Consider the following 55,671-nt stretch of genomic DNA (forward strand, 5'->3'; position numbering starts at 1 on the left):
GAACCCGGAAGCTAAGCCTTACAGCGCCGATGGTACTGCAGGGGGGACCCTGTGGGAGAGTAGGACGCCGCCGAACTCATTGTGATGGGAAAGCCCCCGTGCCATTCGGCACGGGGGCTTTCTTGCGTTGTACCGCCGTCCCCGGCGGGGCCGATATCCGTTCCGGGTCAGGCCGGGCGTACCAGCTTGGTGTCGTACGCGAGGATCACCGCCTGCACGCGGTCGCGGGCGCCCGTCTTCGCCAGGATGCGGCCCACGTGCGTCTTCACCGTCGACTCGGCCAGATGCAGACGCGCGGCTATCTCCGAGTTCGTCCAGCCCTGGCCGATGACCGTGAGGATCTGGCGCTCCCGCTCCGTCAGGGAGGACAGCCGGGGATGCGCGGCCGGGTCCCCGGGGGCGTCGCCGTACTCACCGGCCGGCAGGTGGTCGGCGAAGGCCTCCAGGAGGCGGCGGGTGAGCCGCGGGGCGACCACCGCGTCCCCCGACGCCACCGCGCGGATCCCCGAGAGCAGTTCCTCCGGCAGCGCGTCCTTGATGAGGAAGCCCGAGGCCCCGGCGCGCAGGCCCGCGTACGCGTACTCGTCCAGGTCGAACGTCGTGAGGATGAGGACGCGGGACGGGCTGCCCGACGCGACGATGCGGCGGGTGGCCTCGATGCCGTCCATGTCGGGCATGCGGATGTCCATCAGGACGACGTCCGGGCGCAGGCGGTCCGTCAGGCGCACCGCTTCCGTGCCGCTGCCGGCCTCGCCCACCACCGTCATGTCGTCCTGGCTCTCCAGGAGCATGCGGAAGCCGAAGCGCTGCAAGGGCTGGTCGTCGACGATGAGGACGGTGGTCATCGAGCGGTTTCCTCCGGGGCGGTCGGGGCGGGCGAGGCGGAGATCTTCGGGAGGTGCAGGCGGACCTGCCAGCCGGTCGCGGGGAGCGGCCGCGGGCCGGCCTCAAGTGTGCCCGCGTACAGGGAGGTTCGTTCCTGCATGCCGGTCAGGCCACGGCCCGAGCGGAACGCGTCAGGATCGGGCGTGGAGCCGTCCCGGGCCGGGGGGCCGCCGCGGCCCGTGTCGGTCACCGTGACCGTCACGCCGTCGTCGGCGTACGCGATGTCGACGGCGGCCGTGGCGCCCGGGCCGCCGTGCTTGAGGGTGTTCGTCAGGGCCTCCTGCACCACCCGGTACACCGTGAGCTGCTGGCCCTGGGGCAGCGGCACGGCACGGCCCCGGAACGCGGTGCGGACCGGCAGGCCCGCGGACCGTACGCCGTCCAGGAGGCGGTCCAGGTCCGTGAGGGACGGCTGCGGTGTGAGCGCGGCTGCCTCGGGGACGTCGTCGCGCAGCACGTCGAGGAGGCGGCGCAGCTCCGCCAGGGCCTGACGGCTGGTGGAGCCGATGGCGTCGAGGGCCTTGGCCGCGTGCTCGGGCGACTTGGCCGCCGCGTACCTGCCGCCGTCGGCGAGGCCCGTGATCACCGACAGGTTGTGGCCGATGATGTCGTGCATCTCGCGGGCGATGCGGGTGCGTTCGGCGGCCGCGGCGAGCTGGGCCTGCTGGTCGCGTTCGACCTCCAGGCGGTGGGCCCGCTCCACCAGGGCCTGGGTGTAGTCCTGCCGCGAGCGGACGGCGATGCCGAGGAGCGCGATGAGCGCGTACGCCCACACCTGCGGCACGATCTGCTGGTCCCAACTGCCCCGCGGATAGCGCACCGTACCGACCACGAGCGGTACCAGCATCAGCGCGCCCGCCCGGCCCAGCGTGCGGAGCGGCAGCCGCAGCGCGATGTTGAAGAGGACGATGAGCTGCACCAGCGCGACTTGGAGCATCGCGCCCGTGCCGCCGTTGACCGTGCCGAACAGCACCATCACGGCGAGGGCGGCCATCGGCCGGCGGCGCCGCCACAGCAGCGGCACCGTCAGGCCGAGCGTCAGCACCAGGACGAGCCGGCCGGGCACGCCCGTGTTGTGCGCGACGTTGCGCCAGCCGCCGCCCGCGAAGTCGACGAGGCCCGCCGTGACGAAGAAGCCGGTCACCAGCAGGTCCCAGACCAGCGGGCGGCGCCGGTCGACGGCGCGCACCCGCTGGACGAGGCGCTGGACGTGCTGGGTGAGGGGGTGCGGATCGTGGGCCACGGGCTCATCCTCGTGCACCCGTACGGGCTCATCCTCGTCCACCCGTACGGGTTGCTGCACTCCCGCTGTTCCGGTCACGCGCACGGCCTCGGTCACACGTCGCGGCGTCGTAGCAGGAATGACGCCGCCGCCAGGACCGTGAGCGCCCACAGCGCCAGGGTGAGGAGGGCCGGGCCCGGGGCGATCGTGTCCTGGACGCGGGTGATCGACCCGAGCGACGTGGCCGCCTGGGCGGGGAAGTGGCGTACGACGGCGTCCACACCGGTGAACGGCAGCGTCGACACGATCTCCGGTACGACCAGGACTGCGCCGACGAACGCTCCGATGCCGCCGGGCACCGACCGCAGCAGCGCGCCCAGGCCGAGGGCGACCAGGCTGAGCAGGGTGACGCCCGCCGCGTTGCCCGCGAGGGCGCCGAGGACGCCGGGGTCGGTCAGGGCCAGCTCCTTGTCGGTGTCCGCCAGCCAGATCTGGGCCGTGAGGAAGGTGACGACGTTCGTGACCAGGCACAGCGCGAACGCCACCGCCGTGAACACCGCGGCCTTCGACCACAGCACGGGCAGCCGGCGCGGGACGGCGGTCAGCGAGGCGCGGATCATGCCCGTCGCGTACTCGCCCGCCGTGACCAGGATGCCGAGGACGGCGAGGCAGATCTGGGAGAGCTGGGTGCCGAAGAGGACGAACACGACCGTGTCGACATCGGAGTCGTCGCCGTCGTACGTGCTGCCCATGGTGATGCCGACCGCGAGGACCAGGGCGGCCGCCGCGAGCAGGGTGATCCAAGTGGTGCGCAGCGTCCACAGCTTGTGCCACTCGGAGCGCAGCACGCGGGCCGGGGTGACCCGGTAGGGCGTGGTGGTGGGGGCGGTGGTCGTCATGCCGCTGCTCCTTCCCGGGCGGTGGCGGCCTCCCGGGGCGTCGCGCCCGGCGTCCCGTACTCGACCGCGTGGTGCGTGAGGTCCATGAAGGCCTGTTCGAGAGAGGCCGTGTGCGGGGTGAGTTCGTAGAGGGGCACGGCGTGGGCGGCGGCGGTGCGGCCGATGTGCTCGGCGTCGGCGCCGCGGACGTCGAGGGTGCCGGGGGCGGCGCTCTCGACGGTGACGCCGGGCCCCGCGAGCAGCTCGGCGAGGCGGGTGGCCTCCGGGGACACGACCTTGACGGAGCCGGTGCCGGACTCGCGTACGAACTGCTCGACGGTGGTGTCGGCGAGCAGCCTCCCGCGGCCGATGATGATCAAGTGGTGGGCGGTGACGGCCATCTCGCTCATCAGGTGCGAGGAGATGAGGACCGTGCGGCCCTCGGCTGCCTGGGCCTTGAGGAGGGTGCGGATCCACAGCACGCCCTCCGGGTCGAGGCCGTTGACGGGCTCGTCGAGGACGAGCGTCGCCGGGTCGCCGAGCAGTGCCGCCGCGATGCCGAGGCGCTGGCCCATGCCGAGCGAGAAGCCCTTGACGCGGCGGCCCGCGACGTCGGTGAGGCCGGTCACGCCGAGGACGTGCTCGACGCGGGAGCGCGGGATGCCGTGGGTGTGGGCGAGCGCCATCAGATTTTGGTACGCGGAGCGGCCCGGGTGCAGGGAGCGGGCCTCCAGGAGGGCGCCGACCTCGGTCAGGGGCGCGCTGTGGGTGGCGTAGGCGCGGCCGCCGACGGTGCAGCGGCCGCTCGTGGGGGTGTCCAGGCCGAGGAGCATGCGCATGGTCGTGGACTTGCCCGCGCCGTTGGGGCCGAGGAAGCCGGTGACGGTGCCGGGGTGGACCTCGAAGCTGAGGTGGTCGACGGCCGTCCTGGGGCGTCTGCGGCCGCCCCCGTAGCGTTTCGTGAGTGCGTGAGCCCTGATCATGGGTCGATGGTGGCCCGGGGGCGCGGGCCGGCGCGTCGGACCGGGGGATCGGGCCGGGGCCGGGCGTAGTACCGAGGTACGACGGCGACGGCGGGGTTCCTGGAGGGGCACGGGCTGCGGGGCACGGGCTGCGGGGTACGGCGGCGGGGTCCTGGAGGGCACGGGCTCCCGGGGGGGGTGTCCGCCGGGGTGGGAAACGCGTTGCGGGCGGCGGGTGCGGCCCGCAAGATCAGTGCATGGAGCACCTCATACGACCCGTGCGGAGCGACGAGTGGCGGCAGGTCCGTGCGCTGCGGTTGCTGGCGCTGCGGGACCCCGCCGCCCCGATCGCGTTCCTGGAGACCTACGAGAACGCCGTCGCGAAGCCCGACGCGTACTGGAAGGACCGGACGGCGGGTGCCGCCGGGCCGGGCGGGACGGTGCGGCAGTTCATCGCGGAGGGCGCGGACGGCGGGTGGGCCGGGTCGGTCACCGTGCTGGTCGAGGAGCCCGGCGCGGGCAGCGTCCTCGGGCCCGGCGGCACGGTGCCGCAGGCGCACCTGGTGGGGGTGTACGTACGCTCCGAGCACCGGGGCACCGGGCTGACCGAGGCGCTGTTCGAGGCGGCGGTGGAGTGGGCGCGGGCGCGGGCGCCGGAGGGGGCCGGGGTCGAGCGGGTGCGGCTCTTCGTGCACGAGGCGAACGGGCGGGCCGAGGCCTTCTACCGCCGGTTCGGCTTCGTCCGCAGCGGGGAGGCCGTGCCGGTGCCGGGGGATCCGTCGGCGCTGGAGTACGAGATGGTGCTGGCGTAGTCTCCCGGCCCGCCGGGGCCCTGGACCCGGCGGGCGGGTCAGCCGGGCGGGTCAGCCGGGCAGGTCGTCGTGCGGCCAGCGGGCGCGGCCCTGTTCGCGGGAGCGGATCAGGGCGAGCGTGGGCAGGCCCTGGTCGGCGCCGGTGGCGAGCAGCTCCGGCAGCTCGGGCAGCGGGGCCACGGCGGCGACGTCGTCGAGGACGAGGGTCATTGGTGGGTCGAGGCGACCGGAGGATGACCGTTCGGCCATGCGCCGGCCGCGCTCGACCACGCTGGAGGCGAGCGCCGTGAGCAGCGGCATCGCGCCGGGGTTCGTCTTGGGGTCCTCGATGGCCTCGCCCACCACGAAGAGCGTGCCCCCTTCGTCGACGAAGGAATCCAGGACGGCGGAGTCCGCGCGGTTCGGCGTGCAGGACTCCCGTACGTTCACCGTGAACAGGGCGGACAGGGCGCGGGCCGTCAGCTCCTGGGCGATGTCGCGGCGCTCGGGGTGCGCGGTGAGCGCCGACTCCAGCTCGCCCGCGGCCCCGGAGGCGGCCTTGGGGTGGGCGCGCAGGACGCGGACCGCCTCCTGGACCTGGGTGCCCTGGGCCCAGCGGTGCACGTGCTTCACCGAGCGGCCGTCCACGGCGGCGGCGTGCAGGAAGCTCTTGAGCAGGGTCTCGGCGGTGTCCGCCACGGCGGTGTCCAGCTTGGCTGCGGGTCTGATGGGGGCCAGCAGGGCGCGGGCGCGGTGGGTGGCCGTGGCCCTGTCCTCGCAGCCGGCGGTGGGGGACCAGTGGAGGCGGGCGGGGGTGTCGCAGAGGTGGGAGGGGTCGTAGACGAGGACGGGGCCCAGTTTGGCGCGGGCGTCCTTGGTCTCCTCCCAGAGGGTGGGGTCGGAGGTGATGACGAGGGCTGCGGCTTCCGCTGCCGCGAGGGTTTCGGCGGCGAGGGGGCGGCGGGTTTGTGGGGGGCCCAGGAAGAGAGGGCTGCGGGGGGTGAGGGCGGGTGTGGCTGGGGGTGCGATTGCCTGCGTGGCGGCGGTGCTGGGTGCCTGGGCTGCGCCCTGGGGAGCCCCGGTTGCAGCGGTGCTGGGCACCTCGGGCTGTGCCCACCCGTCCCGCCCAGCGGGACGATTGCCCACAGCGGGGATCGGTGCAGGCCGCCCGTTCACAACAGGGTTGCCGGCAGCGGGGATCGGTGCAGGGTGCTCGTCCACGGGTGGGGTCGCTGCGGGGTATTCGTGCGCAGGGGAAGCAGCGGGTACAGGGTGGGGCGTAGGTGTGGGCGTGGGGGACGGGGGCTGTTTCTGGAGGGGGATGCCGGTGCGTTGGGCTCTTCTTACTGCGCGGAAGCGGGTCACCGTGCCCAGGATGAAGATCGCGAGGACGATGAGGATCATCACCTGGCCTATGACGAGGCCCCAGAACAGGCCGTAGCCGGAGAGCTGGTCGCGGGGGGTGGCGGGCCAGGCGCCCGCGATGTCGTGGGGCTCCTGGATGAGGTGGCGTACGGCGGGCGGGGTGTTGGTGAACGTGACGTCGTCCGGCCAGGCTCCGTGGGCCCACAGGCCGGCGATGCCGGTCGCCGACCACATGAGGACGACCATGCCGAGCACGAAGACGAGGACGCCCACCAGCAGGGCGTCGGGGACGCCGCGCTCGCGCCCGTCGCGGTACTCGCGCCCGTGCTGGTCCGGGTAGCGGTCCCGCTCCATCAGGCCACCGTCGACCGGGAGCCCGCCGGGCCGTCGCCCATCTGCCGTTCCATGTACGCCGCCCTTTCCTCCGCCTCCCGTTCGGCCGCGGCCAGGGCGTCGTCGGCGAGCCGGTCGCTCGCGGACTCGGTCATGGCGCGGTCGGTGAAGACCAGGGGGCGTTCCGTTTCCGTGACGAGGTGCTTGACCACCTGGACGTTGCCGTTGACGTCCCAGACGGCGATGCCGGGGGTCAGGGTGGGGATGATCTCGACGGCCCAGCGGGGCAGGCCGAGGACGCGGCCCGTGGCGCGGGCCTCGTCCGCCTTCTGGGCGTAGATGGTGCGGGTGGAGGCCATCTTGAGGATGGCTGCCGCTTCCTTCGCCGCCGCGCCGTCGACGACGTCCGAGAGGTGGTGGACCACCGCCACGAAGGACAGGCCGAGGCGGCGGCCGAACTTCAGCAGGCGCTGGAAGAGCTGCGCCACGAACGGGCTGTTGATGATGTGCCAGGCCTCCTCGACCAGGAAGATGCGCTTCTTCCGGTCGGGGCGGATCCAGGTGTGCTCCAGCCAGACGCCGACGATCGCCATGAGGATGGGCATGGCGATGGAGTTGCGGTCGATGTGGGAGAGGTCGAAGACGGTGAGCGGGGCGTCCAGGTCGATGCCGACCGTGGTGGGCCCGTCGAACATGCCGCGCAGGTCGCCGTCCACCAGGCGGTCCAGGACCAGGGCCACGTCCAGGCCCCAGGCCCGTACGTCGTCTATGGCCACGTTCATGGACTCGGCCGACCGGGCTTCGGGGTGGCGCAACTGCTCGACGATGTCGGTGAGGACGGGCTGGCGGTCGACGATGGTCTCGTTGACGTAGGCGTGCGCGACCTTCAGCGCGAAGCCGGAGCGCTCGTCCAGGCCGTGGCCCATCGCGACCTCGATGATGGTGCGCAGCAGGGCGAGCTGGCCGGTGGTGGTGATCGCCGGGTCCAGGGGGTTGAGGCGGATGCCCATGTCCAGAGCGGCCGTCGGGTCGAGCCGGACGGGCGTGATGCCCAGCTCCTGGGCGATGAGGTTCCACTCGCCGACGCCGTCCTCGCCCTGCGCGTCCAGGACGACGACCTGGCGGTCCTTGAAGCGGAGCTGCCTGAGGACGTACGTCTTCTCCAGCGCGGACTTGCCGTTGCCGGACTCGCCGAGGACCAGCCAGTGCGGGGCCGGGAGCTGCTGGCCGTACAACTGGAACGGGTCGTAGATGTAGCCCTTGCCGGAGTACACCTCACGGCCGATGATCACGCCGGAGTCGCCGAGGCCGGGCGCGGCCGTCGGCAGGTAGACCGCCTGGGCCTGCCCGGTCGACGTGCGGACCGGCAGCCGTGTGGTCTCGACCTTCCCGAACAGGAACGAGGTGAACGCGTCCGTGAGGACGGTCAGCGGATCCCGCATCGCACCTTCACACCCTTAACCGTTGGCCTGGTCGTCGACCCGTCGTGCGGTGGCCGCGCGCCGTGGCGCCGCTGTCGCGGCCGTGCGCCGTCGCGGGTCATCGGCGGATGCCGGTCGCGAACGGCAGCGTGTTCACAAACGCCCGGTGGTGCTCGCGGTCGCACCACTCGAGTTTCAGATACGACTTCCCGGCGGACGCCCTTATCGTGCGCTTGTCGCGGGCGAGGGCCTCGGGGGAGCGGGAGGACACCGTGATGTAGCCGACGAGGTTGACGCCGGCGGCACCGCTGGCGAGGTCCTCGCCGCGCTGGTCGAGGCGGGAGTGCGAGGCGACGTCCCGGGGGTCGACGGTGCGGTTCATCTTGGCCTGGCGGCTGGCCTCGGCCTCGTCGTTGGTCTTCTCCGTGAGCATCCGCTCGATGGCGATCTCGGTGGGCTCCAGGTCCATGGTGACGGCGACCGTGCGGATCACGTCCGGGGTGTGGACGAGGAGCGGGGCGAGGAAGTTGACGCCGACGGGCGTCATCGGCCACTCCTTGATCCAGGCCGTGGCGTGGCACCAGGGGGCGCGGGTCGCGGACTCGCGGGTCTTCGCCTGGAGGTACGTCGGCTCCATCGCGTCCAGCTCGGCGGGCCAGGCATTGCGTTTCGTCATCGCCTGGATGTGGTCGATGGGGTGGTCCGGGTCGTACATGGAGTGGATCAGTGAGGCGAGGCGGCCCTGGCCGAGCGGCTGGCGCACCCGGATGTCGGCCTCCTGGAGGCGCGAGCAGATGTCGGTGAGCTCGCGGGCCATGACCACGGCGAGCCCGGCGTCGCGGTCGACCTTGCGGGCGCCGCCGGAGCGGGCGGCGCGGGCCATCGCCTGGGCCTCGGCGGCCAGTTCGCGCGAGTAGTGCATGCACGCGACGAGGTAGGCGCGGTGCTGCTCGCTGCTGGTGGACACCATCGACTGCAGCTCGTCGTAGCTGTGCTGGAGCCAGGGCTGGGCACGGTCGTCGCCGCGGGCGGCCACGTCCTTGGCGTGCGCGTCCGGGTCGGCGGGCAGCGTACGGGCGAGCATCTGGAGCCGCGTCACGAAGCCGTCGCCGTTGGCGACGTGCTTGAGCAGGGTGCCGAAGCGGTCGACGAGGGCTTCCTGGTCCTCGCTGTCGCGCAGGCCGACGCCGGGGCCCTCGATCTCTATGGCCGCGGTGACGGTGCGCCGGTCGGCGTGCAGGAGTACGGCGATCTCGTCGGGGCCGAAGGGCGCGGCCAGCCAACTGATGCGGCCGATGCCGGGCGGCGGGCCGATCTCCACCTCGCGCCCGTCGAGCCGCACGCCCGCCTCCGGGGCGGCGGAGCGGTAGGCGGTGCCGCGCCGCAGGGACCGCTTGTAGGAGCGGTTGATCTCGTACCACTTGTAGAACGTACGGCCCTTGTACGGGACGTACACCGCCGCGATCGCGAGCATCGGGAAGCCGACGAGCAGCACGATGCGCGGGGCGAGGAACGGGATGAGGATGCCGCACATCATGCCGAGGAACGCGCCCACGATGATCAGGGCGATCTCGCCCGTCTCGCGGTTGCGGCCGATGATGGCGTTCGGCCGGGCGCGGCCGATGAGATAGGTGCGGCGGGGCGTGACCGGTGGGGACACATGGGACTGGGTCGTCAACGCCCTTCACCTCCTGTGCTGTTCGTACCGCGGTCGCCCGCGTGCGGGGTGCTGGACGGGCTCGTGCGGGGCGGGGGGACGGCGGAGGGGGCGCTTCCGCCGCCGTTCTGTGCGGGCCCCGGCTGCCGGTGGGCGTGCGAGGACAGGCCGCTGCCCACGGCGTTGGCGGTGGCGGGCTGGGGCGGGGCGTCGCCGCCGCCGGCCTTGCCGCCGCCCGCCTTGCCGCCGGGGCGGGAGCTGTGGGTGCGGATGCCCTGGGCGACCCAGGCGGCGGGCGAGTTGAGGGCCGTGGCGGCGCGGTTCTCGGCGCCGCGCATCAGGCGGTTGTTGCGGGTGGCCATGATGTCGTCGCCGAAGCCGGGGATGAACCGGTAGATGGAGGCGCTCGCGAAGATGGCGAGCAGGATCACCGAGAGCCCGGAGACGACGGCGGACAGCGAGTCGGGGCCGTCCTCGCCCTGGAGGGCGCCCGCGACGCCGAGGACGATCACGATGATGGGCTTCACCAGGATGATCGCGACCATCAGGCCGGCCCAGCGGCGGATGCGGCCCCAGGTGTTCTTGTCCACCAGGCCCGAGTACACGACCGTGCCGAGCAGCGCGCCGACGTAGAGCATCGCGGCGCGGATCACCAGCTCCAGGCAGAGGATGCCGGCGGCGGCGATCGACACGGCGGACACGACGATCAGCATGATCGGGCCGCCGCCGATGTCCGTGCCCTTGTCGAGGGCCTGCGAGAACGTGCCGAAGAACTGGTCGGTGTCGCCGCCCACGGACTTGGCGAGGACCTCGGACACGCCGTCCGTCGCGGACACGACGGTGGACAGGATGAGCGGCGTGAACGCGGAGGCGAGCACCGTCAGCCACAGGAAGCCGATGGCCTCCGACAGCGCGGTGAGCAGCGGCACGCCGCGCACGGCCCGCTTGGTGACGGCGAGCAGCCACACGATCAGCGTCAGGATCGTCGACGCGGCGAAGACGACGGCGTACTGCTGGAGGAACTTCTCGTTCGTGAAGTCGACCGCGGCGGTGTCGTTGACGTACTCGGTGAGCTTGTTGACGATCCAGGAGGCGGCGTCCCCGAAGCCGCGGGCGAGGGAGGCGAGGGGGTCCAGCTCGGACATCGGGCCGTTGTCGGGCGGCGACTTGGGGGTGCCCCCGCTTCTGCCCTCGCCCTGTTGGCAGTACTTCTTGGCGGGGCCGTGGATCAGCCTGCACGGGTCGTCGTCCGGCGCCGCCGCGGCGCGCGTGGCGAACAGGAGCACCGCGGCCTGGGCGGCCGCGATCGTGCCGATGAGCGAGAGTACGGGGCGACTACCGCGCATAGGTGAACCCTCCGTACCCCTCGACGGCGTCCGCGATCTCCTCGGATCCGGACGCGCGGTCGTCGCCCGGGACCGGGGCGGGACCGTCCTTCTGGGTGTGCGTGGTGATCTTCCAGTCGCCGTCGGTCCACGCCAGTTCCATCGTGATCGTGAACCAACTGCTGGTGACCGGCTTGGTGGACCGCTCGCCCGCGAGGCCGAGCAGGCCGCCGCACCAGGTGGCCACCGTGGCCTTGTCGCCGGAGAAGTGGGTGACCTTGGTGCCGATCGGACTCGTGCGCGAGACGAACTGGTAGCCGCTCGGGGCGGACCCGTCCGCCTTGAGGCCCACGTTCTTGAAGAAGTCCGCGGTGTACGCCTTGTCGAGTTGCGCCGTGAACTCGGCGACGCTGGAGGGGGCCATGATGGCCTTGAGGATGTCGTCGCGCTTCGCCTTGTCGAACATCTCGGCGGAGCCGAGCGCGACCGCGTAGTTCGCGGCAGCGCTCTGCACCCCCTGCTCACTCTTCGCGAACCCCGAAGGGATGCCCCCGTTCTTGCCGCTCACCGGCTTCTCGCCGGTCGGGGCCGTGGGCGCGGCCTCCGTGCCCTTGCCGTCGGCGCCGCCCCCGCGGCCACCCTCGGACGAGGATTCGTCCCGGTTCGCGAAGGCGATGGCCGCGATGAGGAGGACCACCACGCCGACGACGGTGACGAGGCTCCGGGAGGGGGTGCGGCCCCCGGGGCGGCCCGGTCTGCGGCCAGGGCCGTACCCGTCCGCCCCGCCGCGCTCGGGCAGCCGCGTCCGGGTCTCGCCGGTGCCGCCGAAGAGGTCATCGTCATCGCTCATGCCGCGTACGCCCCCTCAACCTCTTCCTTGACCGCCAGGTCCATCAGGTGCGTCGGATACGACGGTAGCCGTGCTGCTCGCCGCGCGGGCGCGGTGTGGTGACTCGACATCAGGGAGTTGCAACCTCAGCCGGTGGGCACGACGGACGGGGGAGAGGAGGGGGGCGGGGGGAGAAGGGGAGCGGGGCGGGGGGTCAGACCGCCATGCCGTACACGATGGTGAACAGCGTGCCGAGCGAGCCGATGATGAAGACACCGGTCAGGCCCGCGATGATCAGGCCCTTGCCCTGCTCCGCGCTGAAGGTGTCGCGCAGTGCCGTCGCTCCGATGCGCTGCTTCGCCGCGCCCCAGATCGCGATGCCGAGGCACAGCAGGATCGCGACCGCCATCACGACCTCGATCATCACGCGCGCCTCGTTGCCCAGGCTCCCGAAGGGACCCCAGTCGGGGGCGATCCCACCGATGATGGTGGTGATGTCGCCCTTCTCGGCTGCCATAAGCATGTGTAACTCACCGCCCCAAGTGGGTTGTTCGTGTACCTCTGCCCGCCCCTGCCCGTCCGGTCACCGTGGCGGCCGGCTCTGCGCAGAGGGCGAAGCTCATTGTCGCCGACAATCAGCCCGGCTGGTGCCGCCTTGTCGCCATTCGTTGGCCGACTTCGTACGTTTCGCCGGACGCCCTCCGCGCCGCCGTTCCCCGCGGTGGCGCAGAACGGTATACGAAGGAACGTATGGTCACTCTGTGTACCACGCGGGGTGACCTCCGGCAATGAAGAACAGGCGTGGCCCCTGACGCCACCTCAGCACCCTGTGCAACGCCGCAGTTCGACAGCGGGTCAGCTTCGATGTGACGGCCCGCACGGTGGCTCCGCAGGCCGCCGCGGGCCGCCGCAGGGCGGTCCCGGGGGGCCCGGGGCGGTCGTGGGGGCGGTGCGGCGCCGGTTACGTGAGGCCGTCGAAGTCGCCGACGCCGCCGCGGACGACGTACGTGCAGTCCGTGTAGCGGTAGCCGGGCTGGACCCGGGCGCCGTCGCTGTGGTTGCGGACCAGGTCGGTGCCGCCCGCGCCGCGCTTGTAGAGGAAGTGGTACTCGCCGGGCGGCAGCCGCAGGGTCCGCTGCGGGTAGCCGCGGTCGGCCTTGCAGGCCTTGCCGCGGCCCTCGGCCTTGCTGGAGTACGAGGTGCAGCCCGCGCAGGCGCCGAGCTTGACGCTGCCGGTGGCCGGTCCTGTGAACAGGACCTCGACGGGGCTCGGCCCGTCGTTCTTGACGACGAACTCCTGGCCGGAGCCGGGCCCGCGCTGGGCGGGCAGGGCGCGCCCGGCCTGGGGGCGTTCGGCGGCGACCTCGGCGGCGATGGCGATGGTGCGGGCGCGCTCGCGCCTGCCGCTGTCCTTGTATGTGGTGGCGAAGTCGCGCAGCCGCTGGGCGGCCTCGGTGAACCGGCCGTCCTCGAACTGGTCGACGCCGCAGGCGTACGCGCCCGTCTCCACGGCGCGCCGGGCGTCGGAGGCCACGGTGGCACCGGCCCCGCCGGGCAGCCCGGCGGCGACGGACCGGACCTGCTCCAGCTTCTCCGTGGCCGCGCAGGGGTCGGCCCCCCGGAGGTCGGCGGTGCGGTCGTCGACGGCGTCGCTCAGCGCGGGCACCACCTTCGCGGCGGCGTCCGAGTCCGGGAAGGTGGTCATCAGCTCGCGCAGATGGGTCCCGTCGCCCCGTTCGAGGGCGGTCGTGCCGCACTCGTACAGGGAGGTCGCGAGCCGGTCGTCGGGCCAGGTGGCGAGGCGGCCCAGGCGGTCCTCGCCGACGGTGGCGGGGAGCGTGCGCAGGTACTTCAGCGGCTCGACGGCCTGGCAGAAGCGGCGGTCGGCGTAGGGGCGGGCGACGGACTCGTAGTACGTGCCGAGGCGGTCGGGCACGCGGTCGGCGGCGCGGGAGCCCCCGTGGTCGCGGACGAGGTCGCGGTAGGTGCCCAGGGCCGAGCGGTAGTCGTCCTCGGCGGCGGCGAAGTCCCGCCCGTCCTGGGCCGCGACGAGCCGGTCGGCCTTGGTGAGCCGCTCCAGGAGCATGTCCTCCACGGCTTCGTCCTGGGCGGCCGCGTACGCGAGGGCGCCGCCGGCCGGGACGGCGAGCAGGACCACGCCGAGCCCCGCCGCGAGCGGGGCGCGCAGCCGCGACCAGCCGATGGCGGTGCGACGGGCGCGGCGGACCGCGTCGGCGGCGGCGAGCACGAGCACGGTGAGGTAGCCGACGAGGACACCGCCCGGGACCCCGTCCACGTCCGCGGGCAGCGCGGTCGCGAGCAGCGCGGCGGTCGCCGCCCAGCACAGGGCGGCGGGCAGCCAGGCCCGGAGCAGGACGTACCCGAGGCCGAGCCCGGTGAGGTTGAGCAGCCCGGCGGCGACGGCCCGCAGCGGCTCGGGCGCGGCGGCCGGGCGCGAGGGCACGGCGGTGGGCGGTTCGAGGATCTCCGGCGGGCCGTACGGGAGCGCCGCGGGGCCCGGGGCGGGCGGGCCGCAGGGCGGGGGTGGAGGTGTGATGTACGGGTTGGCGGTGGGGCCGGTGGCGGCTGGGGGCCCTGGTGTGGCCGGGGCGTGGCCGGGAGGCGGGGGAACCGGCGGTCCGAAGCCGCCGCCGGGCGGATGCGCGGGGCCCGGGCCCTGGGCGGGGGACGGGTCGCCCGCTGCCGCGGCCGGACCGGGAGGCATGGGCGTCCCCCCGGGCGCGGTCCGCTGCCCGCCGGCGGGTACGTGCCCGGCCGGAGGCCAGGCCACCGCCCTGGCGCCAGGCGCGACGGACGGCGCGTCCGCGGGCGGGGGCGGGGGCGTGTCGTACGGAGGCCTGTCGTGAGGGGAGTCGTACGGAGACGCGCCGGGCGACGCATCCGCAGCCGCGGGCACATCCTCGGGCGAGGGCGCACCGGCAGAGGCCGCACCCCCAGGAGCCGCACCCGCAGAGGCCGTACCTGCAGGAGTCGCACCCGCAGCAGGAGCCGCACCTGCAGGAGTCGCACCCGCAGGAGCCGCGTCCGCAGGCGGAGGCACATGCCCAGGCTGGGGCCCGCCCACAGACGGCGGCGCATCCGCAGGTGAGGGCGCATCCGCAGGTGAGGGCACATCCGCAGTTGAACGCGCACCCTCAGGCGAGGCCGCCGCGGCCGAAGACCCACCGCTCCCCGAAGGGGCATCCGCACCCCCGGCCCGGTCCGCAGGGGCAGCCGCGTCCTCGGGCGTGGAGCCCGGGCGCGGCCCGGTGCCCTCCCCGGCCGGGCGCCGGTCCTCAGGCGCGGGCCTGCTTCCGGGGTCGTTGGGTTCCATCGTCGGCTCCCCCCAGCCGTAGGACGCAGAACACCGCGGGGGCGCGTCCCCTCGCGCCCCAACCCTCCTACCGTCCGGCAAAGTTGGCGCTCCGTCAATCGCCCGTGACGGTACGCTTCCGGCCGCGTCGTGGCCGACCGGCCACCTCGGGGAGCGCGGAGAGCACGAGAAGCACAGGGGGCGGCGGGCTTCAGGGCCTCGGCGCGTCCAGCGTCCGCAGGAAGCAGACCCGGTCGAGCCCCGGCCCGTCGTAGTCCTTGTGCACCGGGACGCCCCCCGGCCCCACGCCGTCGCCGTGTTCGAGGCGGAAGCCCAGCGCGCGGTGGAAGGCGATGGACCGCGTGTTCGTGGGCGAGGTCACCGACCGCACGCGCGTGCGCCCCGCCGCCGCGGCGGCCCGGAAGAACGTCTCGTACAGCTCGCGCCCCACGCCCTGGCCGCGCAGCGCGGGGTCGACGCCCACGAAGTGGATGTACGCCTCCTCGGGGTGGTCCGCCGGATGGAAGCCGACCAGGAAGGCGCGGATACCGTCCGCGTCCTCCCGTACGAGACTGGTGCGCGCGAAGAACTGGAGGAACAGCTTCGGCAGCAGCAGGGACAGCTCCCGCATCTCGGCGGGGCTGCGGTCGGTCCACCAGGTCCGCACGGCGGCGACGATGTCCGGGTGGTCGTCGGGCCGGGCCGGGCGCAGGCGGGTGGCGGCGTCCATCTCAGGAGTCCTCCACAGAGCGGTCCTCCACAGAGCGGTCCTCCACAGAGCGGTCCTCCACGGAGCGGTCCTCTACGGAGCGGCCCTCCTCGGAGCGGTCCACCACGGAGCGGTCCACGGGGGAGTCCTCCGTGGAGCAGCCCTCCACGAAGTGGTCGAACTCGCCCGCCTGGACGCCGAGCACGAACGCCTCCCACTTCGCGCGCGTGGTCGTGACGACCTGCTCCGGGGTGCCGGTCTCGCGGAGGTGGACCGTGTCGCCGGGGCCGAAGGCGATCTCGATCCAGGGGCCCGGGCCCTCGGCGTCGTCGGGGGCGGCGCGGACCCACTCCAGGTCGGCGGGGAGGTCCGGGGACGGGTGGGACACGGGCGCGTCCTCCTTCGCGGTGGGAGTGCGGGAGCGTGGCTTCGAGTATCCGCCCCCGGCCCGGGGATGATCCACCCCGGCGGGAGGTGGCGCCTCTACACTGTGCGCGGCGGACTCCCGGGCGGCGAGGGGTGGTTGACGGTGCGTAAGACGTGGCTGTTCGCGGCCGTCGCGTTCGGTGGGTCGCTGGGTTTCCTGATGCTGCTCGTGGTGGGGACGTTCGTGGCCGCGGGTTCGCTCGCGGGCAACGGCTCCGGCGGCAGCGTCGGCCTCGCCAAGGGGGCCGTGCCCGCCTCGTACCAGGGGCTGGTGCAGAAGTGGGGCAACCTGTGCAAGGCCATCAACCCGGCCCTGCTCGCCGCGCAGCTCTACCAGGAGAGCGGGTTCAACCCGCGCGCGAAGAGCCCCGCGAGGGCGCAGGGGATAGCGCAGTTCATCCCGGGGACCTGGGCCACGCACGGCATCGACGGGGACGGCGACGGCGACCGTGACGTGTGGGACCCGAAGGACGCCATCCCGTCCGCGGCCTCGTACGACTGCGAGCTCGCCAAGTACGTGAAGGACGCGCCCGGCGACCCGACGAAGAACATGCTCGCCGCGTACAACGCGGGCGCGTACGCCGTGATCAAGTACGGGGGCGTGCCGCCTTACCGGGAGACGCAGAACTACGTCAAGATCATTACCACGCTGGAGAAGAGTTTCGCGCGGCCCGTCGGCCGGGTCAATCCCTCCCAGCAGGCCGCGGGGGCCATCTACTACGCGCAGAAGAAGCTCGGGACCGAGTACCTGTGGGGCGGCAACGGCACGCCCGAGCAGGGCGGCCGGTTCGACTGCTCGGGGCTCACGCTCGCCGCGTACCGCAGTGTGGGCATCGACCTGCCGCGCGTGGCCAACGACCAGTACAACGCGGGGCCGCACCCGAAGCGGGACGAGCTGCTCCCCGGCGACCTCGTGTTCTTCTCCGACGACCTGAGCAACCCCCGGGCCATCCGGCACGTCGGTATCTATGTGGGCGGCGGCTACATGATCGACGCGCCCCGGCCCGGCGCGAAGATCCGCTTCGACCCGGTCGACACCCCTGACTACTTCGGCGCGACCCGGGTCACCGAAGATGGCGCAAAAGCAGTGCCCAGTGAGCCCCCCGAGGAGCGGGACGAGGAGTCCGAGAAGGGGCGGGAGACGGTGACCGAGGCGGGTGGTACACCGCCCCGCAGGCCCTCCGAGGAGCCGTCGGGGACGCCCGCGGGCTCCGCGGGACCCTCGTCGCCCGAGCGCACCGAGGTCTGACCGGCGCCCGGAGCGGAAGGCGTGCGCCCGGCGCACGCGCCGTCCCGACTGGCTGGAACGCTCCCCTGAAACACCCCCCCTGAGCTGCGGTGATGAGTCTCTCTTCGATAACGTCTGAGTGATCATTCGGTGGAGAGTGGAACGTAGAGATGGGGACCGTGCGTTCCCTTGACTGGAACAGCTTGACTGGTACAGCACGCACTGGCCACGGGGGTTGATGGAGGACGCGTCAGGCGACGCGCCCAGGAGCGAGAAGACAAGGGGCCGCGGCATCATGGCTGGACTCGACACCACCGGGTCGAACCCCGACGTCAGCCTGCTCTACGACATCAACGGCCTGGCGGAGGACTCCCCGGGCTGGTTCGCCCGCACCATGGAGTTCGTCGGCGAGTACGGCCTGCTGCTCGCCCTGGTGCTGCTCGTGCTGTGGTGCTGGTGGGGCGCCCGCAGGCGCGGGACGCTCGACGACGCGGCCTCGTCCGTCGCCGCCGTCGTGTGGGCGCCGCTCGCCGCCGCCGTCGCCGTCCTCGTGAACGTGCCGATACGGAACTTCGTGGAGCGCCCCCGCCCCTTCCGCGACCACCAGGGGCTCGAGGTCCTGGTCGACGGCAAGACGGACTACTCGTTCGTGAGCGACCACGCGACCCTGGCCATGGCCATCGGCGTCGGCCTGTTCGTCGCCCACCGCAGGTTCGGCATCGCCGGGATCGCGCTCGCCGCCCTGGAGGGCTTCTGCCGCGTCTTCATGGGCGTCCACTACCCCACCGACGTGATCGGCGGCTTCGCGCTCGGCACGGCCGTGGCGCTGCTGCTCTCGCCACTCGCGATGGCGCTGCTCACGCCGCTCGCCAAGGCGGTCGGCCGCTCCCGCGCGACCGCCCGCCTGGTGTGGGCGGGGAACCGCGGCGTGGAGCCCGTCGCCAGCCTGCCCGAGCAGGAGTCCGCCGGGACGGACGAGAAGGACCTCGCCGCGTAGCGACCGCCGCGCACCCCGCCCGCCCCGGGCGCGCGGACCCGCCCCACGCGCCCGGACCCCCGCCCCCAGGTGCCTACAGCGCCTGCGGGAACGTGAAGAAGCGCGTCGGGTCGTACTTCTCCTTCACCTTCTTCAGCCGCGGCGCCGCCGGGCCGTAGTACGCCTCGCGCCAGTTCCTGAGCGTCGGGTCGGTGTAGTTCTGGTACGCCGCCCCGGACGCGTAGCGCCGCATCGCGCCGTGGGCCGACGTCAGCCAGGCCTGGGCGCCGGTGCCCGCGGTCCCCGCCCGCCAGGAGACGATGTACTGCGCGAGCATCCGCGAGCGGCGGTGCACGAACGCCGTGGCCGTCGGGTCCACGCGGTTGATCGCCCCGCCGAGCGCGGTCAGGGCGATGCTGCCCGCGGTGCCGCGCTCGCCGCGCACGTGCTCGATCCGGTCGAGCAGCGCCCGGATCCCCGCGGCGGACAGCGAGCGGTCGAAGAAGTCCGAGCGGGCGGCGTACGTCTCCCGGCCGAGCGCGCCGGTCGGGGTGCGGCCCGGCGTCTTGCCGGGCAGGTGGCACTGGGCGTCCGTGGCGAACGACGAGCAGCCCGCGTACACCTCCATGGCCTCCTCGTAGCCGCGGCGCTTCAGGGAGACGCCGCGCGCGGGCGCGCCCACCTTGTCGGCGAGGCGGTCGACGGCGTTCTGCAGCTCGCCGTACGTGCCGAGCGAGAAGGCGGCCACCGAGACGGTCGGGGTGGAGCCGGGGACGGCCGCGAGGTGCAGCGAGGACCAGATCTCGTCCGGCTGCGCGGGCCCCCACGCCTGCCAGGCCTTGACCACGGCGGCGGCCTTCGACCACGGCCAGGTCAGGTACGCGGAGACGGCCCGCGGGGCCGGGTGGGTGCGGAAGGTCAGCTCGGTGACGACGCCGAACTGGCCGTTGCCCGCGCCGCGCAGCGCCCAGAACAGGTCCTTGTGCTCGGACTTGTCCGCCGTGACCAGCTTGCCGTCGGCGGTGACGAGCGTGGCGGAGGTGAGGCTGTCGCAGGTGAGGCCGTACGCCCGGGAGACCACGCCGTGGCCGCCGCCGAGGGTCAGGCCGCTGATGCCGACTGTGGGGCAGGAGCCCGCAGGGACGGTGACGCCCTTCGCGGCGAGCGCGCGGTAGACGTCGATGAGCTTCGCGCCGCCGCCGACGGTGGCGCGCGAGCCGGAGACGCGGGTGCGGTTCAGCCTGGACACGTCGACGATCAGGCGGCCGGTGCCGGAGGACCAGCCCGCGTACGAGTGGCCGCCGTTGCGGATCGCCACGGGTATCTCGTGGGCGCGGGCATAGGCCAGGGTGGTGCGGATGTCGTCGGCGTGCGCGACGTAGGCGACGGCCGTCGGCTTCAGGCTGTCGAAGCGGGTGTTGTACAACTGGCGGGCCGTGGCCCAGTGGGACTCGCCCGGCCGGAGCAGGGAGCCGTCCAGGTCCCGGGCCAGGGCGTCGAGGTTGACGGCGGCCGACGCGGCCGCCGTCCGTATCGGCGTGGTGCCGCCCGCCGCCCCGCCGCTCACCGCGGCGTCCGCGGTCGACGCGCCGCCGCTCGCCCTCCGTGTGCCGCCGCCGTCCCCACCGGTGCACGCGGCCGCGCCGGCCGTCGCGACCGCGGCCGCCGCCGTGCCGATGAACGTGCGTCGTGCCAGCCCTGCCATGTGACCTCCCGTAGCGTTCCCGCCCAACGAGACGACACCCGGCTCTCCAGGGTTCCGGCGGGCTCAGGGAGCCGTGCTGTGCGCGTCGGCGTCGGCGCGGGCCTTGCTGCGGGCGCGGCGTGCGGGGCCACGCCAGCCGCAACTGCACCGGGCGGAGCAGAAGCGGCCGTCCTCGACGGTGGTCGTGCGGTGCGCATCGGGGGACTGCTGCTCGGACACGCCCCCACGGTACGCCGACCGGGTGAACGCGGTGGCGCGTGACAACACTTCGTACCGGTCGTTATCCGGAACACGGGAGTCGAGCCGGTTTGACACGGCTCGACGCGGTTCGGCGCCGGTTGACGCGTGGAGAGGCTGGGGGTCGGCAGAGCGATGGGGCAGCAGGGCAGGCACACGGGCACGGTGGCCGCCGCGGCCGCGGCACTGGGGCTGATCACCCTCACCACGGGCTGTGCGGGCGGTGGCGCCGCAGCCAGCGACGACCCGGCCACACGGGTGCGGGACGCCGCCGACTCACTGGTGCGCGCGGGCAGTTCCCGGGCGCGTACGACCATGGAGATGGCCAGCGGCGGGACCCGCGTGACCATCCGCGGCCACGGGGCGTACGACTTCCGGCGGCGGCAGGGGCAGTTCGACGTCGTGCTGCCGCAGGACCCGGCGGCGGGCGGCGGACGCAAGCCCCCCGTCACGGAGCTGATGACGGGCGGGGACCTGTACATGAAGAACCGCGGCGCCGGGGTGCCGGCCGACAAGTGGGTGCGGGTCGAGACGTCGTCCCTGCCCGACGGGAACCTCGTCACGGGCGGCGCGACCGACCCGCTCGTCGCCGCCGAACTGCTGCGCGGCGCGCGCGAGGTGACGTACGTGGGCGAGACCCGGGCCGGCGGGGCCGCCGTGCGGCACTACCGGGGCGTGGCCGAACTCGGCCGGGCCGCGGCGGTGGCGTCCGCGCCGTACCGGGACGCGCTGCGGGCGGCGGCGGGGAAAGGGTTCAGCAGGGGCGGGGTCCCCTTCGACGCGTACGTCGACGAGGAGGGGCGGCTGCGCAAGCTCCGGCACCGGTTCGACGTGGCCAACGGGCAGGTGGCGTCCACGACGTCGCTGTATGCCTTCGGGGCGCCGGTGCGGGTGCGGCTGCCCGCGGAGCGGGACATCTACACCGGGAAGATCGCCGCGCGCTAGTCGCAATATGGTCCGTCCGTGCCATGCGCGGTACGCGGGGCGCTCCCTACCCTAGGAAACCGGTACCGGCACACAAACCGTGGTCAGGAAGAGGTGGTGAACGTGGTTCCGGTGCGCGGCGCGGCGGTTCAGGACCACGTTGCCCTCGCCGAGATCGAGCTGTGCGGCGAACTGATCATCGCGGCGTCGGCCGCGCGCGGTGAGCGGCTCAGTGCTGACCGGATCGACGAGGTGCTTCGGGTCTCCGACGGGCAGCAAGGGGTCCTGGACGGACAGCGAAGGGACGGCGCCGGCGCGGGCGGGGGCACGGGCGGGGGCGCGGAAGCCTAGCTTCCGCGAGGCCGCGCCCGGTGGTGCCGGGCCCGGCCCGGACGGGGGGAGCGGACGGGCGAGGACAGCCGGACCCGGCCGAAGAGGGTCGGGATCAGGCCGAAGAGGGGCAACGGCAGGCCCGGTCGAAAAGGGTCAGGTGCGGAGCATCCGGGCGATGGCCTTCGTCGCCTCCTCGACCTTCGCGTCGATCTCGTCGCCCCCCTTGACCGCCGCGTCGGCGACGCAGTGCCGCAGGTGCTCCTCCAGGAGTTGGAGGGCGAAGGACTGCAGCGCCTTCGTGCCCGCCGAGACCTGGGTGAGTATGTCGATGCAGTAGACGTCCTCCTCGACCATGCGCTGGAGGCCGCGGATCTGGCCCTCGATGCGGCGCAGGCGCTTGAGGTGTTCGTCCTTCTGGTGGTGGTACCCGTGCGTCCGGTGCCCGGCGTCGTCGGCGGCCGTCTGCTCGGTGGCGGAGGGCGCTTGTGTGGTCGTGGCCGTACCGGCCGTCTCTGTGGTCGTCATCGCGTCCTCCTGTGCATACCCCTGGTGGGTATAGGGTACCGGATTTCTCGGGTGGTGTGCTGATCACTGTGCCTGATGGGCGACACTGGGGTCTGGCCGGTTAGCCGTGGCCGGATGATGCGCCTAGCATCAGCCTGTCCGCATCCAAAGCACCCCGAGGACCCCACGTGCGATTTCGTCTGACCCCCAGGGAGACGAGCTTCTACGACATGTTCGCGGCATCCGCGGACAACATCGTCACAGGCTCCAAGCTCCTGATGGAACTGCTCGGGGCCGACGCCTCGGCCCGAGCCGAGATCGCAGAGCGTATGCGGGCCGCGGAACACGCGGGGGACGACGCGACGCATGCGATCTTCCACCAGTTGAACTCCTCGTTCATCACGCCGTTCGACCGCGAGGACATCTACTCCCTCGCGTCCTCGCTCGACGACATCATGGACTTCATGGAGGAGGCCGTCGACCTGGTCGTCCTGTACCAGGTCGAGGAGCTCCCCAAGGGCGTCGAACAGCAGATCGAGGTCCTGGCCCGGGCCGCCGAGCTGACGGCCGAGGCCATGCCGCACCTGCGCACCATGGACAACCTCACCGAATACTGGATCGAGGTCAACCGTCTGGAGAACCAGGCCGACCAGATCCACCGCAAGCTGCTCGCGCACCTGTTCAACGGCAAGTACGACGCCATCGAGGTGCTGAAGCTCAAGCAGATCGTCGACGTGCTGGAGGAGGCGGCCGACGCGTTCGAGCACGTCGCCAACACCGTGGAGACCATCGCGGTCAAGGAGTCCTGAGGCCCCGCCATGGACACCTTCGCGCTGGTCGTGACCATTGCGGTCGCGCTCGGATTTACGTATACGAACGGCTTTCACGATTCCGCGAACGCCATCGCCACGTCCGTCTCCACCCGTGCCCTGACGCCCCGTGCGGCGCTCGCCATGGCCGCGGTGATGAACCTGGCCGGGGCCTTCCTCGGCAGCGGCATCGCCAAGACCGTCAGCGAGGGGCTGATCGAGACGCCGCACGGCACGAAGGGGATGTGGATCCTCTTCGCCGGCCTCGTCGGCGCGATCGTGTGGAACCTCGTCACCTGGTACTTCGGGCTGCCGTCGTCGTCCTCGCACGCGCTGTTCGGCGGGCTCGTGGGGGCCGCGCTCGCCGGGGGCATCGACGTCATCTGGTCCGGTGTCGTCGAGAAGATCGTCATCCCCATGTTCGTCTCGCCCGTGGTCGGCCTCCTGGTCGGCTATCTGGTGATGTGCGGGATCATGTGGCTGTTCCGCAAGTCCAACCCGCACAAGGCGAAGCGGGGCTTCCGGATCGCGCAGACCGTGTCGGCCGCGGGCATGGCCCTCGGCCACGGCCTCCAGGACGCGCAGAAGACCATGGGCATCGTGGTGATGGCCCTGGTCATCGCCGATGTCGAGGACGCGGGCGACCCCATCCCGGTGTGGGTGAAGATCGCCTGCGCGGTGATGCTCTCGCTCGGTACGTACGCCGGCGGCTGGCGCATCATGCGCACGCTCGGCCGGAAGATCATCGAGCTGGACCCGCCGCAGGGCTTCGCGGCGGAGACCACGGGCGCGGGGATCATGTTCACCACCGCCTTCATGTTCCACGCGCCGATCTCCACGACTCATGTGATCACCTCGGCGATCATGGGTGTGGGGGCGACCAAGCGGGTGAACGCCGTGCGGTGGGGCGTCGCCAAGAACATCATCCTCGGCTGGTTCATCACGATGCCCGCGGCGGCCGTGGTCGCCGCGCTGAGCTTCTGGGTGGTCAACCTCGCCTTCCTGTGAGGCGCGCCCCTGCGGCAGGCGAGTGCCCCCGGTCCGGATCGGTCGACGATCCGGGCCGGGGGCACTTTCGTGTCCGCGGTGGTGGCGGACTCCCCGGAGGCGCCGACGAGGACGACGTGGGTGACGCGCGGGCGCGGTGCCCGCAGGGCGCACGGGGACGGGCCCGCCCCCCGGGAGCCAGGGGGCGGGCCCGTTTCATCCCCTGCGGTGGCACCGCCATGCAGCACCGCGGGGAGTCGGGGGCGGCTCAGCCGAAGCGGCCGGAGATGTAGTCCTCGGTGGCCTGGACCGACGGGTTGGAGAAGATGCGCTCCGTCTCGTCGATCTCGATGAGCTTGCCGGGCTGGCCGACGGCGGCGAGGTTGAAGAACGCCGTGCGGTCCGAGACGCGGGCGGCCTGCTGCATGTTGTGCGTCACGATGACGATCGTGAAGCGCTCCTTCAGCTCGCCGATCAGGTCCTCGATGGCCAGGGTGGAGATCGGGTCCAGGGCCGAGCAGGGCTCGTCCATGAGCAGCACCTGGGGCTCCACGGCGATGGCGCGGGCGATGCACAGGCGCTGCTGCTGGCCGCCGGAGAGGCCGGAGCCGGGCTTGTTCAGGCGGTCCTTGACCTCGTTCCAGAGGTTGGCGCCCTTGAGGGACTTCTCGACGACGTCGTTGAGCTCGGACTTCTTGTAGGAGCCGTTGAGCTTCAGGCCCGCGGCCACGTTGTCGAAGATCGACATCGTGGGGAAGGGGTTGGGGCGCTGGAAGACCATGCCGATGGTGCGGCGCACGTTCACGGGGTCGACGCCCGAGCCGTACAGGTCGTCGCCGTCGAGGAGGACCTTGCCCTCGACGCGGCCGCCGGGGGTGACCTCGTGCATGCGGTTCAGGGTGCGCAGGAAGGTGGACTTGCCGCAGCCGGAGGGGCCGATGAAGGCCGTCACCGAGCGGGGCTCGACCGTCATGGAGATGTCTTCGATGGCCTTGTGGGAGCCGTAGAAGGCGTTGAGGCCCGAGACGTCGATTCGCTTGGCCATGGGGATCACTGCTTTCGGGAAGTCTGGCTGTTGGTCGCTGGCGGCCCCACTCGGCGGAGCCGAATGATGTCGCCTCAGCGACCGGTCTTCGGGGCCTTCCAGCGGGCGATGCCACGGGCCACGAGGTTGAGGATCATGATGAAGGAGATCAGGGCGAGCGCCGCCGCCCAGGCGCGGTCGTAACCGGCCTGCGTACCGGACTGGTACTGCTGGTAGATGTACAGCGGCAGCGAGCCCTGGGGGCCGTCGAACGGGTTCGTGTTGATGAAGGGGTTGACCCAGACCAGGAGCAGCACGGGCGCGGTCTCGCCGGCGATGCGGGCGACGGCCAGCATGACGCCGGTGGTGATGCCGCCGATCGCGGTGGGCAGGACCACCTTCAGGATGGTGCGCCACTTGGGCACGCCGAGGGCGAGGGAGGCCTCGCGCAGTTCGTTCGGGACGAGCTTCAGCATCTCCTCGGTGGAGCGCACGACCACCGGCATCATCAGGATGGACAGCGCCATGGCGCCGGCCCAGCCGGAGGAGTCGAAGCCCAGGATCAGGATCCAGAAGCTGAGGACGAACAGACCGGCGACGATCGACGGGATGCCCGTCATGACGTCGACGAAGAAGGTGACGGTCTTGGCGAGCTTGCCCCGGCCGTACTCGACCAGGTAGATCGCGGTGAGCAGGCCGATCGGCACGGCGATCACGCAGGCGAGGCCGACCTGCTCCAGGGTGCCGATGATGGCGTGGTAGATGCCGCCGCCGGGCTCGTCGTCGGCGACGACACCCATGGAGTGGCTCAGGAAGTAGCCGTCGAAGACCTTCACGCCGCGCTCGACGGTCTCGTAGATCAGCGAGGCCAGCGGCACCACGGCCAGCAGGAACATCACCCACACCAGGGAGGTGGCGAGGCGGTCCTTGGCCTGGCGGGTGCCTTCGACCCGGGCGGCGAGGGCGTAGCTGACGGCGACGAAGAGCACCGCCGCGATCAGTCCCCACTGCATGCGCGACTCGAGGCCCGCCGCCAGGCCGATGCCGACCGCGACGGCGAGGGACCCTGCGGCCACGGCGTACGGCGTCCAGCGCGGCAGGCGGGCGGCCTTCAGCGGGGTGGTGTCGTGCCCGCCGCCGGGCTTGATGGTGACGGTGCTCATGCGTTGGCCCCCGAGTACTCCTTGCGGCGGGCGATGATCAGCCGGGCCGCGCCGTTGACCAGCAGGGTGATGACGAACAGGACGAGGCCGGAGGCGATGAGGGCGTCGCGGCCGTACTCGCTGGCCTCACTGAACTTGCTGGCGATGTTCTGCGCGAAGGTGCCGCCGCCGTAGTCGAGCACGGACGCGTTGATGACGAAGTTGGGGGAGAGCACGGTGGCCACGGCGATGGTCTCGCCGAGCGCACGGCCGAGGCCCAGCATCGAGGCGGAGATGATGCCGGAGCGGCCGAACGGGAGCACCGACATGCGGATGACCTCCCAGCGCGTGGCGCCGAGGGCCAGCGCGGCCTCCTCGTGCATCTTCGGGACCTGGAGGAAGACCTCGCGGCTCACGTTCGTGATGATCGGCAGGATCATGATCGCGAGCAGGATGCCGACGGTCATCAGGGAGCGCGGGGCGCCGCCCTCGTACTCGAAGACGCCGGTCCAGCCGAAGTAGTCGTCGAGCCAGCTATAGAGGCCGGTGAGGTTCGGGGCGACCACGAGGGCGCCCCACAGGCCGTAGACGATCGAGGGCACGGCGGCCAGCAGGTCGATCACGTAGGCGATGGGGGCGGCCAGCTTGCGCGGCGCGTAGTGCGAGATGAACAGCGCGATGCCGATGGCCACGGGCACGGCGATGGCCAGCGCGATGATCGAGCTCACGATGGTGCCGAAGACAAGCACGGCGATGCCGAAGTAGGGCTTGCCGTCATGGGCGACACCGGCGGGGTCCCACTCGAAGGTGGTGAGGAAGTTGCCCTCGTTGTCCGCGAGCGCGACGGAGGCGCGGTAGGCGAGGAAGGCCGCGACGGCGGCCATGATCAGCAGCAGGACGATCCCGGAGCCCCGGGAGAGGCCGAGGAAGATCCGGTCACCCGGGCGGGTGGCACCGCGTGCGGCGCGCTTCTGCTCGGGGGTCGTGGGCTTGGCGTCCTCGACGTGCGAGGGCGGCGGTGGCGTGTCGGTGGGTATGTCCATGGGGTTCTCCGGTCTGCGGAGCCGGCCGTGCGGTCGGCGCGTGCGGCTCCAGGCGGCGGTGCACCGGACGGCGCGGCCCGCCGGGGTGGCGGGCCGCGCTCAGGTTCAGCTCAGGCCCTTGATGGTGTCGCGGACCTTGGTGATGATCTCGGTGGGCATCGGGGCGTAGGACTCGTCCTTGAGGAGGGCCTGGCCGTCCTCGGAGGCGATGTAGTTCAGGAAGGACTTCGTGGTGGCGAGGGTGTCCTTCTTGTTGTTCTTCTCGCAGACGATCTCGTACGTGACCAGGATGATCGGGTAGGCGCCCTCGGCCGCGGGCTTGTAGTTCAGCTCCATGGCGAGGTCCTTGCCCTGGCCGACGACCTTGGCCTCGGCGATGGCCTTGGAGGCGTTGTCGACGGTGGCCTTGACCGGCGTCTTGGCGTCGGTCTTGATGTCGACGGTCTTGATGCCCTCCTTGGCGTACGACAGCTCCATGTAGGAGATGGCGCCCTCGGTCTGCTTCACCTGCTGGGCGACGCCGGAGGAGCCGTTCGCGGACTGACCGCCCTTGGCGGCCCAGCTCTTGCCCGGCTCGTGCGGCCAGGCGGAGGGGGCGGCGCCCTTGAGGTACTTGGTGAAGTTGTCCGTGGTGCCGGACTCGTCGGAGCGGTGGAAGGCCTGGATCTTGGTGCCGGGCAGGTCGGCCTTGGGGTTGAGCTTCTTGATCGCCTTGTCGTCCCAGGTCTTGATCTTGCCGTTGAAGATCTCGGCGATGGTCTTGGCGTCCAGGACCAGGCTGTCGACGCCCGGGACGTTGTAGCCGACCGCGATCGGGCCGCCGACCATCGGCAGGTCGATGGCCTGGCTGTCCTTGCAGACCTTCTTCGACTCGGCGATCTCGTCCGGCTTCAGGGCCGAGTCGGAGCCCGCGAAGGCGGTCTGGCCCTGGAGGAAGGAGGTGATGCCGGCGCCCGAGCCGTCCGGCTTGTACTGGAGCTGCACGTCCTTGCAGGCCGCGCGGTACTGCTTGACCCAGGCGTCGATCGCGCCCTTCTGCGCGGACGAGCCGGAGGCCATGAGCTGGCCCTTGGCGCCCTCGCAGTCGATCTTGCTGTTGGCGGTGGTCTTCTCGCCGCCGTTGCTGTCGCCGGTGTCGTCCGAGCCGCACGCCGTGAGGGCCAGGGCGCCGGAGACGGCGAGAGCACCGAGGGTGAGGGCCCGCCGGTTCATGCGCTGAAGCTTCACTTTCGGGAGTTCCTTCCGGGAGCCGCCGGCCGTTGCCGGCCCGTCGTGGCGGCGTGCGAAGTGGTTCGGGTGGCCATGGCGGCCGATGGTTCTCGACACGCGGTGCGGGGACGGCCCGGGCGGTCGCGCCGCGCATCACGTAAGGCCGAAATTAGGCAGAACAGGTGAAGCGGCTGATGGCCGAACATGAACGAGCGGTGAACCTACGCGGACTTTGTGGTGAGGTCACGGGCTGATTACGGCGACGGGCGCGTGAAGGGTTCGTGGGGCGCACACCGATAATTTCGCGCCGGGAGCGTGCGCCGAGAGCGTGTCGGGGCCGGCGTCGCCGGGGCCGCGCGGGGGTGCCGTGAGCTGGGGGCAGGCGTCCGGCGGGGCGCGTGGGGCGTCCCGTGCGCGTGTGCACGCGTGAGGCCGGGGGAAGGGGGCGGCGCCCGCCCGGCGCGCCCGCCCGGCCCCCCGCCGCGGGGGCGCGCCCCGGCGGGCTCAGAGCGCCCCGGCGCCGCGCAGGGCGTCCAGGAGGACCGGCACCAGATCGCTGTCGCGGAGCCGGGTGAGGCGGGCGCGGGCCTCGTCGGGCGGGAGCCAGCGCACGCGGTCGACCTCGGAGCTTGGCGTGAAATGGCCGCCCGCGGACTCGGCGGCCCAGTAGTGGACCTCCTTGGGGCGGCCGTTGCTGAGGTAGTGGACCGTGGGCAGCGCGGGGCCGGGCACGCAGCGGTGGCCCGTCTCCTCCTCGACCTCGCGCAGGGCGCACGCCAGGAGCGACTCGCCCGGCTGGAGCTTGCCCTTCGGCCAGGACCAGTCGTCGTACTTGGGCCGGTGCACCAGGCACAGCTCCAGGCCGCCCGGGGCGGTGGAGCGGCGCCACAGGACGCAGCCCGCAGCCAGGACCGGCTCGGGCAGGGTCGTCGTCACCGGGCCTCCTTCCGGGTCACGGGGCGGTGACCGCCTCCCGTAGCCAGGCCTGCTGGAACGTGAACCGCGCCGCCTCCACCTCGTGGCGCTGGTCGGCGTGCAGGACGCCGAGCGCGTACGCGGTGGCCGGGGCGATGCGGGGCGTCCGCGCGGCCGCGGCCGCCGCCGTCGCCGCGTCCGCCGCCTCCCGGTGCAGGTCCAGGGCCTGGCTCGCCTGGCCGATGCGAGGGTCGCGCGGGGCGTCGCCGTGCAGGACCTCCTGGGCGTAGCGGTGCAGGCGCAGCAGGGAGCGGACCTTCAGCCAGGGCGCGTCCTGGGCCTCCGGGGCGGTGTCGGCGGCCAGGCCGTGGACGAGGGCCTCGGCGTTGTACGGGTGGCCCGCGCGCAGCAGTGGCAGCGCCGCGACGGCCTCCGCGAGCTGGGCCTCCGCCGCGGCGGCGAGCGGCTTCAGGTCGGTGTCCCGGGCCGGGTGGAGGGGGACCTCGCTGGCCAGGACGGCGACGGTGTCGGCGACGGCGTGGAAGCGGGAGGAGCCGAAGGCCTGGAGGGCCGCGGAGTGGGCCCGGGTGCGGGCCAGGGTGAGCTGCCGCTCCAGGAGGGCGGCGGCCTTGGCGGCGCCCACGGCCAGGTGCCCCGCGGGCTTCTTGACCCCCTGTCCGGCCCTGGTGTCGCCGGCGCGCGGCGCCGTGGGCCGCGGCCACCTCTCCCGCCCTGCGGGCCGGCTGCCCGCCGCGGACCCGGCCGCTACGGCGGGCGCGTCGGCCGGGGCCGGGACCGGGGCCGGGGTGGAGAGGCGGTGCAGGGCGCCGAGGAGCCGGTCGAGCCGGGCCGCGTACGCGTGCTCGCGGGCCAGGGTCCCGGAGAGCCAGGCCAGCTCGGGCCGGAGCTCCTCCGTCCACTCCTGGTCCAGGAGGGGGCGGAAGGTGTGCAGCGTGGCGCCGATGCGGCGCGCCGCGTGCCGCAGCGAGCGGGCCGCCGCCAGCGACTCCTCGGCCCCCTGCGCGTCCGTGGAGGCCTCGCGGTGCAGCCGCAGCGAGCGGAGGAAGGCGGTCGCCTGGTCCTGCAGGTAGACCGACAGGGCCTCGCCCGCCGTCATCTCATGGTGTTGCTGTGCCACGCCGGCGCCTCCGGGCGTCTATGAGCATCTCCTGTACGTTCCGCAGGGGCTGGCCGTCCGGGTCGGTGGCGTGCCGCGTCCAGTTGCCGTCCGCCCCCAGGTGCCACGAGGCCGTGGTGTCCGACATGCCGGTCTCCAGGAGCCGCCCGAGGGTCGCCCGGTGGGCCGGGGCCGTCACCTTGACCAGCGCCTCGATGCGGCGGTCGAGGTTGCGGTGCATCATGTCGGCGCTACCGATCCACACCTCCGGCTCGCCGCCGTTGCAGAAGGCGAAGATCCGGGAGTGCTCCAGGAAGCGGCCGAGCACGGACCGCACGCGTATGTTCTCCGAGAGCCCGGCGACGCCGGGCCGGACGGCGCAGATGCCGCGCACCCACACGTCCACGGTGACGCCCGCCTGCGAGGCGCGGTACAGCGCGTCGATGACGGCCTCGTCGACGATCGAGTTGACCTTGATGCGGACGTAGGCGGGGCGGCCCGCGCGGTGGTGCTGTATCTCCCGGTCGACGCGGGCTGTCAGGCCGTCGCGCAGGGAGCGGGGGGCCACGAGCAGGCGGCGGTAGGTCTCGCGCCGCGAGTAGCCCGACAGGCGGTTGAACAGGTCGGAGAGGTCCGCGCCGACTTCCTGGTTCGCGGTGAGCAGGCCGAGGTCCTCGTACAGGCGGGCGGTCTTGGGGTGGTAGTTGCCGGTGCCCACGTGGGAGTAGCGCACGAGCTGGTCGCCCTCCTGGCGGACGACGAGCGACAGCTTGCAGTGGGTCTTGAGGCCGACGAGGCCGTACACGACGTGGCAGCCCGCCTCCTCCAGCTTGCGGGCCCACTTGATGTTGGCCTGCTCGTCGAAGCGGGCCTTCAGCTCGACCAGGACGAGGACCTGCTTGCCGGACTCGGCGGCGTCGATGAGCGCGTCGACTATCGGGGAGTCGCCGGAGGTGCGGTACAGCGTCTGCTTGATGGCCAGCACGTTCTCGTCGGCGGCGGCCTGCTCCAGGAAGAGCTGCACGGACGTGGAGAACGAGTCGTACGGGTGGTGCAGCAGCACGTCGTGGCCGCCGCGCAGGGCGGCGAAGATGTCGGGCGCGGACGCCGACTCGACCTCGGCGAGGTCGCGGTGGGTGCCCGCGACGTACTTGGGGTACTTCAGCTCGGGCCGGTCCAGGCCCGCGATGGCGAACAGGCCGGTGAGGTCGAGCGGGCCGGGCAGCGGGTGCACCTCGGACTCGCTGACCTTCAGCTCCCGCATCAGCAGGTTGAGGACCTTGTCGTCGATGGACTCCTCGACCTCCAGGCGCACCGGCGGCCCGAAGCGGCGGCGCATGAGCTCCTTCTCCAGCGCCTTGAGGAGGTTCTCCGCGTCGTCCTCCTCGACCTCCAGGTCCTCGTTCCGGGTGAGCCGGAACATGTGGTGCTCCTTGATGTTCATCCCCGGGAACAGCTCCTGGAGGTGCTTGGGCGCGGCGATGACGTCCTCGATGGGGACGTACCGCTGCGGCGAGGCCTCCAGGAAGCGGGACAGGAGCGGCGGGACCTTGACGCGGGCGAAGTGCTCGTGGCCGCTGACCGGGTTCTCGATGACGACGGCCAGGTTCAGGGAGAGGCCCGAGATGTACGGGAAGGGGTGCGCGGGGTCCACGGCGAGCGGGGTGAGCACCGGGAAGATGCGCTGCATGAACAGCGTGTAGAGCCGGGACTGCTCCTTGTCGGTCAGCTCGTGCCAGCGCACCACGTGGATGCCCTCGTCGGCGAGGGCCGGGGCGACCTCTTCCTGGTAGCAGGCGGCGTGCCGGGCCATCAGCTCGCGCGAGCGGGTCCAGATCAGCTCCAGGACCTCGCGGGGCTGGAGCCCGGAGGCGGAGCGGGTGGCGACGCCGGTGGCGATGCGGCGCTTGAGGCCGGCGACGCGCACCATGAAGAACTCGTCGAGGTTCGAGGCGAAGATCGCGAGGAAGTTGGCCCGCTCCAGGAGCGGGGTGTCCGGGTCCTCGGCGAGCTCCAGGACGCGCTCGTTGAAGGCGAGCCAGCTCCGCTCCCGGTCCAGGAACCGGCCCTGCGGCAGCGCGGCGCCGTCGTACCCGGACGCGGCGTCCTCGTCGTACCCGTCGAGGTCGGCGTCGAGGTCCGGGTCCAGGTCGGAGACGGTGGCCGCGACGGTGTGCGGGCGGTGTGCGGCGAGGGAGCCGACGGAGGGCTGGGCGTGCCGGATGCCGTCGGCGTCAGGGCTCGTCGTGCGGTCGGTCTGCGCGGTGGGCTCGCTCATGGATCCATTCTTCCGCGCACGCCCCCCGGCAAGCGCGCCGGAGGACGAGGGCGCGGGGCGGGCCCGGCCGTTCGGGCGCGCTCGGTCCGGCGCTGGGTCGGGCACGGGGGGCGGCTGCATTGCGTGAGCGTCGCAAGCCTGTCTGAATCATGGGTTACGCCGACATGACGCCTGGGAGTGCGCATGACGTCTCCCAGGCGTCCACCGGGCGCGCGGGATCAGGGCGTACGGCGGCGCAGTACCGCGTACGCGGCGCAGCCGGCCGCCGCCGCGAGGGCGAGGACGATGCCGCACTCGATGAGCTGGGTGTACCAGAAGTGGGAGCGGGGATGGAAGTCCACGAACCACTGGGTGACGCGGGTGTCGGCGGGGCAGCCGTGGCCGGGCAGGCGCTCCGGCACGCAGTGCCGCTCGATGAACCGCTCACCGGCGGCGTTGGTGACGCCCTGGTTCACCCAGAAGGCGTCGAACGGCAGCCCCGGGCGGTGGCCCCAGCCGTCACCCCGGCCGGTGGCGGTGTCCAGGGGGACGAGGTCCCAGCGCAGGCTGCCCAGGACGTACAGGACGGCGGTGGTGAGCGCGCCGGTGACGGCGACGGCGAGCAGGGTGCGGCGCAGGACCAGCGCCGTGAGCGCCCCGACGGCGACGGCGAGCAGGCAGTACGCGACGAGGGCGGGGCCGATCGCCTCGTACGTGCCCCGGTCCGGCCACATCAGCTCGGTGTAGCCGCGGGGTGCCCCGAGCCGGAAGACGCCCATGAGCGCGAGCGCGGCGGCCGCGGCGAGGCCCGCCCCGGTGACCAGCCGGGCGGTGAGCCACTGGGCCGGGGTGCGGGACTGGGCCCAGGCCAACCGGTGCTGGCCGCCCTCCAGTTCGCGCCCGACGAGCGGACCCGCCACGAAGGCGCCGACCAGCGCGGGCAGCGCCAGCAGGGCGACGGGCGCGTAGTCCAGGTACGTGGAGTACAGGGTGCCGGGGACGTCGCCGTCCTCGGGCAGGCCCCGGCGCAGGGCGGCCGTGCCCGCGGTCATGAGCGCGAGGAAGGCGAGGGCGCCCCACAGCGTGGCCCGGTGCAGCCGCAGCACGGTCCGGGGCGGGCGGGTCAAGGACGACAGGGTGCTCACGCCGCCACCCCCCGGTGGGCCGCGGTGGTGCCCGGGGTGAGCAGCGGGGGCACGGCGGGTGCGCGCAGATGGGCGAGCAACAGCTCCTCCAGGGACGGCTCCTCGACCTGCCAGCCCGCGTCGAGGGGGCCTTCGGGGCGGATGAGGGCGGTCAGGCCGCGGCCTGCCGCGCGGGACTCGACGACGGTGTGCCGGTCGAGGTCGGACAGCGGGCGGGCGCCGGTGACCAGGGCGTGGGCGTGCGTCAGGTCGTCGATGCCGCCGCCGAGGCGGACGCGGCCGCCGGACAGCAGCAGCACGTGGTCGCAGACGTCGGCCAGCTCGCCCACGATGTGCGAGGACATCACGACGGTGGTGCCGTGCTCGGCGGCCTCGCCCATGAGGGTGCCCATGAGCCGGTGCCGGACCAGCGGGTCGAGGTCGGCCATCGGCTCGTCGAGCAGCAGCAGTTCGGCGCGCTTGCCGAGCGCGAGGGCGAGCGCGACCCGGGTGCGCTGCCCGCCGGAGAGCGAGCGGACGCGGGCCCGGGGGTCCACGCCGGCGTCGGCGAGGACGCGCCCGGCCCGGGCGGCGTCCCAGCGGCCCGGGTTCAGCTCGGCGCCCAGGCGCAGCGTCTCGGCGACGGTGAGCTGCGGGTAGAGCGGCTTGTCCTGGGCGACGTACGCGACGCGGGGCCGGGCGGCGGCCGGGTCGGTGCCGAGGACGGCGAGGTGCCCGCGGGTGGGGCGCAGGATCGCGGCGGCCAGCGCGAGGAGCGTGGACTTGCCCGCTCCGTTCGGGCCGACGAGGGCGCACACGCGCCCCGCGGGCAGCCGGAAGGAGCAGCCGCGCAGCGCGGGCGCGCCCCGGCGCCGGTAGGACAGGTCGAGGTCGGCCGCCTCGATGGCGGTGTCGGTCATATGGATCCCCCCTGGGTGGTCATGTCCCGCGACGCGAACTGCTCGTCCAGGACGGCGGTGAACAGGGCCGCCGCGTCCTCGCGCTCCAGACCCGCGGCACGGGCACGCCGGGCCCAGTCCACGAGCTCCCCGCGCAGCGGCGAGTCGGCGGGCGCGCTGCCGAGGGTGGCCCTCACGAACGTGCCGAGGCCGCGCCGCGCCTCGACCAGGCCTTCGCGCTCCAGCTCGCGGTACGCCTTCAGGACCGTGTTCGGGTTGATGGCGGTGGCCTCGACGACCTCGCGGGCCGTCGGGAGCTTGTCGCCGGGCTCCAGCAGGCCGAGGCGCAGCGCCTGGTGCGTCTGCTGGACGATCTGGAGGTACGTGGCGACGCCGCTGCGCCGGTCGATGCGGTACTCGACCACTGCCTTGCACCACCCTTTCACTAATTGAGTAGTGAAAGGGTGATGCAAAGAAGGGGGCGGCGTCAAGTGACACCGCCCCCCGGGGCGTTCGAGGCGAGGCTCCTCAGGACTCCGTGCGGTACATCAGGTCCGTCTCGTGCGTGGTGAAGCCCAGCCGCTCGTACACGCTCACCGCCGCCTTGTTGTCCGCGTCCACGTACAGCATCGCCGTGGGCAGCCCGGCGGCGGCCAGGTGGCGCAGACCGATCGCGGTGAGCGCCTTGCCGAGCCCGCCGCCCTGGGCGCCCGGCCGCACCCCGAGGACGTACACCTCGCCGAGCCGCTCGGCCGCGTGCACCTTGGTCCAGTGGAAGCCGACCAGTTCGGCGCCGCCGTCGGCGCTCACGCGCTCGGCGAGGAAGAAGCCTGCCGGGTCGAACCACGGCTCCGCCTTGCGGTCGTCGAGGTCGCGCTGGGTCAGCGAGCCCTGCTCGGGGTGGTGCGCGAACGCCTCGGCGTTCACCGCGAGCCACGCCGCGTCGTCCTGGCCGGGGACGAAGGCGCGGACGCGGACGCCCTGCGGCAGCACCGGCTCGGGCAGCTCCAGGTCGGCCAGCGGCCGCCGCATCTGGCGCAGTTCGCGGAACAGGGTGAGCCCGAGCACCTGCGCCAGGTGCCGCGCGGCGGAGTGCCCGCCGTGCGCCCACGCCCGCAGCCGCCTGCCGGACTCGTGGAGCAGCGCGGTCCCCAGGGCGCGCCCGTGGCCGTGCCCCCGGTGCCCGGGCCGCACCACGAGCTCGGCGGCCGGAGCCTCCACGGGGTCGGTGTCCTCGAGCTGCGCGTACCCGATGAGCTCCCCGCCGACGGTGAGCAGCAGATGCCGTACGCCGTCCCGGGCCCCGCCCCGCAGTTGCAACCGCCCCTGCTCGGACACGGCCTGCTGCCCGTCGGTACGGGCGGCCTCCAAGAGAAGCCCGAGCACGGCGTCCGCCTGCTCGGCCGTGAGCGCGTCGTAGGTGTCGATCTGACGAAGGGCGGGGCCCCTGGCGGGCTGCTGGTCTGTCATGGATCCGAGGGTAAGACGAAGACGACGACGGCTGGCAAAGAAAGACCCGTCCGGCGTTTGAGGACGAGCGCGGTGTGGCGCGCGATGGCGACGGCGGCCGGTGGGGGTGGTCCAGCCTGTCCGGCATTTGAGGACGAGCGCGGAGCGCGATGAGGTGCGGGAGGTGCGGCGCACCATACGGACGGCAGTCAGGGGGGTCAGCCCGTCCGGCGTTTGAGGACGAGCGCGCAGCGCGATGAGGTGCGGGAGGAGCGGCGCACCATACGGACGGCAGTCAGGGTGGTCCAGCCCGTCCGGCGTTTGAGGACGAGCGCGCAGCGCGACGACTCCGCCCAAGGCCCAGGGGCCAGTGGAAGGCAACCAGGTCGTAACCCCCCGGCCCCTGTTGCGCTACGCGCGTTGACCTTAGGCTTCGGCACGGCCCCAGTCGTCCACACCACCCCAGGGGATTTCGTGTCAGCCACCTCCCAGCCACGCAGGCCCCGGCGCAGAGCCGCCCGTGTCCTCGCCGTCACGGCGGGCCTCGCCACCGTCGGCGCGCTCGCCGCCGCGCTGCCCGCCACCGCGGGCCAGGAGCAGGGACAGCCGCAGGGACAGGACCGGATGGCGGCCGTGGGCCACCACGGCAGCAAGCGCACGGTCGACGTGCAGCTCCTGTCCTTCAACGACTTCCACGGCAACCTCCAGGCGCCCGCGGGCTCCTCGGGCCAGGTCGTCGAGAAGCAGCCGGACGGCACGGAGAAGAAGATCGACGCGGGCGGCGCCGAGTACCTGGCGACGTCCCTGCGCACCGCCCGCAAGGGCCACCCGTACTCCGTCACCGCGGCGGCCGGCGACCTCATAGGCGGGAGCCCGCTGCTGTCCGGGCTCTTCCACGACGAGCCGACCGTCGAGGCCCTGAACAAGATGGACCTCGACGTCTCCAGCGTCGGCAACCACGAGTTCGACGAGGGCGCGAAGGAACTGGCCCGCATCCAGAACGGCGGCTGCCACCCCAAGGACGGCTGCTACGAGAAGGACGAGCAGGGCAAGCCCAAGAAGTTCGAGGGCGCCGACTTCCCCTACCTCGCGGCGAACGTGACGAAGGAGAAGACCGGCAAGCCCCTCCTCAAGCCCTACTGGGTGTGGAAGCACAAGGGCGTGAAGATCGGCTTCATCGGCCTGACCCTGGAGGGCACCCCGGACATCGTCTCGGCGGAGGGCATCAAGGGCCTGAAGTTCCACGACGAGGTCGAGACGATCAACAAGTACGCCAAGGTCCTCGACAAGCAGGGCGTGAAGTCGATCGTCACCCTCGTCCACGAGGGCGGCTCCCCGGCGAGCCAGGCGTACAACTACGACTGCGACTCGCCGGGCGCGGGTGACGGCATCTCCGGACCGATCACCGCGATCGCCAAGGCCGCCTCGCCCAAGGTCGACGCGTTCGTCACCGGCCACACGCACCAGGCGTACGTCTGCACCATCCCGGACCCGGCGGGCAAGCCGCGCATGGTCACGTCGGCGTCGTCGTACGGGAAGCTCTACACCGACACCACGCTGACGTACGACCGCAGGACCAAGGACATCGTGCGCACCAGCGTGAAGTCCGCCAACCACGTCGTCAGCCGGACGCAGCCCAAGGCCGCCGACATGACGCGCCTGATCGACCGCTGGAACGAGCTGGCCGCGCCGATCGCCGACAAGCCGGTCGGCTACATCTCCGGCGACATCCCCGGCCGCGGCGCCGCGACGCCCGAGTCCCCGCTCGGCGACCTCATCGCCGACGCGCAGCTCGCGCACGCCAAGTCCCTCGACCCCGAGGCCGACCTGGCCCTGATGAACCCCGGCGGCATCCGCTCCGACCTCGTGCACAAGGCGAGCGGCGGTGAGGGCGACGGCGTCGTGACGTACGGCGAGGCGTTCACCGTGCAGCCCTTCAGCAACACCGTGAACCTCGTCGACCTCAGCGGCGCGCAGCTCCTGACCGCGCTGCGCCAGCAGGTCAGCGGCCCGAACGAGGCCTCCCCGAAGATCCTCCAGGTCTCCGAGGGCCTCACGTACACGCTGGACCTGACCAAGTCCGGCGCGGACCGCGTCGTCACGGACTCGGTGAAGCTCAACGGCAAGCCGCTGGAGGCGAACGCCACCTACCGCGTCGCGATGAACTCCTTCCTCGCGGGCGGCGGCGACGGCTTCACCGAACTCGGCAAGGGCACGAAGCCGCTGGTCGGTGCCGACGACCTGAAGGCCCTCAACGACTACTTCGCCGCGAACTCCTCGGCGGGCAAGCCGATCGCGCCGCCCAAGGCGGACCGCATCACCGTGGTGAAGTAGCACGTTGGCGGCTGTGAAGTAACTCTCCGCAAAGAGGCTTGGGGTGGGGTGTGCGCGTGTGGTGAGATCGACCGATGCGTTCCCCCCACCGCATAGCCCCACCCGATCCTTCCGCTCCCCCGCACTCCCCACCCCCCACCGCACGGCCCAACCCGTACGACGAACTGGCCGAGCTGGCGCGGCACCCGCTGGACGACTTCCTCGAGGACGCCGAGGACGCCACGGACACCCACAGCCGCGAGATGCGCGAGGACGGTGCGCGTAACCGGGCGGACCGGCCCGGCCCGATCGCCGGAACCCACCCGAGCAACCGGACCGACCGGCACGACGAGGACGAAAAGCCCTGGTCGCCCCCCAACCACCGGCGTGGCAGCAGGCGTCGGCGGAACCGGTTCGCCGGGCTCCCGCTCGCCGCGAAGCTCCTGGTCGCGCTCGCCGTCGGCGCGGCCTTCCTCGTCCTCGCCGACCGCTGGGCCCTCCTCTACGCCGAGCACGAGGCCGCCGACCGGCTCAAGGGCCAGCTCGGCCTGAGCGCGGCGCCCGAGGTCGACATCGAGGGCTTCCCCTTCCTCACGCAGGTCCTCGACCAGCGCCTCGACGAGGTGCGGGTCACCGTCCCGGACGTGGCGGCCGACCGCGTCTCACTCGCGAAGGTCTCCGCGACCGCGAAGGACGTCACCCTCAAGGGCGCGGGCCCCACCTCCCTCACGGGCGCCGTCATCGAGCGCATGCGCGGCGAGGTGCTGCTGTCCTTCGACGACCTGAACCGCGAACTCGGCGCCTCCCAGGTCACCTTCACCGGCCACGGCCGTGACCAGGTGCTCGCGCGCGGCACGCTGCCCGTCGCCGGGCACGACCTGAAGGTGCGGGCCGACGCGCACATCGAGCGCATCGGCGAGCGCGGCGTCGCCACCGACATCGACCGGATGCGGCTCGACATCGGCGACCTCGCCACCTACCGGCCCGGCGCGAAGCCCTCCGAGGGCCTGCACCTCAGCCGCGCGTCCGCCGCGCGGGTGGCCCGCGAGTCGGACCGGGCGAAGGCGCTCCTCGCGGTGCCTGCGGTCGCGCGGCGGCTCGGCGTGCCGGACTCCGCCGTCCGCGAGGCGCTGCGCGGCGACGCCGAGCTGAACGACCTGACCGGCTCGCCCCGGTTCGTGGACGACGTGATGCGGCTGAACCTCCTGGACGTGGCGAGGGAACACCCCGACCTCCTCCGCCGCCTGGGCCTCGACCCCGCCCTCCTCAAGGGCCTCGAAGGCCTCACCCGCCCCGTCCTCACCGACCGCCTCTCCCTGGCCTTCCAACTCCCCCCGCTCCCGGGCGAGGGAGCACTGCGCCTGCGCGACGTCACCGTGCACGGGACCGGCATCCGGGTGGGCGTCGAGGGCTACGGCATCGGCCTGGGCGACTGAGACGCGCGGCCGAGGGCCAGGACCGGGCCCGGGAAGGCCGCCCGGAGCCTGCGGTCGTGACTCACCACGACCAGCGTGCCCGCGTACGAGGCGAGCGCCACCTCCAGGTCCTCCACCAGGGCGGGGGACAGGTGGTTCGTCGGCTCGTCCAGGAGCAGCAGGTCGTACGGCTCGGTGACCAGCCGGGCCAGCTCCAGGCGCCGGCGCTGCCCCGTGGACAGGTCCCGTACGGGGCGTACGAGGTCCCGTTCGTGGAAGAGGCCGAGCGCGAGCAGTTCCTCGGCCCGGTCGGCGCCGAACGCGGTGAGCAGGGAGCGGGACCCGTCGGCGGCGGGTGCCTCGCCCTGGCGCAGCAGTCCCACGCGCGCGGGCCGGCGGACGGTCGCGCCCGGCCCGGGCTCCAGTTCGCCCGCGAGCACGCGCAGGAGGGTGGTCTTGCCGGTGCCGTTGGGGCCCGTCACCAGGAGCCGTCCGCCGGCGGGGACGCGCAGGGCGTCGAGCGTGAGCCGCCCCGGCACGTGGACGTCCGCGAGCTCGACCGCGCGGTCGGCCGTGCCCGCGATGCCCGCCGTGAACCGCAGGGGCTCCGGCGGCCGGGGCGCCGGGGTCCCGTGCAGCCGCTGGAGCCGTTCGCGCGCGCTGCGGACGCGGCTCGTCGCGCCGTGCGCCCGTGAGCGGGCCCGGAAGGCGCCCGCGCCGCTGAAGCCCCGGGGCAGCTTGCGCGGGATCGCGGCGAGCCGTCCGGCCTGGGACTCGGCGAGCCGGGACTGCCGGGCCACCTCGGCGCACCACTCCTCGTACTGACGCTCCTGCCGGGCCCGTTCGGCGGCCTTGGCGGTCAGATAGCCCGCGTAGCCGCCGCCGTGACGCCGTACGGAGCGGGTCTCCTGGTCGACCTCCAGGACGGTGTCCGTGACCCGGTCCAGGAACGCCCGGTCGTGGGTGACGGCGACGAGGGTGCCCCGGTGGGCGCGCAGCCGCTCCTCCAGCCAGGCCACGGCCTCGTCGTCCAGGTCGTTGGTGGGCTCGTCGAGCAGCAGCAGCTCCGGCGCGGCGGCCAGGGTCGCAGCGAGGGCGAGGCGGGAGCGCTGCCCGCCGGACAGGGTGCCGAGCCGCCGTGACCGGTCGAGCCCGGCGGGTCCGCCGAGGTGGCGCAGGACGACGTCGACACGCCGGTCGGCGTCGTACCCGCCGCGCACCTCGTACTCCTCGACGAGGGCGGCGTACTCCTCGTGCACGGCGGGGTCGTGGTCGCGCAGGCGCGCGGCCGTGGCCGTGATGCGGCGCTCCAGGGAGCGCAGTTCGGCCAGGGCCAGGTCGACGGCGTCCCCGACGCGGGCCGTGTCGGGCAGGCCGGACGTCTGCGCCAGATGGCCGGTGCCGCCCGGGGCGACCACGGTCACGGAGCCGCTGTCGGGCCGCTCGGCCCCGGCGATCAGCCGCAGCAGGGTGGACTTGCCGGAGCCGTTGTCCCCGATGACACCCGCCTTCTCGCCCGGCCGGACGGTCAGGGTGACGCGGTCGAGGACGACGTGGTGCGCATACCGCTTCGTGACGTCGGTGAGGGTGAGCTGAGAGGTGCAGGTGCGGTCGGCGCGGGCGGGGGTGGCTGCCGGGACTCGGAACAAGTGGGTGCTTCTTTCGCAGGCGACAGGGACGGATCACGACAGAAGACGATACGACTCGTCTCGCTCGATGTCCGCCACCATACAGCTCAACCGCGCGTCAGGCAAGACGCTGCGTCTCGTTTCTTTCGTGCCCGGTCACGCCTCGGCTCAGGGAGCTGCCGGTGGTGGTGTCGGGGCTCCCGGGAGGCGGATCGTTGCCACTGTTCCGGGGCCGGCCGCCGGGCCCAGGCTGACCTCGCCGCCCGCCTGGCGCACCGTGCGGGCCACGATCGACAGGCCGAGGCCGGAGCCGGGGAGGCTGCGGGCCGAGGGGGAGCGCCAGAAGCGGTCGAAGACGTGGGGCAGTTCGTCCGCGGGGATGCCGGGGCCGTGGTCCCGTACCGTCAGGACGCCGTCCCGCAGGGCGACCTCGACGGCCGAGCCCGGAGGGCCGAACTTCACCGCGTTGTCGAGGACGTTGACGATGGCCCGCTCCAGCGCGGGCGGCTCCGCCCGTACGTACCAGGGCGAGAGGTCCGCCGTGAACGTCAGGTCCGGGCCGCGCAGCCGGGCCCGCTCAAGGGCCGCGTCCACGATCTCGTGCAGGGCGACGACCTGCACCTTCGCCCCCGGCGCCGCGTCCGGCCGGGACAGCTCCTGCAGATCGCCGATGAGCGCCGCCAGCTCGGTCATCTGCGCCTTCACGGAGGTGAGCAGCGCCTTGCGGTCGTCGGGCGGGATCGCCCGCCCCGTCTCGTCGCTCCGCGCGAGGAGCTCGACGTTCGTCCGCAGCGAGGTGAGGGGCGTCCGCAGCTCGTGCCCCGCGTCCGCGATGAGCTGCTGCTGGAGGTCACGCGATGACGCGAGCGCCGAGGTCATCGCGTTGAAGGAGCGGGAGAGCCGGGCGATCTCGTCGTCGCCTGCGCCGTCCGTGGACAGGCGCAGGCTCAGGTCCTCGGTACGGGCCACGTGCTCGACCGCGGCGGTGAGCTCGTCCACGGGCCGCAGCCCCGCCCGGGCCACCCACAGCCCGGCGGCCCCGGCACCGACGACCCCGGCCCCGGCGACGAGCGAGAGCACCAGGACCAGGTTGCTGAGGGTGTCCTGCACCTCGTCGAGGGGGCGGGCCACGGAGACGGCGTACGGCGTCCCGGTCAGGGGATAGGTGTACACGCGGTACTTGTCGCCGTCGGACGTGGTGGCGTCGTGGAAGGCCTCGTCCCGGTCGCGCAGCGCGACCTCGGTGTCCGCCCGCTTGATCTGGAGGCTGAGGTCCAGCTTGCCCAGGACGACGCAGCCGTTGCCCTTCTGGTCCACCACCTGGATGATCTGCCGGTACAGGTCGGGCCGGTCGGTCTGCTCGACGGACGCGCGCCCGCACTGCCCGGTGTCCGCGTCGATCATGCCGCGTACGGTCCTGTCGAACTGGGCGGACCTGCGCTCGCTCAGCGCGTCGTCCAGCGAGCTGACGAGCACGTTGCGGACCACGAACCAGCACGCCACCGCCGCCGCGGCGACGGCGAACGCGACCGCCGCCGTCACGAGCAGCGCGAGGCGTGAGCGCAGCGGCAGCGCGCGGAACCGGTTCGCCAGGCGCTTCACTCGCGACCGCCGGTCCCGGGGCCGTCCGCGCGCAGCACGTACCCGACGCCCCGCACCGTGTGCACCAGGCGCGGCTCGCCGCCCGCCTCGGTCTTGCGGCGCAGGTACATGACGTACACGTCGAGGGAGTTGGACGACGGCTCGAAGTCGAAGCCCCACACCGCCTTGAGGATCTGCTCGCGGGTGAGCACCTGGCGCGGGTGCGCCAGGAACATCTCCAGGAGCGTGAACTCGGTACGGGTCAGCTCCACCGTGCGCGCGCCGCGCGTGACCTCGCGGGTGGAGAGGTCCATCCGCAGGTCGCCGAAGGTCAGCACGTCGCTCTCCGCGGTCTGCCCGGCGGCCGCCGCGTACGAGCTGCGGCGCAGCAGCGCGCGGATGCGGGCGAACAACTCGTCCAGCTCGAAGGGCTTGACCAGGTAGTCGTCCGCGCCCGCGTCCAGGCCGGTGACGCGGTCGCCGACCGTGTCGCGGGCGGTCAGCATCAGGATGGGCGTCGTCGACCCGGTGGCGCGGAGCCTGCGGGCCGCGGTCAGGCCGTCCATGCGGGGCATCTGGATGTCCAGGACGACGAGGTCGGGCCGGTACGCGGCCGCCTTCTCCAGGGCGTCCGCGCCGTCCACGGCGACCTCGGTGCCGTAGCCCTCGAAGGCGAGGCTGCGCTGGAGCGCCTCGCGTACGGCGGGCTCGTCGTCCACGATCAGGATCCGCTGCGGGTCGCCTTCGGCGGGGCTCATGGGTGTGTCTTCCTCGGGTACGGGGTGGTGGGTGCCGCTATCAGCGTCGCACGGGCCCACGCGGGGCGCCCCGGGCCCGCCCCTTTCCCGAAACCAGGGGCTGCCGCCGGATAGCCCGTCCGGCGATTGAGGACGAGCGCGTCAGCGCGATTGCGGGGGTCCAGGGGGCGGAGCCCCATGGTTTCGGGAAAGGGGCGGGACTGGGGCGCCCCCGCGAGGCCTAGTCCGTCGCGCCGGCCCTGAGCTTCGCCAGGTCGGCCTTCACCGTGTTCACGGGGATCGCGAACCCGAGCCCCACGCTGCCGGAGTCCCCGGACCCCCCGGCCCCGCCCCCGGAACTGGGCGCGTACATCGCCGAGTTGATGCCGATCACCTCCCCGTTCATGTCGATGAGCGCGCCCCCGGAGTTCCCGGGGTTGAGCGAGGCGTCGGTCTGCAGCGCCTTGTACGTCGTCTTGGAGGACCCGGTGTCACCGTTGAACTCCTGCCCCCCGAACTCGAACGGCCAGCCCCCGCCCCCGCCGGGCCCCTGCCGCTCCTGCCCCTTGCCGGGGTCCGCGGACACGGTGACGTCCCGGTCGAGCGCGGAGATGATGCCGCTGGTCACGGTCCCGGTCAGGCCCTCGGGCGAGCCGATCGCGACGACCTCGTCGCCGACCTTCACGTCGTCGGAGTCGCCGAGGCTCGCCGCCTTGAGGCCCGACGCGCCCTTCAGCTTGATCAGCGCCAGGTCCTTCTTGCTGTCCGTGCCCACGGTCTCGGCCTGGTACGTCTTGCCGTCGCTGGTGCGTACGGAGATGGAGGTGGCTCCGGAGATGACGTGGTTGTTGGTGACGATCTCGCCGTCGGAGGTGACGATCACGCCGGAGCCGGTGGACTCGCCGGAGCCGGTGGTGGCGCTGATCTCGACGATGCTCGGCGACACGGCGGCGGCGACCCCGGCGACGGTGCCCTTGCTGCCCGTGGAGACGCTGGTGCCGTTGACGTTCTTGGCCGCCGTGCCGCCGTCGTGACCGGTGAGGGTCTGTACGGCGTAGGCGGTGCCGCCCCCGACGGCGGCCGCGGCGACGGCGGCCGCGGCGAGCAGCACGGCGGGCCCCTTCAGACGCCGCCGCGGCGTGGCGACGGGCGGCCCGGCGGGCCGCCCGGCGTGCGCCCCCGCCGGCGGCCCCCAAGGCTCCGGCTCATGGGCGGGCGGGGGCGGGTACGCGCCCTGCGTACCGCCGTCGTGCCCGGGGAGGGACTGCTGCTGGTGGTACTCGCCGCTGTGGCGGAAGCTCTCGGTCATGCATCCGAGCCTCACAACCGCAGATGAGAGCCCGCTGAGTACGCCCTGAGAAGCCCGGCAGAACCCTGTTTGCCCGAGATAAGGACCTGGGGGCGGGGCGGTCTCACAGGTCCCGGTTGCGTTCGTCGCTCGCGAAGAAGAAGCCGAAGGCGGCGCTGGCCAGGGCCACCACCGGGGTGAAGACCAGGCTCAGCTCGCGGTAGTTGTCGGCCTTGAAGTGCGTCCAGTGGCCGAAGACCAGGGCGAGGCTCGGCACCACGGCGAGGACGCAGACGAGCCAGAAGAGGCCGACCGCCAGCATGCGGCGGGTCTCGTTCATGTGCCGCTGCTTGCTGATCTTGAGCCAGTTCTCGGTGTCGAGGCCGGCGGGCGAGGGCAGCTCGTACTCGGTCAGGGAGGCCTCGGGCTGGACGGCGGCACCGCCGCCCGACTGGACGCCGTCGCGCAGGAAGCCGAGGTCGAGCCCGTCCCGCGAGGGGGGCTCGTCCTCGCTCAGGGCGTCACCGGACTCCGTCGTCACCGCACTCTCCTGTTCACCCGCGGGCCGGTCACGCCGCCCGCGGGTCGCTCACGTTCACTTCGGGTCGCTCACGCGCACTACGGGTCGGTCATGCACGGGCAGTCCTCCCCGCCCACGACGCAGGGCGCCACCGGCAGCGGAGGGCCGATCCGGCAGACCTCCCGGTCCGGCCCGGGCGGTTCGTCCTCGCGCAGCAGCACTTCACCGCTCAGGCCGGGGTCTTCGTCGAGCGCGTCGATGAACTCCGTGAAATCCTGCGGGAGTTCGGGCACCGTGTCGAGCTGCCGCTCGTTGTGCCACTCACGGTAGGGCGTGAGGTGGCCCACCCGTGTGCAGCAGATCTGCACGGTCACGCGACGGTCCTTGCCGTGCGCCCCCCGCGCGGGTGTCGGCTCATCCATGGGTAGATCAGGACCCCCAGGCGTCATGTGAGCGAGGTTACCACACCACATGTGATCAGTATCAACATTGCGAGCACACTGGATGTGGATGAGATGCACATCGGATGCGTATCCCTGCTCCATCGCATGCAGATTTGCTTGACATGACGTGCGCGCGGGGGCAACATGTTGTGCACGCGTTTCCGACGTAGATGGTTGGGAGGAGCTGGCGATGGGCCGTTCGACGGACTCTTTACCGAGCTCATGAGATCCCGTCCACGCGCCGGCGGAAGCGCCGGTGCCGTCACACATCGATGTGGGTTCTTGGCGCGCGGGGCGAAGCGCGCCGGCGCGAGCTGATGAAGGTCGCGCCCATCGCGGCACCGGGACCGACTCGTACATACGCGCACACTCGGGGAGCATTCAGGGGAGGCCCTGATCATCGCTGCCCCGGCCTGCGTGTGTCCGTGGCTCTCGCGACATCTGCCAACTGAGGGACTTTAGGGGTACTGGCATGGCTGCTGAAAACACGACGGAATCACCCGCCACCGCGGCGGACACCCACATCACCCGCCTCAGTGTGAATATCAACGCCGAGACGGCGGCGAAGCTCCGCTGGTACAAGGAGCAGAAGGGCATCTCCATCACCGAGACGATCCGCCGCGCCGTGGCCCTGCTCGACCTCGTGGAACGCGAGACGGCCGGGGGCAACGAGGTCCTGCTCAAGTCCCGTGACGGCAAGTCGGTCCGCCAGCTCTGGCTGGTCTGATCCGCCCGCCGGGTCGCGCTGGAGAGCCCGCCAGGGCACGAGGGGCATCCAGCGGGGCACGAGGGGCACACGCCAGGGCTTGATGCAGACCGGACAAGGCCCGAGGGGCCAGCGCAGGCTTCAGGCGCGCCCGCGACAGGCGCGGCCGGGCACCGGGGACCGCCCGGGGACCGGGGGCTGCGGCGTCGTCAGCCGCCGCACCCGCACGACCGGCGTACGACCAGCCGGGAGGGGAACACCTTCAACCGCTCGCGCCGCGACCCGGCCACCCGCAAGCCGTCGTCCAGGACCAGGTCCACGGCCGCGCGGGCCATCGCGGGCCGGTCGGAGGCGACCGTGGTGAGGGGCGGATCGGTGAGCGCCGCCTCCTTCACGTCGTCGAAGCCGGCGACGGCCAGCTCGCCCGGCACGTCGATGCGCAGCTCGCGGGCGGCACGCAGGACACCGATGGCCTGGTCGTCGGTGGAGCAGAAGATCGCGGTGGGGCGGTCCGGTCCACCCAGGAAACCCAGGGCCACCTGATAGGCGTCGTAGCGGTTGTACGGCGCCTCGAAGAGCCGGCCCTCGGTGGACCGGCCCGCCTCGCGCATCGCCCGCCGCCAGCCCTCGACGTGGTCGGAGACCGGGTCGCCGACCGTGGGCGTCTCCGCCGTGCCGCCGACGCAGGCGACGTACGCGTGGCCGTGCTCCAGCAGATGGCGGGTGGCGAGCTGGGCACCGCCCACGTCGTCCGTGACGACGGCGACGTCGTCGATCGCCTCCGGCCGCTCGTGCAGCAGCACCACCCGCGCGTCCCACGCGTCGATCTCCGCGGCGGCCTGATCGGTCAGGCCGTGGCTGACGAGGATCAGACCGGAGACCCGCATGCCGAGGAAGGCGCGCAGATAGTGCGTCTCGCGCTCCTCGACGTAGTCGGAGTTCCCGACGAGCACCATCTTCCCGCGCTCGGACGCCGCCTGTTCGACGGCGTGCGTCATCTCGGCGAAGAACGGCTGCCGCGCGTCCGGCACGATCATGCCTATGAGGTCCGTACGCCGGGACGCCATGGCCTGGGCGACCCGGTCCGGGCGGTAGCCCAGCTCCTTGATCGCGGCGAGGACACGCTCGCGCGTGGCCGGGGCGACCGGCCGGGGTCCGTTGTTGATGACGTAGCTCACGACCGCGGTCGAAGTACCCGCCAGTCGCGCCACATCGTCCCGCGTCACCTTGGCCACGCGCGCAGTCTACGCGGATGGAGTGGCCCCTGAGCAGGCCCTGCGGCGGCTCACCCGGGCGTCCGGGCGGCCGCGGCCGGCTACCGCCGTGACGAAGCGGACGAAGGGGGCGCCGCCGCGCCGGCGGCCTCCTCACCGGCCGCCCGGTCCGCGTCGGCGGGCTCGTCGGCCGTCGCGGACGTGGGGGCCTGAGGGGACTTGGGCGCCTTGTCGGTCTTCTCCGGCACGACGAAGCGGTAGCCCACGTTGCGCACGGTGCCGATGAGCGACTCGTGCTCGACGCCGAGCTTGGCGCGCAGCCGCCGTACGTGCACGTCGACCGTGCGCGTGCCGCCGAAGTAGTCGTAGCCCCAGACCTCCTGGAGGAGCTGCGCCCGCGTGAAGACCCGGCCCGGGTGCTGCGCCAGGTACTTGAGCAGCTCGAACTCCTTGAAGGTCAGGTCCAGGACCCGGCCCTTCAGCTTCGCGCTGTACGTCGCCTCGTCCACGGAGAGGTCGCCGTTGCGGATCTCCATCGGGGAGTCGTCGGTGGTGATCTGCTGGCGGCCCATGGCGAGGCGCAGCCGTGCCTCGACCTCGGCCGGGCCCGCGGTGTCGAGCAGGACGTCGTCGATGCCCCAGTCCGCGGTGACGGCGGCAAGACCGCCCTCGGTCACGACGAGGAGCAGCGGACACCCCGGCCCGGTGGAGCGCAGGAGCTGGCACAGGCTGCGCACCTGCGGCAGGTCGCGCCGCCCGTCGACGAGGACGACGTCGGCACCGGGGGTGTCGACGAGGGCGGGGCCCTCGGCCGGGGCCACCCGCACGTTGTGCAGGAGCAGGCCGAGGGCGGGCAGCACCTCCGCCGACGGCTGGAGGGCGTTGGTCAGGAGCAGCAGGGAACTCATCGCCCACCACCTGCCTGGGGGGCCGGCCGGTGCGTCCGGTCGCCGTGCACGTTTCGCTCGCCCATTACGTCGGTTCCTCCTCGGGTCCCGTGCGAGGACGTGGGGGCACTGCTTCGTACGGTGCCGCGCCTCCCGCGCCCGGGGAGGCGTTCCGCTCGCCGCTTCCTCCGAGGCTACGTCGGCGGGCCCGCTGTGGCGCGGACCGCGGCGGCAGCCTCGGAAGGGCGACCTCAGAAAGCACGAAAGGACCCGGGGGCTGCGTTGCCCGGATCCTCCGCGCAGCAGAATAGCCCACATGAGTTCCGGTCCGGCAGGTCAAGCGGCGCGATCTTCTGTGCCCCCGATCACGCGCGCCCAGCGGAGCACACCGCTGCGCACGACGCTCCGCACGGCGGACGGCGTCGCCCTCGACGCCGCCTACGACCCGGGCCCCGGCCCGGTCGGCGGGCCCGCGATCGTGGTCGCGCACGGCTTCACCGGGGACAGGACGCGGCCCCACGTACGGCGGGTGGCCGGGGTGTTCGCGCAGCGTGCGGCCGTGATCACCTTCTCGTTCCGGGGCCACGGCGCGTCCGGCGGGCGGTCCACGGTCGGCGACCGCGAGGTGCTCGACCTGGCGGCGGCGGTCGCCTGGGCGCGCTCGCTCGGGCACGCGCGCGTGGTGACCGTCGGCTTCTCCATGGGCGGCTCCGTGGTGCTGCGCCACGCGGCGTTGCACAGGGGGCGCACGGAAGCGCGGGTTGACGCGGTCGTCTCGGTCAGCGCCCCGGCGCGCTGGTTCTACCGGGGGACGGCCCCCATGCGGCGGCTGCACTGGCTGATCCAGCGCCCGGTGGGCCGGGTCGTGGGCCGCGTCGGGCTGCGGACCCGTATCCACCCGTACGACTGGGACCCGGTGCCGCTGTCGCCGACGGAGGCCGTGCCGCTCATCGCCCCGACCCCCCTCCTGATCGTGCACGGCGACCGGGACCCGTACTTCCCCCTCGACCACCCCCGGATGCTGGCCGCCGCCTCCGCCGGCGCGGCGGAGCTGTGGCTGGAGCCGGGCATGGGCCACGCCGAGCACGCGGCGGGCGACCCGCTCCTGGAGCGGATCGCCGCCTGGGCCACGGCATCATGGACGTCGGCAACCGCCGAGTGACGAGCGAGAGGAGGGGCGGATGGTCACCGGGACGATCCGGTACTGGGCCGCCGCCAAGGCGGCCGCGGGTGTCGCCGAGGAGCCGTACGCCGAGGCCACGCTGGCCGAGGCGCTGAGCGCGGCCCGCGCGCGCCACCCCGGGGAACTGGAGCGCGTCCTGCTCCGCTGCTCGTTCCTCGTCGACGGCGACCCCGTGGGTACCCGTGCCCATGAGACGGTACGGCTTGCCGAGGGCGGCACGGTCGAGGTGCTCCCGCCGTTCGCAGGAGGATGACGTTGAGCGACCAGCCGCACCAGGGGTACGACCCGTACCAGGCGCAGCAGGGGCACCAGGGGCAGCAGGGATACGACCCCTACGACCCTTACCAGCAGCAGGCCTATCAACAGGGCCAGTACCAGCAGCCCCCGCACCAGCAGCCCCAGCACCAGCAGGGTCAGTACCAGCAGCAGTCCCAGCAGGGGCAGCAGTCTCAGCAGGGGCAGTACCAGCAGCACCAGCAGGGCCAGTACCAGCAGGCTCAGCAGCCTTCGTACCACCAGGCCCAGCAGCAGGTGCACCAGCAGCAGCCCCAGCAGCAGGCCGCTCACCAGCAGCAGGCCGCTCACCAGCAACAGGCGCAGCAGCAGGTGCACCAGCAGCAGCACCAGCACTGGGGATACCAGGACTCCTACGCCGGGCAGCAGGACCACCTCGACCACACCCAGCAGTGGCAGGGGCAGACCTGGGACACGCAGATCCAGCCGCCGCCCCGGCCCGCGGCGGACATGACCGAGACCGCGTATCTGCCGTCGCAGTCCGCTGCCCAGTGGGCATCCGCCCCCGGGGCCTCGCACGCCCAGCCCTCGTACACCGGACCGGGCGCCCAGGCCGGGCCCGCGCGTCCCCCCGAGCTCGCGCCGGAGCCCAGGCCGGAACCGGAGCCCGAGCCCGGGTCCGAGCCGGAGCCCACCGCCGGGCCCGCCTACGGCCCCGCCACCACCACCGGCAACGCGCGGATCACCGACGCCCAGCGGGCCAGGGCCGAAGGGCGGTCGCCGATCATAGAGCCGGGGATGCAGCCCGCGCTGCTCACGGCGGCGCTCGGGCTGCTGCTCGCAGGCGGCGCGGCGGTGGGGCAGTACGCGCTGCTCGTACCGCTGGTGCTGCTCCAGGCCGTGACCGCCGCCGGGTGGTTCCGGCTCAACGGCATGTGGCCCGCCCGGCAGGGCATCGCGCTCGCGTTCCTCGGCGGACTCGTCGCCGACGCCGCCCTGCTCGCCACCGGCGAGGGCAACGCCCCGGCCGCCATCCTCGGCACCCTCGGCGTCTGGGTGCTCCTCGTCCTCGTGCTGCAGCTCCGCAGCCACGCCGGTGCCGACGAGCGCATGTACGGGCTGATGGCGACCGTGGCCTCCAGCGCCCTGACGATCATCGCGGCCGGGCACCTCGCCGCCGTCCACGAGGCGGCGACCGTCGGCGGCATCGCGGTGGCGGCGGCCGTGTCGGCCCGCGCGCTGCCGCTGCCGACGCCCGCGTCCGTCGTGGTGGCGCTGCTCGCGGCGGCCGGCGCCGGCATCGCGGTCGGCGGCCCCACCGACTTCGGCTCCAAGGGCGCGCTGCTCGGTCTCGCGGCCGGCGTCTGCGCGCTCGTGGGACACCGCGTGGCCAGCTACGACTACCCGTCGCGGTTCGTGCACTTCACGGCCGGGGTGGCGCTGCCGCTGGCGGCCGCCGCGCCCGCCGTGTACCTGCTGGGACGGGCCTTCGGCTGACCCGCTCGTACCCCTTCGTCCTCCTCCTTCACGTACGAGGCGATCGTCACAGCTCCTCGACAGGTCCCCGGCCGGGCGCTCCGGCCGGGGACCTGTCCTTTAGGCTCGCGGCATCTGACTCTGAGGCGGGGGAACGGGACACAGGCATGAGCAAGCGCGCGATACGCATCCTCCTGATCGTCGTCGTGGTCCTCGGCGGTCTCTTCGTGGCCGCCGACCGGTTCGCGGTCTCCTTCGCGGAGAACGAGGCGGCGGAGAAGCTGAAGTCCCAGGAGGGCCTCAGCAGCACGCCGGACGTGTCGATCAAGGGCTTCCCGTTCCTGACCCAGGTGATCGGCGGCAAGCTCGACGACGTCGAGATCAGCATCAAGGACTACGACGCCAAGTCCGACGGCGACACCATCCGCGTCGCCGACCTCGACGCCACCATGCACGGCGTCGACTTCTCCAGCGACTTCAGCTCCGCCACCGCCGACCGCGCCGCGGGCGTCGCGCGGATCTCCTACGACGAGCTGCTCAAGGCCGCCGAGTCCGAGCCGGTCGAGCTGCCGCTGGGCGCCACGGGCAAGGTCGTCGGCCTCTCCGACGGCGGCGACGGCAAGATCAAGGTCGCGGTCGAGGTCAGCAAGGGCAGCACGAAGCTGCCCAAGCCCGTCCACGTACTGAGCAGCGTCAGCGTGGAGGGCGACACCATCCGCGTGCACGCCGACAAGGTTCCGGACAAGCTGGAGGTGCTCGGCCTCAGCATCCGGCTGCCCGAGGGCCTGGTGCGCGACGTCACCGACTTCGAGGAGAAGGTCACCGACCTGCCGGGCGGCGTCAAGCTCGACACCGTGCAGGCGGCGCCGGACGGCGTGGACGTGGCCGTCAAGGGCGAGAACGTCGACCTGGTGTCCTGACGCACGGCCCGGTGCGCTCCGTCTCCCCCTGACGCACCCCGACGCACCCTGACGCCTCCGCGCCTCCACGTCCCCGGGCGTCCACTGGCGTCCCCTGGTATCCCCCTGGTGTCTCTTGGCGTCTCTGACCTGGGGGCTTCGTCCCGCCGCCCCCTTCCTCGCCACCGGCACCGGGCGCCGCCCGGTCGCTGTCCGCAGTACGAGACACGGGCGTCCGTCCCTCAGATGGGGACGGGCGCCCGTCCGCGTCGGAGCGGGCCTACGGGCCCGCGGCTCCGGCCGGAATGCGGTGGGCCGCCCGCATGGCGGACGAAAATGTCTCACCATGCGACACGCCGGTGACACGGCCGTCCCCGCGTCCCTACGATCGGACCCATGCACCGACAGGCGGATCTCACGAAGCGGCGGGCAGTGGACCTGTGCCGCGTCGCCGCCATGCTCTGTCGCACTCTCTGAGCGGGACTCCCCAGCTCCCGCGTCCCCGGGCCCACCGACCGCCTTCAGGGTCGACAGGGCCACTCCGTGCCAGCCGTACGCCGTGCCTCCCCGCACGCTCCCGTACCCGCACGCACCCCCGTACATCCCCGCCGCACCTGCCCCGGAGGAGAACCGCATGAGCCGCAGCGACGTCCTGGTCGACGCCGACTGGGTCGAGGCCCACCTCGACGACCCGAAGGTCGTCCTCGTCGAGGTCGACGAGGACACCTCGGCGTACGACAAGAACCACATCCGGAACGCGGTCCGGATCGACTGGACCAAGGACCTCCAGGACCCGGTCCGCCGCGACTTCATCGACCAGGAGGGCTTCGAGAAGCTCCTGTCCGCCAAGGGCATCGCGAACGACTCCACCGTCGTCCTCTACGGCGGCAACAACAACTGGTTCGCCGCCTACGCCTTCTGGTACTTCAAGCTCTACGGCCACCAGGACGTGAAGCTCCTCGACGGCGGCCGCAAGAAGTGGGAGCTGGACTCCCGCGACCTGGTCGACGGCTCCCAGGTCCCGAACCGTCCGGCCACCGAGTACAAGGCCAAGCCGCAGGACACCTCCATCCGCGCCTTCCGCGACGACGTCGTCGCCGCCATCGGCAGCCAGAACCTCGTCGACGTCCGCTCGCCCGACGAGTTCTCCGGCAAGCTGCTGGCCCCGGCCCACCTGCCGCAGGAGCAGTCGCAGCGCCCCGGCCACGTGCCGAGCGCCCGCAACATCCCCTGGTCGAAGAACGCCAACGACGACGGCACCTTCAAGTCGGACGACGAGCTCAAGGCGCTGTACGCCGACGAGAACGTCGACCTGGCCAAGGACACCATCGCGTACTGCCGCATCGGTGAGCGCTCGGCCCTGACCTGGTTCGTCCTGCACGAGCTGCTCGGTGTCGAGAACGTGAAGAACTACGACGGCTCCTGGACCGAGTACGGCTCCCTCGTCGGCGTGCCGATCGAGCTCGGCGCCGCCAAGTAGTCCGACCGCCCCCTTCCCTCTCACCCCACCTCTAGGAGTACCCATGTGCGGAGCCAAGGCCGGCGGCCCGGACGCCTCGACGGCCAAGCCCGGTGAGACCACCATCCAGGGTCAGGTGACCCGCGACGGCGAGCCGGTGACCGGCTACGTCCGCCTGCTGGACTCGACCGGCGAGTTCACCGCCGAGGTCCCGACCTCGGCGACCGGTCAGTTCCGCTTCTACGCGGCCGAGGGCACGTGGACGGTGCGTGCCCTCGTGCCGGGGGGCAGTGCCGACCGGACCGTGGTCGCCCAGCGGGGCGGGCTCGCGGAGGTGGCCATCGCCGTCTGATCCTTCCTGGCCTGGGGGCCGCACCGGGGTTGGACGCCGGGGTGCGGCCCCCTCGGCGTGCCCGGGGCCCCGGGGCCCGGCCCCGTATCGCCGCTGCGCGGCTCGTCCTCAATCGCCGGACGGGCTTGATCTTCCCGCCGCTGTCCGGCGGTGAGGGCGAGTCCGGCCGGGTGGGGGATTCAGCCCGTCCGGCGATTGAGGACGAGCGCGCCGGCGCGATCGAGGGCGGGCGGGGGAAAGCACCCGGCGGGCTAGCGGTCCAGTTCGTTCCACCACTCGTCGGACTTCGGGTCGCCCGAGGGCGCGTCCCACCAGCGGTCGTCGGGGCCGCGGCGGTTCGCCACCACGGCCGCCAGGGGCGGGATCACCATCGCCACCACGCACATGCCGACCGCGACCGGCACCGACCAGAGCCGCACGACGCCCCAGGCCAGGACGAACAGGGCCAGGCAGGTGCCCATCATGGCGAAGTACACATGACGCCGTCGCGCGTACATGCGTCCAGCGTACGGCGGACCTCACAGAGAAGGGTCCGCGCGGCCCCACTACAGTGGACTACGGCTCTGTTACCGCCCACCACACAGCTCACCGAGGAGCACCCCGTGCTTGAGGCCTTCTTCTCCGCCCTCCTTGTCCTGGTCTGCGTCGGCGTTCTCGCCTTCGCGGGTCTGACCGTGAAGAAGCTGTACCAGGGCCAGCGCTGACCCCCACCGGGACCCCCACGAAAGACGCCTGAGCAATCCCATGATCCAGATCCCGTCCGACCTGAACCCCGACCTCGTCCCCCTCGCCTGGCTCCTGGGCACCTGGGAGGGCGCGGGCGTGACCGACTTCCCCGGCTCCCCGAAGGCGAACTTCGGCCAGGAGGTCACCTTCACCCACGACGGGCGGGACTTCCTCGAGTACCACTCGCGCACGTGGGTGCTCGACGCCGAGGGCAACAAGACCGCGCCCCTGGAGTCCGAGTCCGGCTTCTGGCGCGTGTCCGCCGAGGGCGACAAGGGCCCCCGCAAGATCGAGGTCGTCATGGTCCGCCAGGACGGCGTCGTCGAGGTCTGGTACGGCGAGCTGGCCGACCAGAAGCCCCAGATCGACCTCGCCACCGACGCGGTCGCCCGCACCGCCGCCTCCGGCCCGTACAGCGGCGGCAAGCGCCTGTACGGCTACGTCAAGGGCGACCTGATGTGGGTCGGCGAGAAGCAGACGCCCGAGGTGCCGCTGCGCCCGTACATGTCGGCGCAGCTCAAGAAGGTCGTATCGCCCGAAGAGGTCGCCGAGATGGCGCGCAACCTCGGCGACCTTCCCGACGACGGCATCGCCTTCTTCAAGTAGTCCTTA

At 72.7% G+C, this 55,671-nt stretch carries 53 protein-coding genes, 1 rRNA gene and 1 pseudogene; 19 read left to right on the plus strand and 36 right to left on the minus strand.

What is annotated here, in order from left to right; genetic code table 11:
* A 5S ribosomal RNA gene (rrf, locus tag IE330_RS13685) occupies positions 1 to 76 on the plus strand; the annotation flags it as partial.
* A 91-nt stretch (positions 77 to 167) separates the two neighbouring features.
* Here the strand turns inward: rrf and IE330_RS13690 are convergent.
* From IE330_RS13690 to IE330_RS13705, 4 genes are all read right to left on the minus strand, one after another.
* Complete coding sequence (locus IE330_RS13690; protein WP_190136245.1) at positions 168 to 845, minus strand: response regulator; 678 nt, start codon at positions 843 to 845, stop codon at positions 168 to 170.
* The gene (locus IE330_RS13695) at positions 842 to 2,128 is read right to left on the minus strand and encodes a sensor histidine kinase (protein WP_229925625.1); all 1,287 of its coding nucleotides are present in this window, start codon (positions 2,126 to 2,128) and stop codon (positions 842 to 844) included. Before IE330_RS13695 ends, IE330_RS13690 begins: the two co-directional genes overlap by 4 nt.
* Before the next feature lie 92 nt (positions 2,129 to 2,220).
* Positions 2,221 to 3,006 carry an ABC transporter permease gene (locus tag IE330_RS13700; RefSeq protein ID WP_190136246.1) on the minus strand — a complete coding sequence of 262 codons (786 nt, stop codon included), beginning with the start codon at positions 3,004 to 3,006 and terminating at the stop codon, positions 2,221 to 2,223.
* A complete protein-coding gene (locus IE330_RS13705; protein ID WP_190136247.1) occupies positions 3,003 to 3,968 on the minus strand; it encodes an ATP-binding cassette domain-containing protein in 966 nt (321 codons plus the stop codon). Before IE330_RS13705 ends, IE330_RS13700 begins: the two co-directional genes overlap by 4 nt.
* Positions 3,969 to 4,204: 236 nt before the next feature.
* Here IE330_RS13705 and IE330_RS13710 point away from each other — a divergent pair, with 236 nt between their 5' ends.
* Positions 4,205 to 4,759 (plus strand): GNAT family N-acetyltransferase, encoded by a 555-nt coding sequence (locus tag IE330_RS13710; RefSeq protein ID WP_190136248.1) that lies wholly within the window; start codon positions 4,205 to 4,207, stop codon positions 4,757 to 4,759.
* Positions 4,760 to 4,810: 51 nt separating this feature from the next.
* Here IE330_RS13710 and IE330_RS13715 read toward each other — a convergent pair whose 3' ends face one another.
* The 9 genes and pseudogenes from IE330_RS13715 to IE330_RS13755 form a co-directional block, all read right to left on the minus strand.
* Entirely contained in the window at positions 4,811 to 6,457 is a 1,647-nt protein-coding gene (locus IE330_RS13715) for a type VI secretion protein (RefSeq protein ID WP_190136249.1), read from the minus strand.
* Positions 6,457 to 7,878 (minus strand): ATP-binding protein, encoded by a 1,422-nt coding sequence (locus IE330_RS13720; protein WP_190136250.1) that lies wholly within the window; start codon positions 7,876 to 7,878, stop codon positions 6,457 to 6,459. Before IE330_RS13720 ends, IE330_RS13715 begins: the two co-directional genes overlap by 1 nt.
* Positions 7,879 to 7,975: 97 nt before the next feature.
* Positions 7,976 to 9,535 (minus strand): SCO6880 family protein, encoded by a 1,560-nt coding sequence (locus IE330_RS13725; protein WP_190136251.1) that lies wholly within the window; start codon positions 9,533 to 9,535, stop codon positions 7,976 to 7,978.
* Complete coding sequence (locus tag IE330_RS13730; RefSeq protein ID WP_190136252.1) at positions 9,532 to 10,860, minus strand: hypothetical protein; 1,329 nt, start codon at positions 10,858 to 10,860, stop codon at positions 9,532 to 9,534. The genes IE330_RS13725 and IE330_RS13730 overlap by 4 nt, the downstream gene beginning before the upstream one ends.
* A complete protein-coding gene (locus IE330_RS13735; RefSeq protein ID WP_190136253.1) occupies positions 10,850 to 11,689 on the minus strand; it encodes a DUF8175 domain-containg protein in 840 nt (279 codons plus the stop codon). Before IE330_RS13735 ends, IE330_RS13730 begins: the two co-directional genes overlap by 11 nt.
* Before the next feature lie 193 nt (positions 11,690 to 11,882).
* On the minus strand, positions 11,883 to 12,191 hold the full coding sequence (locus tag IE330_RS13740) for a DUF8827 family protein (RefSeq protein ID WP_030689133.1): 309 nt from the start codon (positions 12,189 to 12,191) through the stop codon (positions 11,883 to 11,885).
* Positions 12,192 to 12,629: 438 nt separating this feature from the next.
* Positions 12,630 to 14,393, minus strand: a complete 1,764-nt coding sequence (locus IE330_RS13745; protein ID WP_229925626.1) for a hypothetical protein — start codon at positions 14,391 to 14,393, stop codon at positions 12,630 to 12,632.
* A gap of 799 nt (positions 14,394 to 15,192) precedes the next feature.
* A complete protein-coding gene (locus IE330_RS13750; protein ID WP_190136254.1) occupies positions 15,193 to 15,711 on the minus strand; it encodes a GNAT family N-acetyltransferase in 519 nt (172 codons plus the stop codon).
* A gap of 139 nt (positions 15,712 to 15,850) precedes the next feature.
* Positions 15,851 to 16,078: pseudogene (locus IE330_RS13755) on the minus strand (DUF397 domain-containing protein); the annotation flags it as partial.
* A gap of 141 nt (positions 16,079 to 16,219) precedes the next feature.
* Between IE330_RS13755 and IE330_RS13760 the strand changes: the two are divergent.
* A complete protein-coding gene (locus IE330_RS13760; protein ID WP_373314641.1) occupies positions 16,220 to 17,365 on the plus strand; it encodes a C40 family peptidase in 1,146 nt (381 codons plus the stop codon).
* A 274-nt stretch (positions 17,366 to 17,639) separates the two neighbouring features.
* The gene (locus tag IE330_RS13765) at positions 17,640 to 18,341 is read left to right on the plus strand and encodes a phosphatase PAP2 family protein (protein WP_190136255.1); all 702 of its coding nucleotides are present in this window, start codon (positions 17,640 to 17,642) and stop codon (positions 18,339 to 18,341) included.
* A gap of 73 nt (positions 18,342 to 18,414) precedes the next feature.
* On the opposite strand, the gene IE330_RS13770 is transcribed toward IE330_RS13765, so the two are convergent.
* A complete protein-coding gene (locus IE330_RS13770) occupies positions 18,415 to 20,016 on the minus strand; it encodes an FAD-binding oxidoreductase (protein ID WP_190136296.1) in 1,602 nt (533 codons plus the stop codon).
* Positions 20,017 to 20,088: 72 nt separating this feature from the next.
* Complete coding sequence (locus IE330_RS13775; RefSeq protein WP_190136256.1) at positions 20,089 to 20,244, minus strand: hypothetical protein; 156 nt, start codon at positions 20,242 to 20,244, stop codon at positions 20,089 to 20,091.
* Between the two features lie 153 nt (positions 20,245 to 20,397).
* On the opposite strand from IE330_RS13775, the gene IE330_RS13780 reads away from it, so the two are divergent.
* Positions 20,398 to 21,207: an SCO4651 family lipoprotein gene (locus IE330_RS13780; RefSeq protein WP_190136297.1), complete on the plus strand. Its 810-nt coding sequence runs from the start codon at positions 20,398 to 20,400 to the stop codon at positions 21,205 to 21,207.
* A gap of 93 nt (positions 21,208 to 21,300) precedes the next feature.
* Positions 21,301 to 21,537 (plus strand): hypothetical protein, encoded by a 237-nt coding sequence (locus IE330_RS13785; protein ID WP_190136257.1) that lies wholly within the window; start codon positions 21,301 to 21,303, stop codon positions 21,535 to 21,537.
* Positions 21,538 to 21,672: 135 nt separating this feature from the next.
* Here IE330_RS13785 and IE330_RS13790 read toward each other — a convergent pair whose 3' ends face one another.
* Positions 21,673 to 22,044: a metal-sensitive transcriptional regulator gene (locus IE330_RS13790; RefSeq protein ID WP_190136258.1), complete on the minus strand. Its 372-nt coding sequence runs from the start codon at positions 22,042 to 22,044 to the stop codon at positions 21,673 to 21,675.
* Between the two features lie 167 nt (positions 22,045 to 22,211).
* On the opposite strand from IE330_RS13790, the gene IE330_RS13795 reads away from it, so the two are divergent.
* Together IE330_RS13795 and IE330_RS13800 are read left to right on the plus strand one after the other, a co-directional pair.
* Entirely contained in the window at positions 22,212 to 22,832 is a 621-nt protein-coding gene (locus IE330_RS13795; RefSeq protein ID WP_016644813.1) for a DUF47 domain-containing protein, read from the plus strand.
* A gap of 9 nt (positions 22,833 to 22,841) precedes the next feature.
* Complete coding sequence (locus IE330_RS13800) at positions 22,842 to 23,840, plus strand: inorganic phosphate transporter (RefSeq protein WP_190136259.1); 999 nt, start codon at positions 22,842 to 22,844, stop codon at positions 23,838 to 23,840.
* 247 nt (positions 23,841 to 24,087) lie between these two features.
* On the opposite strand, the gene pstB is transcribed toward IE330_RS13800, so the two are convergent.
* From pstB to mshD, 11 genes are all read right to left on the minus strand, one after another.
* On the minus strand, positions 24,088 to 24,864 hold the full coding sequence (gene pstB / locus IE330_RS13805) for a phosphate ABC transporter ATP-binding protein PstB (RefSeq protein WP_190136260.1): 777 nt from the start codon (positions 24,862 to 24,864) through the stop codon (positions 24,088 to 24,090).
* 74 nt (positions 24,865 to 24,938) lie between these two features.
* Positions 24,939 to 26,006 carry a phosphate ABC transporter permease PstA gene (gene pstA, locus IE330_RS13810; protein ID WP_190136261.1) on the minus strand — a complete coding sequence of 356 codons (1,068 nt, stop codon included), beginning with the start codon at positions 26,004 to 26,006 and terminating at the stop codon, positions 24,939 to 24,941.
* Positions 26,003 to 27,028, minus strand: coding sequence for a phosphate ABC transporter permease subunit PstC (gene pstC / locus IE330_RS13815; protein WP_190136262.1), 1,026 nt, complete (start codon positions 27,026 to 27,028; stop codon positions 26,003 to 26,005). The genes pstA and pstC overlap by 4 nt, the downstream gene beginning before the upstream one ends.
* Before the next feature lie 105 nt (positions 27,029 to 27,133).
* Entirely contained in the window at positions 27,134 to 28,255 is a 1,122-nt protein-coding gene (pstS, locus tag IE330_RS13820; RefSeq protein WP_190136263.1) for a phosphate ABC transporter substrate-binding protein PstS, read from the minus strand.
* Between the two features lie 486 nt (positions 28,256 to 28,741).
* Positions 28,742 to 29,173 carry an NUDIX hydrolase gene (locus IE330_RS13825; protein ID WP_190136264.1) on the minus strand — a complete coding sequence of 144 codons (432 nt, stop codon included), beginning with the start codon at positions 29,171 to 29,173 and terminating at the stop codon, positions 28,742 to 28,744.
* A 16-nt stretch (positions 29,174 to 29,189) separates the two neighbouring features.
* Entirely contained in the window at positions 29,190 to 30,290 is a 1,101-nt protein-coding gene (locus IE330_RS13830) for a CHAD domain-containing protein (RefSeq protein WP_373314642.1), read from the minus strand.
* Positions 30,271 to 32,547 carry an RNA degradosome polyphosphate kinase gene (locus tag IE330_RS13835; protein WP_190136265.1) on the minus strand — a complete coding sequence of 759 codons (2,277 nt, stop codon included), beginning with the start codon at positions 32,545 to 32,547 and terminating at the stop codon, positions 30,271 to 30,273. The genes IE330_RS13830 and IE330_RS13835 overlap by 20 nt, the downstream gene beginning before the upstream one ends.
* 218 nt (positions 32,548 to 32,765) lie before the next feature.
* Positions 32,766 to 33,653: an ABC-2 membrane transporter-related protein gene (locus IE330_RS13840; RefSeq protein WP_190136266.1), complete on the minus strand. Its 888-nt coding sequence runs from the start codon at positions 33,651 to 33,653 to the stop codon at positions 32,766 to 32,768.
* A 14-nt stretch (positions 33,654 to 33,667) separates the two neighbouring features.
* A complete protein-coding gene (locus IE330_RS13845; protein ID WP_190136267.1) occupies positions 33,668 to 34,570 on the minus strand; it encodes an ABC transporter ATP-binding protein in 903 nt (300 codons plus the stop codon).
* Complete coding sequence (locus IE330_RS13850) at positions 34,567 to 34,974, minus strand: GntR family transcriptional regulator (protein ID WP_190136268.1); 408 nt, start codon at positions 34,972 to 34,974, stop codon at positions 34,567 to 34,569. Before IE330_RS13850 ends, IE330_RS13845 begins: the two co-directional genes overlap by 4 nt.
* 103 nt (positions 34,975 to 35,077) lie before the next feature.
* Positions 35,078 to 36,019 (minus strand): mycothiol synthase, encoded by a 942-nt coding sequence (gene mshD / locus IE330_RS13855; RefSeq protein WP_190136269.1) that lies wholly within the window; start codon positions 36,017 to 36,019, stop codon positions 35,078 to 35,080.
* Positions 36,020 to 36,472: 453 nt separating this feature from the next.
* Between mshD and IE330_RS13860 the strand changes: the two genes are divergently transcribed.
* Both IE330_RS13860 and IE330_RS13865 read left to right on the plus strand, forming a co-directional pair.
* Positions 36,473 to 38,332 (plus strand): bifunctional metallophosphatase/5'-nucleotidase, encoded by a 1,860-nt coding sequence (locus tag IE330_RS13860; protein WP_190136270.1) that lies wholly within the window; start codon positions 36,473 to 36,475, stop codon positions 38,330 to 38,332.
* A gap of 74 nt (positions 38,333 to 38,406) precedes the next feature.
* Entirely contained in the window at positions 38,407 to 39,747 is a 1,341-nt protein-coding gene (locus IE330_RS13865) for an LmeA family phospholipid-binding protein (protein WP_229925628.1), read from the plus strand.
* On the opposite strand, the gene abc-f is transcribed toward IE330_RS13865, so the two are convergent.
* The 6 genes from abc-f to IE330_RS13895 all read right to left on the minus strand — a co-directional run bounded on the left by abc-f (position 39,723) and on the right by IE330_RS13895 (position 45,902).
* Positions 39,723 to 41,375: a ribosomal protection-like ABC-F family protein gene (gene abc-f / locus IE330_RS13870; RefSeq protein ID WP_190136271.1), complete on the minus strand. Its 1,653-nt coding sequence runs from the start codon at positions 41,373 to 41,375 to the stop codon at positions 39,723 to 39,725. The genes IE330_RS13865 and abc-f overlap by 25 nt on opposite strands.
* A gap of 147 nt (positions 41,376 to 41,522) precedes the next feature.
* Positions 41,523 to 42,956: a sensor histidine kinase gene (locus tag IE330_RS13875; RefSeq protein ID WP_190136272.1), complete on the minus strand. Its 1,434-nt coding sequence runs from the start codon at positions 42,954 to 42,956 to the stop codon at positions 41,523 to 41,525.
* Entirely contained in the window at positions 42,953 to 43,693 is a 741-nt protein-coding gene (locus IE330_RS13880) for a response regulator transcription factor (protein ID WP_190136273.1), read from the minus strand. Before IE330_RS13880 ends, IE330_RS13875 begins: the two co-directional genes overlap by 4 nt.
* Before the next feature lie 220 nt (positions 43,694 to 43,913).
* The gene (locus IE330_RS13885; protein WP_190136274.1) at positions 43,914 to 44,981 is read right to left on the minus strand and encodes a S1C family serine protease; all 1,068 of its coding nucleotides are present in this window, start codon (positions 44,979 to 44,981) and stop codon (positions 43,914 to 43,916) included.
* Between the two features lie 103 nt (positions 44,982 to 45,084).
* Positions 45,085 to 45,501: a hypothetical protein gene (locus tag IE330_RS13890; RefSeq protein ID WP_190136275.1), complete on the minus strand. Its 417-nt coding sequence runs from the start codon at positions 45,499 to 45,501 to the stop codon at positions 45,085 to 45,087.
* Between the two features lie 77 nt (positions 45,502 to 45,578).
* Complete coding sequence (locus IE330_RS13895) at positions 45,579 to 45,902, minus strand: hypothetical protein (protein WP_190136276.1); 324 nt, start codon at positions 45,900 to 45,902, stop codon at positions 45,579 to 45,581.
* Between the two features lie 493 nt (positions 45,903 to 46,395).
* On the opposite strand from IE330_RS13895, the gene IE330_RS13900 reads away from it, so the two are divergent.
* Positions 46,396 to 46,650, plus strand: coding sequence for a ribbon-helix-helix domain-containing protein (locus IE330_RS13900; RefSeq protein ID WP_190136277.1), 255 nt, complete (start codon positions 46,396 to 46,398; stop codon positions 46,648 to 46,650).
* A gap of 188 nt (positions 46,651 to 46,838) precedes the next feature.
* Here IE330_RS13900 and IE330_RS13905 read toward each other — a convergent pair whose 3' ends face one another.
* Together IE330_RS13905 and IE330_RS13910 are read right to left on the minus strand one after the other, a co-directional pair.
* Positions 46,839 to 47,864 carry a LacI family DNA-binding transcriptional regulator gene (locus tag IE330_RS13905; protein WP_190136278.1) on the minus strand — a complete coding sequence of 342 codons (1,026 nt, stop codon included), beginning with the start codon at positions 47,862 to 47,864 and terminating at the stop codon, positions 46,839 to 46,841.
* An 80-nt stretch (positions 47,865 to 47,944) separates the two neighbouring features.
* Entirely contained in the window at positions 47,945 to 48,751 is an 807-nt protein-coding gene (locus tag IE330_RS13910) for a response regulator transcription factor (RefSeq protein ID WP_190136279.1), read from the minus strand.
* 295 nt (positions 48,752 to 49,046) lie between these two features.
* Between IE330_RS13910 and IE330_RS13915 the strand changes: the two genes are divergently transcribed.
* The 7 genes from IE330_RS13915 (at position 49,047) to IE330_RS13940 (ending at position 54,333) form a co-directional block, all read left to right on the plus strand.
* The gene (locus IE330_RS13915) at positions 49,047 to 49,892 is read left to right on the plus strand and encodes an alpha/beta hydrolase (protein WP_190136280.1); all 846 of its coding nucleotides are present in this window, start codon (positions 49,047 to 49,049) and stop codon (positions 49,890 to 49,892) included.
* A gap of 19 nt (positions 49,893 to 49,911) precedes the next feature.
* Positions 49,912 to 50,166 carry a MoaD/ThiS family protein gene (locus IE330_RS13920; protein ID WP_190136281.1) on the plus strand — a complete coding sequence of 85 codons (255 nt, stop codon included), beginning with the start codon at positions 49,912 to 49,914 and terminating at the stop codon, positions 50,164 to 50,166.
* A complete protein-coding gene (locus tag IE330_RS13925; protein ID WP_190136282.1) occupies positions 50,163 to 51,644 on the plus strand; it encodes a hypothetical protein in 1,482 nt (493 codons plus the stop codon). The genes IE330_RS13920 and IE330_RS13925 overlap by 4 nt, the downstream gene beginning before the upstream one ends.
* Before the next feature lie 146 nt (positions 51,645 to 51,790).
* Positions 51,791 to 52,543 carry an LmeA family phospholipid-binding protein gene (locus tag IE330_RS13930; RefSeq protein WP_190136283.1) on the plus strand — a complete coding sequence of 251 codons (753 nt, stop codon included), beginning with the start codon at positions 51,791 to 51,793 and terminating at the stop codon, positions 52,541 to 52,543.
* A 375-nt stretch (positions 52,544 to 52,918) separates the two neighbouring features.
* Positions 52,919 to 52,999 (plus strand): putative leader peptide, encoded by an 81-nt coding sequence (locus tag IE330_RS40035; protein WP_352321565.1) that lies wholly within the window; start codon positions 52,919 to 52,921, stop codon positions 52,997 to 52,999.
* 157 nt (positions 53,000 to 53,156) lie between these two features.
* On the plus strand, positions 53,157 to 54,002 hold the full coding sequence (locus tag IE330_RS13935; protein ID WP_190136284.1) for a sulfurtransferase: 846 nt from the start codon (positions 53,157 to 53,159) through the stop codon (positions 54,000 to 54,002).
* A 43-nt stretch (positions 54,003 to 54,045) separates the two neighbouring features.
* Positions 54,046 to 54,333 carry a DUF1416 domain-containing protein gene (locus IE330_RS13940; RefSeq protein ID WP_190136285.1) on the plus strand — a complete coding sequence of 96 codons (288 nt, stop codon included), beginning with the start codon at positions 54,046 to 54,048 and terminating at the stop codon, positions 54,331 to 54,333.
* Positions 54,334 to 54,584: 251 nt separating this feature from the next.
* Here IE330_RS13940 and IE330_RS13945 read toward each other — a convergent pair whose 3' ends face one another.
* Entirely contained in the window at positions 54,585 to 54,830 is a 246-nt protein-coding gene (locus IE330_RS13945) for a DUF3099 domain-containing protein (protein WP_190136286.1), read from the minus strand.
* Between the two features lie 247 nt (positions 54,831 to 55,077).
* Here IE330_RS13945 and IE330_RS13950 point away from each other — a divergent pair, with 247 nt between their 5' ends.
* On the plus strand, positions 55,078 to 55,665 hold the full coding sequence (locus IE330_RS13950; protein WP_190136287.1) for a heme-binding beta-barrel domain-containing protein: 588 nt from the start codon (positions 55,078 to 55,080) through the stop codon (positions 55,663 to 55,665).
* The last annotated feature ends 6 nt before the right edge of the window (positions 55,666 to 55,671 follow it).

The organism is Streptomyces longispororuber, assembly GCF_014656095.1.
Taxonomy (GTDB): Bacteria; Actinomycetota; Actinomycetes; order Streptomycetales; family Streptomycetaceae; genus Streptomyces; species Streptomyces longispororuber.

Excerpts from the sequence above, each read along its gene's own strand:
- IE330_RS13690 (WP_190136245.1), bottom strand. The coding sequence starts at position 845 with ATGACCACCGTCCTCATCGTCGACGACCAGCCCTTGCAGCGCTTCGGC.
- IE330_RS13700 (WP_190136246.1), bottom strand. The coding sequence starts at position 3,006 with ATGACGACCACCGCCCCCACCACCACGCCCTACCGGGTCACCCCGGCC.
- IE330_RS13705 (WP_190136247.1), bottom strand. The coding sequence starts at position 3,968 with ATGATCAGGGCTCACGCACTCACGAAACGCTACGGGGGCGGCCGCAGA.
- IE330_RS13710 (WP_190136248.1), top strand. The coding sequence starts at position 4,205 with ATGGAGCACCTCATACGACCCGTGCGGAGCGACGAGTGGCGGCAGGTC.
- IE330_RS13715 (WP_190136249.1), bottom strand. The coding sequence starts at position 6,457 with ATGGAGCGGGACCGCTACCCGGACCAGCACGGGCGCGAGTACCGCGAC.
- IE330_RS13720 (WP_190136250.1), bottom strand. The coding sequence starts at position 7,878 with ATGCGGGATCCGCTGACCGTCCTCACGGACGCGTTCACCTCGTTCCTG.
- IE330_RS13730 (WP_190136252.1), bottom strand. The coding sequence starts at position 10,860 with ATGCGCGGTAGTCGCCCCGTACTCTCGCTCATCGGCACGATCGCGGCC.
- IE330_RS13735 (WP_190136253.1), bottom strand. The coding sequence starts at position 11,689 with ATGAGCGATGACGATGACCTCTTCGGCGGCACCGGCGAGACCCGGACG.
- IE330_RS13740 (WP_030689133.1), bottom strand. The coding sequence starts at position 12,191 with ATGCTTATGGCAGCCGAGAAGGGCGACATCACCACCATCATCGGTGGG.
- IE330_RS13745 (WP_229925626.1), bottom strand. The coding sequence starts at position 14,393 with ATGCCTCCCGGTCCGGCCGCGGCAGCGGGCGACCCGTCCCCCGCCCAG.
- IE330_RS13750 (WP_190136254.1), bottom strand. The coding sequence starts at position 15,711 with ATGGACGCCGCCACCCGCCTGCGCCCGGCCCGGCCCGACGACCACCCG.
- IE330_RS13765 (WP_190136255.1), top strand. The coding sequence starts at position 17,640 with ATGGCTGGACTCGACACCACCGGGTCGAACCCCGACGTCAGCCTGCTC.
- IE330_RS13780 (WP_190136297.1), top strand. The coding sequence starts at position 20,398 with ATGGGGCAGCAGGGCAGGCACACGGGCACGGTGGCCGCCGCGGCCGCG.
- IE330_RS13790 (WP_190136258.1), bottom strand. The coding sequence starts at position 22,044 with ATGACGACCACAGAGACGGCCGGTACGGCCACGACCACACAAGCGCCC.
- IE330_RS13800 (WP_190136259.1), top strand. The coding sequence starts at position 22,842 with ATGGACACCTTCGCGCTGGTCGTGACCATTGCGGTCGCGCTCGGATTT.
- pstB (WP_190136260.1), bottom strand. The coding sequence starts at position 24,864 with ATGGCCAAGCGAATCGACGTCTCGGGCCTCAACGCCTTCTACGGCTCC.
- pstA (WP_190136261.1), bottom strand. The coding sequence starts at position 26,006 with ATGAGCACCGTCACCATCAAGCCCGGCGGCGGGCACGACACCACCCCG.
- pstC (WP_190136262.1), bottom strand. The coding sequence starts at position 27,028 with ATGGACATACCCACCGACACGCCACCGCCGCCCTCGCACGTCGAGGAC.
- IE330_RS13835 (WP_190136265.1), bottom strand. The coding sequence starts at position 32,547 with ATGAGCGAGCCCACCGCGCAGACCGACCGCACGACGAGCCCTGACGCC.
- IE330_RS13845 (WP_190136267.1), bottom strand. The coding sequence starts at position 34,570 with ATGACCGACACCGCCATCGAGGCGGCCGACCTCGACCTGTCCTACCGG.
- mshD (WP_190136269.1), bottom strand. The coding sequence starts at position 36,019 with ATGACAGACCAGCAGCCCGCCAGGGGCCCCGCCCTTCGTCAGATCGAC.
- IE330_RS13865 (WP_229925628.1), top strand. The coding sequence starts at position 38,407 with ATGCGTTCCCCCCACCGCATAGCCCCACCCGATCCTTCCGCTCCCCCG.
- IE330_RS13880 (WP_190136273.1), bottom strand. The coding sequence starts at position 43,693 with ATGAGCCCCGCCGAAGGCGACCCGCAGCGGATCCTGATCGTGGACGAC.
- IE330_RS13885 (WP_190136274.1), bottom strand. The coding sequence starts at position 44,981 with ATGACCGAGAGCTTCCGCCACAGCGGCGAGTACCACCAGCAGCAGTCC.
- IE330_RS13895 (WP_190136276.1), bottom strand. The coding sequence starts at position 45,902 with ATGGATGAGCCGACACCCGCGCGGGGGGCGCACGGCAAGGACCGTCGC.
- IE330_RS13900 (WP_190136277.1), top strand. The coding sequence starts at position 46,396 with ATGGCTGCTGAAAACACGACGGAATCACCCGCCACCGCGGCGGACACC.
- IE330_RS13910 (WP_190136279.1), bottom strand. The coding sequence starts at position 48,751 with ATGAGTTCCCTGCTGCTCCTGACCAACGCCCTCCAGCCGTCGGCGGAG.
- IE330_RS13915 (WP_190136280.1), top strand. The coding sequence starts at position 49,047 with ATGAGTTCCGGTCCGGCAGGTCAAGCGGCGCGATCTTCTGTGCCCCCG.
- IE330_RS13920 (WP_190136281.1), top strand. The coding sequence starts at position 49,912 with ATGGTCACCGGGACGATCCGGTACTGGGCCGCCGCCAAGGCGGCCGCG.
- IE330_RS13925 (WP_190136282.1), top strand. The coding sequence starts at position 50,163 with ATGACGTTGAGCGACCAGCCGCACCAGGGGTACGACCCGTACCAGGCG.
- IE330_RS13930 (WP_190136283.1), top strand. The coding sequence starts at position 51,791 with ATGAGCAAGCGCGCGATACGCATCCTCCTGATCGTCGTCGTGGTCCTC.
- IE330_RS40035 (WP_352321565.1), top strand. The coding sequence starts at position 52,919 with ATGCACCGACAGGCGGATCTCACGAAGCGGCGGGCAGTGGACCTGTGC.
- IE330_RS13935 (WP_190136284.1), top strand. The coding sequence starts at position 53,157 with ATGAGCCGCAGCGACGTCCTGGTCGACGCCGACTGGGTCGAGGCCCAC.
- IE330_RS13940 (WP_190136285.1), top strand. The coding sequence starts at position 54,046 with ATGTGCGGAGCCAAGGCCGGCGGCCCGGACGCCTCGACGGCCAAGCCC.
- IE330_RS13945 (WP_190136286.1), bottom strand. The coding sequence starts at position 54,830 with ATGTACGCGCGACGGCGTCATGTGTACTTCGCCATGATGGGCACCTGC.
- IE330_RS13950 (WP_190136287.1), top strand. The coding sequence starts at position 55,078 with ATGATCCAGATCCCGTCCGACCTGAACCCCGACCTCGTCCCCCTCGCC.